We start from the raw sequence: 45539 nt of genomic DNA on the forward strand, positions 1-45539 counted from the left end.
GAAACTCGGCCGCCTTGGCCCCATCGACGATGCGGTGGTCGAACGCGCACGTCAACGACATCGTCGGGCGCGCAACGACGGCACCGTCGACCACCACCGCACGCGGCTTCAACGACCCCATCCCGAGGATGGCTGCCTCCGGATAGTTGATCACCGGCACACCCTCGTCCAGGCCGAGCGCACCGAAGTTCGACACCGTGAACGTCGAGCCCATCAACTCGGCCGGACGCAAGCCGCCACCGCGCGCACCCTCGATCAACCGTGTCACCTCGTCCGCCAACGAACGAGTGGTACGGCGGTGGGCATCGACCACCACCGGCACCAGCAGTCCACGGGCCGTGGCCACCCCGACGCCCAGGTGAATCGACGAATGGTGGTGTATCCGGGGCCCCTCGGCGGTGTCCACCCATGTCGAGTTCAACAGCGGGTGATGTCGCAGCGCCAGCGTCAACAGCCGCAAGGTCAGCACGAACGGTGTGATCTGTAATCGGTGCGCCAGCGCCTGCAGACTCGTCCCATCGACGACCACCGACGCATGGGCATCGGGGATGCTATTGCGCGACAACGTCATTCGCTTCGCCATCTCGGCTTGCACGCCGGTCAACGGCACCAGTTCCGACGCCGCGGAGGCAGCCAGCACATCATCGCGGGTGACGATTCCGTCCGGTCCCGTCGGCCTCAGCGCGGTCAGGTCCACGCCGGTGTCGCGCGCCAACTTGCGGGTCGACGGTTTCGCCCTGGCCCGCCGCGATCCGTCCATCCGCTCGTCGGCTCCGTACCCCACCAGCACCGGACCTGATTCCCCGTCGCTTCGCTCGCCGGTGCCCGATTCCCCGTCGCTTCGCTCGCCGGTGCCCGATTCCCCGTCGCTTCGCTCGCCGGTGCCCGATTCCCCATCGCTCCGCTCGCCGGTGCCTGATCCCTGGACCCGGACCAGCACCGCGCCGACCGTGAGCGTCTGGCCCACCGCACCGCCGAGTTCGGTGATCTGCCCGGCATAGGGGCTGGGGATCTCCACCTCCGCCTTGTTCGTCTCCAGCGTGCACAGCACCTGGTTCAGCACCACCGTGTCACCGACGTCCACCGCCCAGCCCGTGATGGTGGCGTCTTCCAACCCCTCGCCGAGATCGGGGACCCGGAACTCGAGCAACTGTGAATTCGTCACTGTCCCAACGCCCTTTCGATGCAGTCCAGCAGCCGGTCCACCCCCGGTAGCCACAGCTTCTCCAACCGGGCCGGCGGGTAAGGTGTGTCGAAACCGGTGGCCCGTAACACGGGTGCTTCCAGGTCGTAGAACAGGTCCTCGGAGATCCGAGCCGCCAGTTCGGCCCCGAATCCCAGCGACCGCGGGCCCTCGTGCATCACCACGCAGCGACCGGTACGCCGCACCGACTCGGCCACCGTCTCGAAGTCCAGCGGATTCAGGCTGCGCAGGTCGACCACCTCCACGCTGACGCCCTGGTCCGCCGCGACGCCGGCGGCGTTGCACGCGGTGTCCACCAAGCCGCCGTAGGTGAGCACCGTGATATCGGAGCCGGCGCGGCGCACCGCCGCCCGCCCGAACGGCAGCACCGGAGCCTCGGTGTCGACGGTGCCGCGGGACCAGTACCGACGCTTGGGTTCCAGGTAGATCACCGGGTCAGGGCAGGTGATGGACTGCCGCAGCAGCCAATACGCATCCGCCGGAGTGGACGGCACCACCACCTTCAACCCCGCCGTATGCAACCAGTAACTCTCGGTGGATTCCGAATGGTGTTCCACCGCACCGATACCGCCGAACGACGGGATGCGCACGGTGACCGGCATGTCGACATCACCGTGGGTACGGGTGCGGTACTTGGCCAGGTGGCTGACCATCTGGTCGAAGGCCGGCGCGGAGAATCCGTCGAACTGGATCTCGGGAACCGGCACCAACCCGCGTACCGCCATCCCGATGGCGATCCCGATGATCGCCGACTCGGCCAGCGGGGTGTCGAAACACCTTGGTGCACCGAATGCCTCGGCCAGACCATCGGTCACCCGGAACACCCCACCAAGGGTGGCAACGTCCTCACCGAACACCAGCACCCGGTCGTCGGCCGCCATCGCGTCATGTAAGCCCTGATTGATGGCCTGCGCCATCGTCATGGTGAGCAATGCGGGTCGCGGCTCCGGGAAATCGCCCACGGGTGGGCGTTCGATGATCTGCGTCATCTCAGGCCTCCTTTCCCAGCTCGATCAGCATCTCGTCGCGTTGCCGGGCGAGTTCGGGGGTGATGTCGTGATAGACGGTGTCGAAGACCTCGGCGATATCCGGGTCGGGTGCGTCGACGGTGGCGTCGCGCAACTCCGTGCGCAGTCGCGCCGCTTTGGCCGCCACCCGCTCAGTCAGGCGCTCGGTGAGCACCCCGCTCGATTGCAGGTATGTGGTGTAGCGGGTGATCGGATCGCGGGCTGCCCACCGCTCGACATCCGCCGCGGCGCGATACCGGGTGGGGTCGTCCGAGGTGGTGTGCGGGCCCATCCGGTAGGTGATCGCCTCGATGAACGTCGGACCGCCACCGCTGCGGGCCTGCTGCGCGGCCTCGGCCACCACCGCGAAACAGGCCAATACGTCATTGCCGTCCACCCGCACGGCGCGCATGCCATACCCGGCGGCCCGCTCGGCCAGCGAGGACGCGGCGTGCTGGTGGCTGACCGGGGTGGAGATGGCGAACTGGTTGTTCTGGACGAAGAAGATGGTCGGGGTCGCGAACACGGCCGCAAGGTTCAGCGCCTCGTGGGCGTCACCTTCAGAGGTGGCACCGTCCCCCATGAAGGCGACGGTCACCGAGTCCTCTCCGAGGCGCTGCGCAGCCATCGCCGCACCGACGGCATGCAGCCCGTGTGTGCCGATCTGGATGGCGATCGGCGCGCAGCATCTCTCGGTGAACGACAGACCGCCGTGCCACGATCCCCGCCACACCACACCCATCTGGGCGGGGGCGATTCCGCGCGTCAGGAACGCCCCCAGCTCGCGGTATTGCGGGAACAGCCAATCGGTCTTGCGCAGGCAGGCCGCGGCGCCCACCTGGGCGGCTTCCTGCCCCCGGCACGAGGCGTAGAGGGCCAGCTCGCCTTGGCGCTGCAGGTTCACGAACTCGGTATCGAGCTCGCGTGTCAGCACCATCAGTTCGTAGAGCCAGGCCAGCGTCTCGGGCGGCAAGTCACGCCGATAACGGGTCTCGGGAGTGGGTGAACCATCGGCAGCCAGCAGCCGCACGGGCTCGAAAACCTCAGCCATACCGCCTCCTTCAGGTGACGGCATGTTCGGCCGTCAGTCCGCGAGGTGCTCAGCGCCGTGACGGTAGGCCCGATCCCCCTGGTGCGGGGGTGCCGGCTGGCTACCCGGGTGTGGAGCCAGCGCGACGATCCGATGCTGCCCGTCGCAGTACTGGGGCACTTCCCAGTATGCCCTCGGATCGGGCGCGGTCACGGCGAACGGTGGTCACGAGTTGGCTGCGTGTCGCCGATCAGGCGGCCGGGACCCGGCGCACCGGATCAGCGCGGCGCCAAAGCCACGATGCGCTCCGCGCGCCGCAGCACCGGCGCGTCCACCATCAGGCCCTCGTACTGGAACACGCCGCGCTGCCGGCCGGCTTCGTCGAGCACCGCCCGCGCCCACCGCACCTCTTGGTCGCTCGGCGCGTAGGCGTCGCGGATCACGGCCACCTGGGTGGGATGGATGGCGACCTTGGCGTCGAAGCCGACCGCGACGGCGTCGTCGCATTCCGCGCGCAGCCCGTCGAGGTTCTTGATGTCCAGGTACACCGAATCGAGCGCCATCCGCCCGTAGGCCTTGGCGGCCAGCAGGGTCTGCGACCGGACGTGCTGGGCGACATCGCGGTAGCTGCCGTCCGGTCGGCGGTTGGCGGTGCCGCCGAGCACCGCGAACAGATCCTCCGCGCCCCACATCACCGCCAGCGTGTTGTCGGGCCGCACCAGTTCGACGACGTTGAGCGCGGCCAGCGGGGTTTCGATCAAGACCACCACCTGCAACGGTGCCAGCGCCCGCACCTGGTCGGCGTGTTCGGTCTTGGCCAGCATCACCGTCGTGTACTCGGTGCGCGCCAGTGCCAGCAGGTCGAGATCGTGGTCGGGGGTGCCCGCCGGATTGACCCGCACCACCGTCCGCGTGGGGTTCAGCGGCGTGCTGATCAACGCCTCCCGTGCGGCTTCACGGTCATGGGCGGCCACCCCGTCCTCCAGATCCAGGATGACGATATCGGCTGCTGCAAGGGCCTTTCCGAAGCGCTCTGGACGGTCGGCCGGGCAGAACAGCCAGCCCGGGCCGGCATTGGCGAGCGACACTAGGCCTCCTGCGGTTTCTTGCGCACCATGGTCTGGCGCGTGGCGGTCGCCACGACGTCACCGTGCTGGTTGCGTCCGGTGTGCGCGAAGGTGACGATCCCCTCCCCTGGCCGGCTTTTGGATTCGCGTTTGTCGATGACCTCGGACTCGGCATACAGCGTGTCGCCGTGGAACAACGGCTTGGGGAAGGCGATTTCGGAGAATCCGAGATTGCCGACGATGGTCCCCTGGGTGAGTTGGGCGACCGACAACCCGACCAGCGTGGAGAGGGTGAACATCGAGTTCACCAGCCGCTGGTGAAACGGTGGCAGTGCGTCGGAGAACGCCGCGTCCAGGTGCAGTGCCTGCGTGTTCATCGTCAGGGTGGTGAACAGGACATTGTCGGCCTCGGTGATGGTGCGCCCGGGCCGGTGCAGGTACCGCACGCCGGTCTCGAACTCCTCGTACCACAGCCCCCGCTGCTCGACGGTTCGCTTGGTCACAGCCCCAGTTCCCGCCCGATCAGCATGAGCTGCACTTCGGTTGTGCCCTCGCCGATTTCGAGGATCTTGCTGTCTCGGTAATGCCGGGACACCGGATACTCGTTCATGAAGCCGTACCCGCCGAAGATCTGGGTGGCATCGCGGGCGTTGTCCATCGCGGCCTCGCTGGACACCAGTTTGGCCACCGAGGCGGCCTTCTTGAACGGCTTGCCGGACAGCATCAGCGCGGCGGCGTCGTAGTAGGCGGTCCGCGCGGCATGCGCGCGCGCCTCCATCCGGGCGATCTTGAAGGCGATGGCCTGATAGGTCCCGATCTTGGCGCCGAACGCTTCCCGTTCCCTGGCGTACTTCACGCACTCGTCGACGCAGCCCTGTGCCGCACCGACCGACAGCGCGGCGATGGCGATGCGTCCCTCGTCGAGGATGCGCAGGAAGTTGGCGTAGCCACGCCCGCGGTCCCCGAGCAGGTTCTCGGCGGGCACCCGGACGTCGTCGAAGCTGAGCGGATGGGTGTCCGAGGCGTTCCAGCCGACCTTGTTGTAGGCCGGTTCGGCGGTGAAGCCCGGCGTCGGCACCGGCACCAGGATCGAGGAGATCTCCTTCCTGCCGTCCGGGCCCTCACCCGTCACCGCGGTGACGGTGACCAGCTTGGTGATATCGGTGCCGGAATTGGTGATGAACTGCTTGGAGCCGTTGATCACCCAGGTGTCACCGTCGAGTTTGGCGGTGGTCTTGGTGGCCCCGGCGTCGCTGCCGCCACCGGCCTCGGTCAACCCGAAGGCGCCCAGGGCCTTCCCGCTGGCCAGCAGCGGCAACCATTCCTGCTTCTGCGCCTCGTTGCCGAATCGGTACACCGGCATCGCGCCCAGCGAGACACCGGCCTCCAGCGTGATGGCGACACTCTGGTCGACCTTGCCCAATTCCTCCAAGGCCAGGCACAACGCGAAATAGTCGCCGCCCATGCCGCCGTACTCCTCGGGAAACGGCAGACCGAACAAGCCCATGTCGGCCATCCCGGAGACGACCTCGTACGGGAACGAATGCTCCTCGTCGTGTTTGGCGGCCACCGGTGCGACGACGCTTTGGGCGAAGTCGCGCACCGTCTTGGCCAGTTGCGCGTAGTCGTCGGGCAGCGTGCCCGTGGACAGGAAGTCACTCATCGTTGGTCTCCTTGGTAGCGGCGGTGATTCGGGCCAGCGGTTGACCCACCTTGACCTGGTCGCCGACGGCGACGAGAAGTTCGACCACCCCGTCGACGGGCGAGGGCAGCGTGTGTTCCATCTTCATGGCCTCGACGGTGACGACGACGACCCCGGATGTGACGGTGGCACCGTCGGCGACGCCGACGGCGACCACCGCCCCCGGCATCGGGCTGACCAGTTCGGCGTCCCCGGAGTGCTCGTCGTCGGGGCGCACGGGCGCTTCGCGGACCTCGTGCACCGCGACGGTGCGCTGCGGTCCGGCCAGCCACAGGTGCGGACCGTCGGCCGCGGCGATGTAGTCGGTACGCATACCGTCCACGGTGACAGTGAGGTCGCGGCCGTCCAATTGCGCTGTCAGCGGGTATGTTCTGCCGTCGTCGACGGCCGCGACGGCGGCGGCGGGACTGCCGGTGATCCGCACGTGGTCGACACGTTCACCGGCCTGCAACCGGAACACGCTCGGCGCCCGCTGCCCGGTGCGCCAGCCCGACGGCACCGACCACAGGTTGTCGCCGGCCGCGGCCCAGTGCTGCAGCCATCGGTACGCAGCGGCGGCGATGAACTCTTCGTCGGTGGCAGGCGCGACCTCGTAATCCGGCAGCCGGCGATCCAGCAGACCGGTATCCAATTGCCCGGCAATCACATCCGAGTCGGCCAGCAGGAACCGCAGGAAGTCGATATTGGTGGTGACCCCCAGCACGGCGGCGTGAGCCAGGGCCCGGTCCAGACCACGCAGCGCGGCCGACCGGTCGTCGGCGTGCGTGATGATCTTGGCGAGCATCGGGTCGTAATCGCTGCCGACGACGGTGCCGGCGTAGATGCCGGAATCGACCCTGGCCCGTTCAGGTTCCACCACGTCCAGCACGGTCCCGCCGGTCGGCAGGAACCCGTTGGCCGGGTCCTCGGCGTACACCCGGGCCTCGATGGCGTGCCCGCTGAGCGTGACATCCTGCTGGCGCAACGGCAGTGTTTCGCCCGCGGCGATGCGCACCTGCAACTCCACCAGGTCGACGCCGGTGACCAGTTCGGTGACCGGATGTTCCACCTGCAGACGCGTGTTCATCTCCATGAAGAAGAACTCGTCGGGTTTGTCGGCGGAGACGATGAACTCGACGGTGCCCGCGCCGGTGTAGTCCACGCTGCGGGCAGTGTTGCAGGCGGCCGCGCCGATGCGGGCGCGGGTGGCGGCGTCCAGCAGCGGCGACGGGGCCTCCTCGATGACCTTCTGGTGCCGCCGCTGCAGGCTGCATTCCCGCTCACCCAGATGGATGACGTTGCCGTGCCCGTCGGCGAGCACCTGCACCTCGATATGCCTGGGCCGCAACACGAATCGTTCCAGGAACAAGGTGTCGTCCCCGAACGCCGAGGCTGCCTCACGCCGCGCACTCACCAGCGCCGCCGGCAACTCGTCGGCCGAGTGCACCACCCGCATGCCCTTGCCGCCACCACCGGCCGACGGCTTGACCAGCACGGGGAAACCTACCTCCGGGGCACCGGCGATCAGGTCGTCGTCGGTCAGGCCGGGCCGGGAGATGCCGGGAACCACCGGAACCCCGAACGCCGACACCGCGGCCTTGGCGGCGATCTTGTCGCCCATGGTGCCGATCGCGGGCACCGGTGGGCCGATGAAGACGATGCCTGCCGCCTCCAGAGCGCGGGCGAATTCGGCGTTCTCGGCCAGGAACCCGTAGCCGGGGTGCACGGCTTGGGCGCCGGTGCGGGCGGCGGCACCGACGATGGCGTTGATGTCGAGATAGCTCTGCCGGGCGGCGGCCGGGCCGATCCGGACCGCTACGTCGGCCGCGGCGACGTGCCGGGCACCGGCGTCGGCGTCGCTGTACACGGCGACCGAGCGGATCCCCATCGCGCGCAGCGTGCGGATGACGCGCACGGCGATCTCACCGCGGTTGGCGACCAGGACGGTGTCGAAGAGTTGGGCGGTCATCTCATCACATCCTGAAAACGCCGTAGGACACCGGCTCCAGCGGAGCCTGTGCGACAACCGAAAGAGCCAGACCGACAACCGTTCTGGTGTCGGCCGGGTCGATGACGCCATCATCCCAGAGGCGGGCGGTCGAGTAGTACGGATTGCCCTGATGCTCGTACTGGGCCCGGATCGGCGCCTTGAACGCCTCTTCTTCCTCCGGCGTCATCTCGCCGCGCACGGTGGCCAGCACCGAGGCGGCCTGCTCACCACCCATCACCGAGATACGGGCGTTGGGCCACATCCACAGGAACCTCGGCGAATACGCACGCCCGCACATCGAATAGTTACCCGCGCCGTAGGAGCCGCCGATCACCACGGTGAGCTTGGGCACCCGGGCGCACGCCACCGCGGTCACCATCTTGGCACCGTGTTTGGCGATGCCGCCGGCCTCGTAGTCGCGGCCGACCATGAACCCGGAGATGTTCTGCAGGAACAGCAGCGGGGTGTTGCGTTTGTCGCACAGTTCGATGAAATGTGCTCCCTTGACCGCGGATTCACCGAACAGCACACCGTTGTTGGCAATGATGCCCACCGGGTGGCCGTGGATCCGCGCAAAACCGGTGACCAGCGTGGTGCCGTAGTCGGCCTTGAATTCTGCGAACTCACCGCCATCCACGATGCGGGTGATCACCTCGTGTACGTCATAGGGCACGCGGGCATCGGTCGGTACGACGTCGTAAAGCTCGGTCTGATCGGCGACCGGGTCGACGGTCGGGAGCACCTCCCACGGCGGATCGCGGCGCGGGCCGAGGGTGGACACGATGCGCCGCACGATGCGCAACGCGTCGCGGTCGTCGTGAGCCAGGTGGTCGGTCACCCCGGAGATCTTGGAATGCAGGTCGCCACCGCCCAATTCCTCGGCGGTGACGATCTCCCCGGTGGCGGCCTTCACCAGCGGCGGCCCGCCCAGGAAGATGGTGCCCTGGTTGCGCACGATGACGGCCTCGTCGCTCATGGCCGGCACATACGCACCGCCCGCGGTGCACGAGCCGAGCACCGCGGCGATCTGCGGGATGCCCTGCGCACTCATGGTGGCCTGGTTGTAGAAGATGCGGCCGAAGTGCTCGCGGTCGGGGAATACCTCGTCCTGGCGCGGCAGGAAGGCGCCGCCGGAGTCCACCAGATAGATGCACGGCAACCGGTTCTGTGCGGCAATCTCTTGCGCGCGTAGGTGTTTCTTGACGGTGATCGGGTAGTAGGTGCCGCCTTTGACGGTGGCGTCGTTGGCCACGATCATGCATTCGCGTCCGGATACCCGGCCGATGCCGACGATCAGTCCGGCACCGGGGCAGTCCCCGTCGTACATGCCGTCGGCGGCCAGCGGCGCGATGTCCAGGAACGGGCTGCCGGTGTCGAGCAGGCCGTCGACGCGATCGCGGGGAAGCAGCTTTCCTCGGCTGACATGGCGGTCCCTGGACTTCTCCGGCCCACCGAGCGCGGCCTCGGCCAATTTGGTGCGCAGCTCGTCCACCAGGGCGATGTGCGCGTCGCGATGTGCCATCGCTGAACCCATTTCAGTTGAGTTAATGACGACTAACTCGTGGTATGTTAATCACGACTAACCGAAATGTCTACCACCGGACGGAGGCCGCGCATGACGACGCAAACCCCGCGCAGTAAGGCCAAATCCGACCGGCGGGATCAACTGATCGCTGCCGCCGAACGCCTCATGGCCGAGCATGGCTACCTCGCGGTGCGGCTGGAGGACATCGGATCGGCCGCCGGAGTCAGCGGTCCCGCCATCTACCGGCACTTCCCCAACAAAGAGGCGTTGCTGACCGAGCTGCTGGTCGGGATCAGCACCCGGCTGCTCAGCGGCGCCACCGAGGTCGCCGCGGCGGCCGGGGACGCCCGTCAGGCGCTCGATGGGCTCATCGACTTCCACCTCGACTTCGCGCTCGGCGAATCCGACCTGATCCGCATCCAGGACCGCGACCTCGCCCACCTGCCCGCGCAGGCCAAACGCCAGGTCCGCAAGGCCCAGCGGCAATACGTGGAGATCTGGGTCGAGGCGCTGCGTCGGCTCGACGACACCCTCGACGAAGCTGACGCGCGGCTCAAAGCGCAGGCGGTGTTCGGATTGCTCAACTCGACCCCGCACAGCGTCAAGGCACCCACGCTCACCCACAGCTCGCGGGCGGTTCTGCGGGCGATGACCGTCGCCGCGCTCGCCGCCACACCGTAGCTGCCGTGCGCAACGCGGTGCGACCGCACGTCGGCGCACCGCCAGGGCGCGCGGGTACCCTGCAGCCATGAGGTGGGCATGACCAATTCACCACGCGGCGATGAGCCGACCCGGCGCCTTGACGGCCGCTACGGCGACGCTTATCCCGGCTATCCCGGTTATCCGGGTTACTCCGATCCCGCGTACGCCGGTCCGGGCCCCTACGGCTCGCGTCCCACCGAACCGATGCCCGCCTACCCGGCGTACGACCCGGCGTATGCGACCGGTGCCTATGGGGCACCGCCTCAGCAACCCCCTGGTCCTGGGGACCCGGCGCCCCCGGACGGCCCGCGCCCACCCCGCTGGCTGTGGTTCCTGGCCGCCATCGCCGTCGTCGCGGTGCTCGGCCTGGTCATCGCGCTGGTGATCGTCAACAGCTCACAACAGGACACCGTGGTCGCCCCGGTGCCCTCGCTGGCCGAACCCACCACCACCGCGCCGACCACCACACGCCGGCCGACCACATCGACCGTCCCGGCGCCCGCGCCGTCCTCGTCGCCCACCACCTCCACCACACCGGGCGTACCGGGCGCCGATCCGGGCGCCACCGAGACCGTGGTGTACGACGTGGCGGGCAGTGGCCGCGCCATCAACATCACCTACGTCGACACCGGCGGCGTGCTGCAGACCGAGTTCAACGTGCTGCTGCCGTGGAGCAAGCAGGTGGATCTGACCAAACCCGCCAAGGGTTCGGCCAGCGTCAGCATCATCAATGTCGGGCGCCAGGTCAGTTGTTCGATCACCATCGACGGCGCCCAGGTGCAGCAGCGCAGTGGGTCAGGTCTGACGATCTGCAGCCCGATCGGCTGACCCGCGCGGGGTCTTCACCCCCAGCATCAACAGCAGACCGAGGACCAACACCACGCACAACCCGCCCATCCCGGCGCGGTCGCTGTCGAACACGTCGATGAACAATGCGAACAACGCCGGCGCCAGGAAGGTCGCCGCCCGCCCGGTCATGGTGTACAGGCCGAACGCGACGCCTTCCTTGCCCTCGTTGGAGATGCGCAGCATCTGCGTGCGCGCCGCCGACAGCGTCGGGCCGACGAACAGGCACAGCAGCAACCCGCACACCCAGAACGCCAGCGGGCCCGACAGCACCATCAGCGTCAGCGCCACCACGATCATCAGGCTCAGCGCCCCGATGATCACCGGCTTGGCACCGATGCGGTCGTCGAGCCAGCCGCCGGCCACCGCGCCCGCGGCCGCCACCAGGCATGCCGCCACCCCGAACAGCAGCACCGTCGCCGACGAGATGCCGTAGACGTTGACGCCGAGCACCGCGCCGAAGGTGAACACCCCGGTCAGCCCGTCGCGGAACACGGCGCTGGCGATCAGGTAGTAGACGACGTTGCGGTCGCGCCGCCACTCCCCTTGTACCTCCGCCCACAGCGTGCGGTAGGCCGCCGCGATGCGGACCGGTCGGTGCGCGGGATCGGCGGGCGGTGCGGGCGCGCTGACCAGCAACGGCATCGCGAACGCCAGCAGCCACACCGCCGTCAGCACCATCGCGGCCCGGACATTCTGGCCGTCGTCGGTGGGCAGGCCCAGCAGGCCACCCTCACCGACGATGAAGCCGAGGTAGACGATGAGCAGCAACGCCACGCTGCCGCCGTACCCGACCGCCAGGCCCGCACCGGAGACCCGGCCGGCGTTCTTCGGCGTCGTCAGCTGCGCCAGCATCGCGTTGTACGGAACGGTCGCCAGGTCGTTGCACGCCGCGGTCATCGCCAGCAGGGCCAGCCCCGCCCACAAGAAGTGGTAGTCGGAGCGGATCAGCGACATCGACGCCACCAGCGCCGCCGCGGCCACGGTGAGCGTGACCAACGCCCGGCGCCGTCGGTGCGCGGCGTCCACCCAGATACCGGTCACCGGTGCCAGCACCGCGACGATCACGCCGGCGATGGTCAGGGCCCGGCCCAGCCAGCTCGCCGGCGTCGTATCCCCCGGCAGGTCCTTCCCGACGGCGCTGGTCAGGTAGACCGAGAAGACGAAGGTCACGACGATCGCGTTGACGCCGGTGGCCCCGCAGTCGTACAAAACCCACGACAACACTTGCGAACGCCGCGCCCCGCGCGACGCCGACACGGGGCTGCCCATGGCCGTCACCTTATAAGTCCTTACGATTTCTTCCATGCCTGTACCCGCACCCCACCCCGACGCCCGCGCGGTCGTCACCGGCGCCTCCCAGGGCATCGGCGAAGCGCTCGCCGCGGAGCTGGCCTCCCGGGGCCACCACCTGATCATCACCGCCCGCCGCGGCGAGGTGCTGGCCGAACTCGCTAGCCGGCTCACCGAGAAGTACGGCGTCACCGTGGAGGTGCGGGCTGTCGACCTGGCTGACCCGGCCGCGCGCGACGTGCTGTGCGAGGAGCTGGCCGGCCGCAACATCTCGATCCTGTGCGCCAATGCCGGCACCGCCACCTTCGGTCCGGTGGCCAAGCTGGACCCGGCCGGCGAAAAGGCCCAGGTTCAGCTCAATGCCATTGCGGTGCATGATCTTTGCCTGGCCGTGCTGCCCGGCATGATCGAGCGCAAGGCCGGCGGCATCCTGATCTCCGGCTCGGCGGCGGGTAACTCGCCGATCCCCAACAACGCCACCTACGCGGCCACCAAGGCCTTCGCCAACACCTTCAGCGAGTCGCTGCGCGGTGAACTCAAGGGCACCGGCGTGCACGTCACGTTGCTGGCGCCCGGCCCGGTGCGCACCGAGCTGCCCGACGCCGACGAGCGCTCGCTGGTCGAGAAGCTTATCCCCGACTTCCTGTGGATCAACACGGAGTACACCGCCAAGTTGTCGCTGGACGGGTTGCAGCACAACAAGATGCGCATCGTGCCCGGGCTGACGTCCAAGGCGATGTCAGTGGCCAGCGGGTACGCGCCGCGGGCCATCGTCACGCCGATCGTCGGTGCGGTGTACAAGAAGCTCGGCGGCGACTAATTCGCGGTTTCGGTTGTCCGCTTAGGGCACGGTTTCCCGGCAACCGCGTGCCTTGGGTGGACATTCGACGTGCCTACCGCCGCCGGCGGCCCGTCCCGAAGATGCTGCGGGTGATCTCCCGGCCGATCACCGTGCCGGCCGAGCGCATCGCGCTCTTGAACGCCGGGCTCTCCACCATCTTCTCCAAGAACCCGGGCTCGGCGGCGTTGCGCGCGGTCGCCGTGCCCTCGATCTCGGCGCCACCGGTACTCACCGGCGGAGGCAGCTGATCGACCGGAGCCGGCGGTGGCGCCAACTTGGCGTTGAGCTTTTCGTACGCCGATTCACGGTCGATGGTCTGCCCGTAGGTCGCCTGCAGCGGACTGGCCCCGGCCGCCGCCTTGATCGCGTCCGGGCCGATGGTGTCCATCAGCGAGCGTGGCGCCCGCATCCGGGTCCAGGCGACCGGCGTCGGCGCGCCGCGTTCGGAGAGCACCGTGACGATCGCCTCGCCGATGCCCAGCGACGTCAGCGCCGACTCCAGGTCGTACACGGTCGTCTTCGGATACGTCCGCACCGTCTTGGTGAGCGCCTTCTGGTCGTCGGGGGTGAACGCGCGCAGCGCGTGCTGCACCCGCGCGCCCAGCTGCGACAGCACATTATTGGGCACATCGGTGGGCAGCTGGGTGCAGAAGAACACACCGACACCCTTCGAGCGGATCAGCTTGACGGTCTGCTCCACCTGCTCCAGGAACGCCTTGGACGCGTCGGTGAACAGCAGGTGCGCCTCGTCGAAGAAGAACACCAACTTGGGCTTGTCGACGTCGCCGACCTCGGGCAGCGTCGTGAACAGGTCGGCCAGCACCCACATCAGGAAGGTGGAGAACATCACCGGGCGGGCCGCCTGCGCACCCAGTTCCAGCAGCGAGATGATGCCGCGGCCCTGCGCGTCGAAACGGATCAGGTCCTTGGGCTCCAACTCGGGTTCGCCGAAGAACGTGTCGGCTCCCTCGGCCTCCAGGTTCACCAGGGCTCGCAGGATCACCCCGGCCGTGGTGGGCGACACCGCGCCCAGCGCCTTGAGCTCGGGCTTGCCCTCGTCACCGGTCAGGTATTGGATGACGGCCCGCAGATCCTTCAGATCCAGCAGCGACAACCCCTTCTGGTCGGCCCAGTGGAAGATCAGGCCGAGAGTGGATTCCTGAGTGGCGTTGAGCCCCAGAACCTTCGACAACAGGATGGGCCCAAAACTGGTGATCGTCGCCCGCACCGGCACACCGATGCCCTCGGTGCCCAGCGACAGGAACTCGACGGGGAATGCCGTCGGGGCCCAGTCGTCACCGGTGTCCTTGGCACGCTGAGCGGTCTTGTCCCCCGCCGCCCCGGGCTGCGACAGACCCGACAGATCGCCCTTCACGTCGGCCATCAGCACCGGCACCCCGGCCGCCGACAGCTGCTCGGCCATCACCTGCAGCGACTTCGTCTTGCCGGTGCCGGTGGCCCCGGCGATCAGCCCGTGGCGGTTGACCGTGGCCAGCGGAATACGCACCGACGCGGTGGGGTCGACGACACCGTCGACCACGACGGTCCCTAGCTCCAGGGCTTGTCCCTCGACGGCGTAACCTGCGGCGATCTGCTGTGCGGGAGGTGCAGACGATTCTGAGGTCATGGCCAGACCCTACTGAAAGGCGTCCCTTTTGGGTGGGTGCGGGCAGCTAATTAGCGGGGGTGCGAATACTGTGGATCTTCGTGCGTGAAGAACTGGTGTGGATCGATTGCGAGATGACCGGGCTGGACCTCAAGTCCGACAAGCTCATCGAGATTGCGGCCCTGGTCACCGACGCGGACCTGAACATCCTCGGTGACGGCATCGACGTGGTGATCCACGCCGACGAGGACGCCCTGTCCGGCATGGTCGACGTGGTCGCCCGCATGCACGCCAGCTCCGGCCTCGACAAAGAGGTGCTGGCCTCGGACATCGATCTCGCAACCGCCGAGAAGATGGTGCTCGACTACATCCGTAGCCACGTCAAACAAGCGAAAACGGCCCCGCTGTGCGGCAACTCGATCGCCACCGATCGCGGCTTCATCGCGCGTGACATGCCGTTGCTCGACGACTACCTGCACTACCGGATGATCGACGTCAGCTCCATCAAGGAGCTGTGCCGGCGCTGGTACCCGCGCATCTATTTCGGTCAGCCGGCCAAGGGCCTGGCGCACCGCGCACTCGCCGACATCCACGAGTCCATCCGCGAGCTGAAGTACTACCGCAGCACCGCCTTCGTGCCCGCCCCCGGCCCCTCTACCAGCGAAATCGCGGCCGTGGCGGCCGAGCTGGGGGCGCCGAAGGCCGACACCGGGGAAACCGATTCGGTTGTGGAGCAGTGAGCCGCTAGTATCTACAACGCCGCTCGCGCGGCAATGGTGGCTGTAGTTCAGTTGGTAGAGCACCAGGTTGTGATCCTGGCTGTCGCGGGTTCGAGTCCCGTCAGCCACCCCGATAGGTCAGGGGTCCCACGCGGGGCCCCTGACCTTTTTTCGTCACCACGTCACCAACTCCCGGACCTCCCGCAATGCCGCCGCCAGCTCGGCACGACCCGGCGTCGCCAAGGCCAGCCGCAGGGCGTTCGGGGTGGCCTTGGCGGTGGAGAACGCGTCGGCGGTGGACACCAGGACCCCACGCTCGGCCAGCTGATGCGCGATGACATCCATCCGGGCGTCTTCGGGCAGCCGCAGCCACCCGATATAGGACGCCGGATGAGCGTGGTAATCCAGTCCGTGCAGCTCCGCACGAGCCAACGTCTGCCGCTCTCGGGCGTCGTCGCGGCGTAGCTTCTCGACGGCGTCGATGGTGCCGTCGGCGATCCAGTGGGCAGCCAATCGGGTGGCGATGGTGGAGGTCCCCCAGCTGGCCGCCCGCAACGACCGGATCACGGCATCGCGGTGGGAATCCGGGGTGACGACGAAGCCGAAGCGCAGACCGGGCGCGAGGCTCTTCGACATGCCACCGACGTAGAAGGTGCGCTCCGGGGCCAGGGTCTGAATCGGTTCGGGGGCAGCGGGATCGAGGAAAGCGTAGGTGGCGTCCTCGATGACGACGGCGTCGCGCCGACACGCCAGCTCGGCGATGCGTTGCCGCGCAGCGGTATTCAGCACGAATCCAAGCGGGTTGTGCAGGGTCGCCATGGTGAAGATGGCCGCGACGCGACGACGCTCGCACAACCGCGCCAACATGTCGAGATCGGGGCCGTCGGCATCGACCGCGACGGGCGCCAGTTCGATCCGCCGGGCTGCCGCCAGCAGCTTGAATCCGGGGTAGGTCAGCGCGTCGACCGCCACGACCGAACCGGGCGGGGCCACCGCACCGAGCACGGCGTCCAGGCCCTGCTGACCGCCGGCCGTCAACACCACACTGCGCGGCGCCACGTCGATACCGTGCCCAAGCAGATAGGTGGCGACGGTGGCCTGCTCGCGGGTGCGCCCGCCCGGTGGTTCCTGCCGCAGCAGGCTGAGCAGGTCGCCCTCGGCGGCCATATCCCGCAGCGCACGCCGCAGATGGTCGGCCTGGACGGGCTCCAGCGGCTGGTTGAACGACAGATCCGCGATGCGGGCCACGGCGCTGTGCCGGCGCTGCTCCAGACCGGCGTATCCGCTGAGGTCGCGCACGAAGGTGCCCCGTCCCGGTTCGCCGACCACCAGGCCGGCGTCGGTCAGCGCGCGGTACACCTTGGTCGCGGTGGCCACCGCGATGCCCTGCTCGGCGGCCAGGGCGCGGTGCGTAGGCAGCCGGGTACCGGCCGGCAGGCGGCCCGAGCGGATCTGGTCGGCGAGCCGGTCGGCCACTTGTGTGTAGGACAATTTCTTGATTGCACTAGCCTAGCGTTCCTAACGTGGCCGCCATGAGTGAATCCGTGCTGCCCGTACTCGACTATCTGCAACGCTACGTCGCGGGAACGCTGCAGCCGGGACAACGCAGTCCGTTGCGCTATCCGACCGCGATCTCCACCCTCTTGGGCTTCGAAATCACTGCAGTACAACAAGGTTCGGCGACGATCACGGTGAAAGTCGACCCGCAGACACATGGCAACCAACAAGGCACCGTCCATGGCGGGTTTCTGGTCGAGCTCGCCGACGCGGCGATCGGGACCGCCCATTCCACCGTCGTCGGCGACGAGGAATCGTTCACCAGCATCGACATTCGCGCCACGTTCCTGCGGCCGGTCTGGCATGACACGCTGACCGCCACCGCCCGGCACACTCATTCGGGGCGGACCATCACCCACTACGCGTGCGATGTCGTCCGCGGCGACGGCAAGGTGGCCGCCAGTGTCACCAGTGCGGTGATGACGCTGCGCGGGCAGGCGGCGCGGGGTCGCTGACCTCCGCGATGACTTTCGAGAGCGAGCGGGGTCAACACACTCATGACGACTTCAGCCACACCGCCGGTGGTCGACCACCGCACCTGGCGCAGCGCCCTCGACGAACTGCGGGCCCGGGAGAAGGCGGCCACCCGCGAACTCGATGCCATCGCCGCCGCACGCCGGCGGCTGCCGATGGTCGAGATGCCCACCTACGTGCTCACCGGGGCGGACGGGCCGGTGTGTCTGGCCGAGGTGTTCGGCGGCCGCTCCCAGTTGATCACCTATCACCACATGTGGACCGACGGCGCCGAGTGGCAATGCGGCGGTTGCACCGGCTTCACGTCGCAATTCACCAGACTGGACTTTCTGGACAACTACGACGCCCGCTTCGTCGCGGTGACCAACGGGCCCATCGACGAGGCATTGGCCTACCGGAAGAAGGTGGGCAACAAGATGACCTGGTACTCGTCGGCGGGCTCGGACTTCGGGGCCGACGTCGACGCGCCTCCCGGTGGTGGTTTCGCGGTCAATGTCTTTCTGCGAGACGGCGAAACGGTGTACCGGACCTGGCATACCACCGGTCGCGGTACCGAGCAGCTCAGCCACAGCTTCGCCCTCATCGACCTGCTGCCCTACGGCCGTCAGGAGGAATGGCAGGACTCCCCTGACGGCTGGCCGTCCCGGTCCACGTATTCGGGCTGGCTGGACAGCCCGGCCATCGCTCAAGCCTATGGAGAGGAACGCGCATGATCGACCAGCGTTATGTCGTCACCCGGACCATCCCGGCACCGCCGAGCACGGTGTTCGCCTTGCTCAGCGACCCGGCACGGCACCGCGACACCGAGCCCGGGGACTGGGTGCGCGACGCCGTGAATCCGCAACCGATCACCGGCACCGGGCAGGTATTCGTCATCAACATGTTCCTGGAGCAGGCGGGCGGGCACTACGTCATGCACAACGTGGTCGACGCGTTCGTGCCCGACCGCACCATCGGTTGGAAACCCGGCCAGCTCGACGAGTCAGGTGAAATCACGCCGGGCGGCTGGTGGTGGCGGTATGACCTGACGCCCAACGGCGACGGTACCGATGTCACGCTGACCTACGACTGGACGGACACGCCGCAAGAGTTCGCCGACGCGATCGGCGGCATGCCGCCGTTTCCGGTGGAGTTCATCGCCGAATCACTTGCGACACTGGAACGTTCGCTCATCGACGCTTAGCCCGGCACCTTGTCCAGGAAGCCGACCACCGCCCGGATGCGGCCGTCCTCATCGGTGGACAGCACGTCGAACCCGACGATCACCGGCTCGGCCCCGCGGGGCCCGAGGCCCCACTGGAACCGGCTATGCCGGTGGTGGTGGTCCGGACCGCTGACCAAGGTGAACACGAATCCCGAGAACTGCTCGTGCACGGCCGCGATCGCGGCGAAGATCCCGTCGTGGCCGGCGACCTCGGCGAGCGGGTCGACATAGGTGGCATCCGTGGCCCAGTGTTGGTCCAGCAGACCCTTGCGCGTCGGCGCATCGGTGGCGTTCCAGGTGTCGAGGTAGGCGGAGACGATATCGGTCATGGCCGGCGCTTTCTGTCGTGGAATGAAGCTGGACACAACCAGATTCACCGCAGGCGCGCGCATTGTCGATTACCCGCGAGGTAACCGCTCAGTCGTTGGCGTTGCCGGCCTTCCACTGCGACCACGGGATGTTCCAGTCACCCAGACCGTCGGTACCCGGCAGCGGCGACCCGACGGTGCCGACGACTTCCACGATGTCGCCGCGCTTGGTGTTCTCGTAGAACCACTGGGCATTGCTTGTACTGACGTTGAGGCAACCGTGGCTGACATTGCTGTAGCCCTGACTGCCCACCGACCACGGCGCGGCGTGCACGTAGATACCGCTGTAGGACATCTGCGTGGCGTAATCCACCTCGGTGCGATAACCGTTGGGCGAGTTGACCGGAACGCCGTAGGTTGACGAATCCATGATCAGGTGTGAGTACCGGTCGCCGATGATGTAGGTGCCGTTGTTGGTGGGCGTGCTGTTCTTACCCATCGAGATCGGCATGGTCTTGACCACCTCACCGTTGCGGCGCACGGTCAGCGTCTTGGTGGCGTCGTCGGCGGTGGCGATGACCTGGTCACCGATGGTGAAGTGGGTGGCCACGTTCTCCTGCCCCATCAGCCCGTCACCGAGGTCCACCCCGTAAGTGTTCACCTCGACCTTGACATCGGTTCCTGGCTTCCAATACTCGGCTGGGCGCCAACGCACTTCGCGGTTACTCAACCAGTAGAAGGCACCCTCGACATGCGGCTTGGTGGTGACCTTGATGGCCCTCTGGGCCGCGAGGCGGTCGGGGATGTTCTCGTCGAACCGGACGGCCACCGGCTGCCCGATCCCGACGACCTCTCCGTCATTGGGCAGCACGTAGGGCATGGTGAGGTTCTCGGGCGAATGCGTTTCGAAGGTCATCGTCCGACTCGTCTCACCACCGAGCCCCAGCGATCGCGCGGTGAGGGTGTAGCGGGTGTTGTAGTCCAGCGGGTCCGTCGTCGCCCACGTCAACCCGTCGGGGCTGACCTTGCCCGCCACCGCCGCGCCCGACGAGTCGACCATGCTGACCGCACCCAGCACGCCGGCCTCGGCGCTGACGGTCACCGGGGCATCGACGGTCACCCCGACCGCGCCGTCGGTCACCGAGGCGTTCAGCTTGGGCACCAGCAGGTCACCGAACGGCGTGCCCTTGTCGGTGATGGTCTGCGGCGCAGGCGGCGGTTGGTTGGTGGAGCAGGCCGCCAGGCAGGCGGCGGTGGCCACGGCCAGCACGGCCGCCAAGGCCCCGCCCCGACGTGCCCGCCTCCACGGTGTGACCTGCACCATCACCCTCGCTCCACGACACCGCCACACATTCGCAGCAACTTGCCAGCATTCTAGGGGAATTCGGAACCATCGGCCCACCCGCTGAGACCGGCGCTCAGACGGCCTGCGCACCCCGTCCTTCATGCGGATTTCACCTCGCACGGTGGGGCCTGTTATTGTTCCACACGCGCGCCGTTAGCTCAGTTGGTAGAGCAGCTGACTCTTAATCAGCGGGTCCGGGGTTCGAAACCCTGACGGCGCACCACACGCAAAAGCCCTGCTTCGGCAGGGCTTTTGTCGTTACGCGCAACACGCATCGCCACGCCAGGCGTCGAGGCCCTCCTTGACCGCCACCGCTGCGATCACCAGGCCCGCGACGGGATCGGCCCAGAACCAGCCCAGCAGGCTGTTGAGCACCAGCCCGGCGAGCACCACGCCCGACAGGTAGGTACACAGCAGGGTCTGTTTGGAGTCGGCGACCGCCGACCGAGAGCCCAACTCGCGGCCGGCCCGGCGTTGCGCATACGAGAGCACCGGCATGATCACCAAACTGGTTGCTGCCAAGACGATCCCGACAGCGGAATGCGCGGGTCGGTCCACCCCCAGCAATGCCCGTGCCGCATCGACGGTCACATAGGCGGCCAGCCCGAAGAACGACAGCGCGATGATGCGCAGCGCGGCCTTCTCGCGCGCCTCGGGATCAGGGGCGGCGAACTGCCATGCCACCGCGGCCGCCGAGGCGACCTCGATGACCGAGTCCAGCCCGAAGCCGATGAGCGCCGTGGACGATGCACGGGCGCCCTCGGCCATCGCAACGATGGCCTCCAGAACGTTGTAGGAGATGGTCGCGGCGACCAAGATCCGGATGCGACGGGCCAGCAGCGCGCGACGCTCCCGTGTCGATGAGTCGATCACCCGCAACCGCATTCCCGGCCGTCCGGCCCGACGCAGGTGCACTCGGGATCGACGGCCAACACCAGTCCCATGAGGTCGTCGAGAGCGTGCGCGATGCGCGGGTCGGCCAGTTCGTAGCGCATGCGCTTGCCCTCGGGCACCGCGACCACCAGCCCGCATCCGCGCAGGCAGGCCAGATGGTTGGACAGGATCTGCCGCGTCACGCCGATCTGGTCGGCGAGGTCCGACGGATAACTCGGCGCGCGGTTGAGGCTGAGCAGGATCCGGGTGCGAGTGGAGTCGGCCAAGGCATGCCCGAAGCGGGCCAACGCGGCGCTGTGGGTCAAGGTTTCCACCCCGATGACGATACAGAAATTTCTGTATCGTGAAACCCCCGATCAGCCCCGCGCCAAAAATCGGACAAAGCCCACACAGCGCCGGCGAGTCTGCCAAGATATCCGGTGCAGCAGCAAACTAATTGACGTTAACTACAATTGTTTGCCCTGTCAACGGGGAGTCGGGTGCGACAACGCAGGCCACCGGGAGGGACCCACTGTGACACACCCCGGCGTGCGCTGGTCCCGCGGCATCGTTCCGCTCGTAGCGGTAGGGGTCGCCGTTGTCGCCCTTCGCGACCACACGCCGCCCGAGAGCCCACCGCCACCGAGACCCCTGGCGACCGCCCCTGCACTGCCGGTCACCATGCACGTCATCCCGCCGGCAGCACCGACCGCCGTCGCAGCCATACCGGCCGCCGCCGCCCGGCCCGCAGCGCCACCACCGCCGCCGGCGCAGCCGCCCGCGCCGCCACCGCCGGCGGCCCTCGTCGCGGCTCCACCCGGCGCGTCGGCACCGTGTGTCCTCACCATCGAGCAGATGCGCACCATGGTGGCATCTGCGTATAGCGGGACGATTCTCAGCAAAGCCTTCTACGGCCCGGAATGCGCCTTCCCCCTCGATGCCGGACCGCAGCTGAACATCAATCTGCCGACGGCCGCCAGGCCGAATCCCGCTCCTCCGGCGCCGGCCGCGCCACCTCCCCCGCCGCCCCCGGGTCCACCGATTTCCACAAACTTGGTGACCGATGAGGTCATGGTGGCCGTGCTGACCGGTATCGGCGACTTCGGCTACCACGCCGGGACCGGCCTCACCTGACCGCGGGCGGACGCCGTCTCGAACCTCGATGCCGTCGCCACGTCTTCGCCCATGCGGGCGGCGATCTCGGCGTTGGCAAACTCCGCGGTGCTCCGGCGTCCTCATCGGCGGTTAGCCGCATCGGTGTGCCGGACCAGGAGCGCGGTGTTAGCGTTGCGATTGACGCCGAAGTCAATATCGTGGGTTCATCCGCGCACGATCGAGCGGAATGTGCTGAATCCGCCCATGTGGCGCGTGCCTGACTGACCGATCGGCCCGAAGATGCTGGTAAGAGGCTCTGAAACGGCGAGCCACAGCCATTCGGACCGTGCTAGGCTGAAGTTAGCTGTATGCCGAGGCCCATTCGCCGAGGCAAATCGTCGGGGGATGAAGGCAGGGATTAGCTGATGCGTAGCGGAAGTGCATCGCCGGCATCGGGTGCCGCCGGTGACAGTGGCACCGCACCCAGCAACGGCACGATGGCCGTCATCAGTTGTAGCCGCATCGGCATGACCGCCAATCCGCCCCGCCTCACCCTCGCCGACTGGTTCCGCCCGCGCCGGCGGCGCTGAATTGCCGGCTCAGCCGGCGGCGCTGAACTGCCGGCTCAGCCGGCGGCGCTGAACTGCCCGGGTGAACTACCAGCTCAGCGGCGCCGCACGCGGCGAATCACCAACACCAGCACCACGGTGCCGACCACCGATCCCAGCACCGCGGGCTTGGTCACGAACGCCAGCACGCGGGCCTTCGCATCGTCGGCCAGACGCTGCGGGTTGGCCCGCTCGGCCAGCAGATCGACCGTCGACGCAAGCTGATCACGCGCCTGGTCGATATCGCGCTTGATGCTGTCAGGATCCCGGTCGGCCACTGTGCCCCTCCATGTGCGCCTTCAACTCACAACCTTTGCCGACTTACCCTAGAGCAGCCGCAGCGCACCGCGCTGCACCGGTCGATCAGAAGGACGTGTAACAGGTATGCCCCAGACCCCGCGCCTCGCCGTCGGCGACAAAGCCCCCGCATTCAGCCTCCCCGATGCCGACGGCAAGACCGTGAAGCTGTCCGACTTCAAGGGCCGCAAGGTCATCGTGTACTTCTACCCCGCCGCCTCCACGCCGGGCTGCACCAAACAGGCCTGCGATTTCCGGGACAGCCTCGCCGAACTCAACGAGGCGGGCCTGGATGTCATCGGCATCTCCCCCGACAAGCCGGAGAAGCTGGCCAAGTTCCGCGACAACGAGGGGCTGACCTTCCCGCTGCTGTCCGATCCCGACAAGTCAGTGCTCACCGCCTACGGGGCCTACGGCGAGAAGACGATGTACGGCAAGACGGTGCAGGGCGTCATCCGGTCGACCTTCGTCGTCGACGAGTTGGGCAATATCGAGGTGGCCCAGTACAACGTCAAGGCCACCGGACACGTCGCCAAGCTGCGCCGCGACATCTCGGTATAGCGCGGTTCCCGACGTTCTGGTCGCCACACCGCGCGTTTGGCGACCAGAACGTCGGAAACGCGCTTAGGGCGTACCCAACGCGCCGAGCAACAGCGCCTCGGCCGTAGCCGCCCGTTCCAGCACGCCCAGGTGCAAGCTCTCGTTGATGCTGTGTGCCTGTGTGCCGGGGTCTTCCACACCGGTCACCAGGATCTTGGCGTCCGGGAACGCGGTGGCGAACTCGGCGATGAACGGGATGGACCCACCCATGCCCATGTCGACGGGCTCGTGGCCCCACGCCGTCGTGAATGCCGCACGGGCCGCGTCGTAGACGGCGCCGGTCGCGTCGATCGCGTAGGGCTGGCCGACGTCGCCGGGCGTGACGGTGACCTTGGCGCCCCACGGCGCATGCTCTTCGAGGTGCCGGGTGAGCGCTTCCAGATGCGCTCGCGCGTCGCCGCCGGGCGCCACCCGCATGCTGATCTTGGCCCGGGCCCGCGGGATCAGGGTATTCGACGACTTGCCGATCGGCGTGGTGTCGATCCCGATGACGGTGATCGCCGGTTTGGCCCAAAGTCGTTGCACCACGGGTCCTGAGCCGATCTGCGACACCCCGTCGAGTAGACCGGAGTCGGCGCGCACCCGCTCGTCGGAAAACTCGACCTCGGCCGCCGTCGCCTCGTACAGGCCGGCCACCGCGACGTTGCCGTCGTCGTCGTGCAGGCTGGCCAATAGCCGCACCAGCACCGACAACGCGTCGGGCACCACCCCACCCCACAGCCCCGAGTGCAGGCCATGGTCCAACGTGGCCACCTCGACCACACAGTCGGCCAGCCCGCGCAACGAGACTGTCAGCGCCGGGATGTCGGTGCTCCAGTTGTCCGAGTCGGCGATGATGATGACATCGGCGGCCAGCAGGTCACGATGCGCGTCCAGCAGCGCACCGAGGGACGGCGAGCCGGACTCCTCCTCACCCTCGACGAACACCGTCACACCGACCGGCGGATTGCCACCATGCGCCCGAAAGGCCGCCAAATGCGTTGCGATTCCGGCCTTGTCGTCGGCGGTGCCGCGCCCGTAGAGCCGGCCGTCACGTTCGGTGGGCTCGAACGGCGGCGACACCCACTGCGCGGCGTCGCCTTCGGGCTGCACATCGTGGTGGGCATACAACAGCACCGTCGGCGCACCCTCGGGGGCGGGATGCCGCGCGATGACGGCGGGTGCTCCCCCGGCATCCACAATCCGCACATCGCCGAAACCCGCCTCCGACAACAACTTCGCCGTCAGGTCGGCACTGCGGTGCACCTGGTCGCGGCGGGCCGGGTCGGCCCACACAGATTCGATGCGCACCAACTCTTCCAGATCGCTGCGCACCGACGGCAACAGTTCACGCACACGCGCGACGAGATCAGTCATGCCGACGAGCCTAGCGTCACCACCGATCCCGCGAGCGCCCCCGAAATGCCAACCGCGAGCGGCGTGTCTTGTGCAGACACGGCCGCTCGCGGAAGGGAATCAGGCCTCCAACACCGCGACCGCCGCGGCGGTGTCGGCCTCGTGGGTGAGTGACAGATGAATGGTCACGTCCTTGAGGTGCTCGGCGATGGCGCCGGTCAGCCGTACCTTCGGCCGGCCCCACATATCGGTGATGACCTCGATATCGCGGTGAATGCCCTCCGGGAGCATCGGCCGCTTGGAGAACCGTGATCCCGACCAGGCCTTGATCACGGCCTCCTTGGCCGCCCACCGTGCCGCCAGGTGGCGCGCCGCCGACGAACTCTTGTCCGCGGCGTCGCGCCGTTCCCCCGGCGTGAAGGTCTCGGCAAACACAGTGCCCGGCTGGTCGACCTGTTCCGCAAAGTCCGGAATGGAAACCAGGTCGATACCTACCCCAACGATGCCCATACCCGGCACGCTATCCGACTCGCTTTCGCTCATTTCGCGTAGTGGCCATCCTCGCCGAGGCGGGCTGCAGGATCCAGCAGCATCGCCGCTTCCTGAGGCTTCTCCGCGGTGTCACCACCGAACCGGCGATCGGCCGGCTTCTCGTACAGCGCCGGACCACCGGCGATCGCCGAGGCCAGCTTGCGCTGACCGGCCAGCACCCGGGCGTTGGCCCGCGCCTGGTAGTCGGCGCGCTGATCGGCGGACAGGGCCGCGATCAGGGCCTGCGGATGCACCAGCGCGACCAGACCGGACACGTGCCCGAACCCGAGGCTGGTCACCAGACCGGCCTTGAGCGGGAACTTGTCGCCGAAGTGCAGGGGCTCGCGCACCCAGACGAAGTGCTGGGCGTGGTCCAGTTCGTCGTCGACGCAGTCCAGGCTGCGGTTCGGCGGGATGACACCGTCGCGCAGGATCTGGCACAGCCCCATCAACTGGAAGGCCGCCGCACCACCCTTGCTGTGCCCGGTCAGGCTCTTCTGGCTGACCACGAACAGCGGCGCCCCCTTGGACCGGCCCATCGAGGCGGCGAGCCGCTCGTGCAGCTCGGTCTCGTTGGGATCGTTGGCCAGCGTGGAGGTGTCGTGCTTGGACACCACGGCGATGTCGTCGGGTCCGACGCCGAGCTTGCCCAGCTCGCGGGCCAGCCGCGACTCGCGCCCACCGCGGCCGGCGCTGAGCGCGCCCAACCCGGGGGCCGGAATCGAGGTGTGCACACCGTCACCGAACGACGACGCGTAGGCGACCACGGCCAGCACCGGCAGGCCCATCTGCACCGCGAGATCACCGCGGGTCAGCAGAATCGTTCCGCCGCCCTGTGATTCGACGAAGCCCAGCCGCCGACGGTCGTTGGCCCTGGAGAACTTCGAATCACTGATGCCCTTGGCCCGCATCATCTCGGTGTCGGCGGTGGCCGACATGTCGCCGAAGCCGATGATGGCCTCCAGCGTCAGGTCGTCGTAACCGCCGGCGACCACGAAATCGGCCTTGCCGAGTTTGATCTTGTCGACGCCCTCTTCGACCGACACCGCGGCCGTCGCGCAGGCGGCGACCGGGTGGATCATCGAGCCGTAGCTACCGATGTAGCTCTGCACGACGTGGCCGGCGAAGACGTTCGGCAGCACCTCCTGCAGGATGTCGTTCGGCTTGCTCCTGCCGAGCAGGTTGCCGTGGTACATCGTCTGCATCGAGGTCATGCCGCCCATGCCGGTGCCCTGCGTGCTGGCCACCTGGCTGGGGTGCACCCAGCGCATCAGCTCGGCCGGGCTGAAGCCGGCCGACAGGAACGCGTCCACGGTGGTCACCAGGTTCCACAGCGCCAACCGGTCGATCGAGCTGGCCATGTCCGGCGAGACACCGTAGACCTGCGGATCGAACCCGGTCGGAATCTGCGCGCCGACGGTCCGGGACAGCTTCACCTTGCGCGGCACCCGGATCTCGGTGCCGGCCTTGCGGGTGACCTGCCAGTCGGAGCTGTCGGGCACCGGGGCGATGACGGTGTGCTCGGGGTCGAATTCGACGAACGCCCGGGCGTCGGCCTCGGACGACACCACGAAGGTGAAGTCCTTGTCCAGGAACACCGAAACCAGCAGCGGCGACGCGTGATCGGGGTCGATCGCGCCGTCGTCCACCCACTCGCGGATGCCGACGCGCTCCACCACGGCATCGTGGTAGCGCTCGACGAGTTCGCCCTCGTCGACCAGGTCACCGCTGGCGGTGTCGTACCAACCCGGCTTCGGGTCGTCCTCCCACTTCACCAGGCCGGTGGTCCAGGCCAGTTCCAGCACGCCCGCGGCGGACAGCTGCCCGGAGACCTCCATCTCGAAACGGGTGCGCGAGGAACCGTAGGGCCCGAGCTCGGCGCCACCGACGATGACCACCATGTCGGCGGGGTCGATGTCGAGGTCGGCCCACTCCGGCGGCGGCGCCGCCTGGTAGCCACGCGGCGGCGACGGCAGCGCGGCGATGGTGCCGGCGTCTGCGTCGTCACCCTCATCGTCGGAAGCGGACTCCGACAGCATCTCCTCGCGGGCCTTGGCAGCCAGCTCGGCCATGTCCAGCTCGACATCGCCCAGGCCGCCGGTCAGGTCCACCTTGATCGGCTCACGCGCCGCGGCCACCTTGGACTCGACATCGCACAGCGCCAACAACATCGACGCCATCTCGGCGGTGGTGTAGGTGGTGACACCGGCTTCCTCGACGGCCCCGACGATGGCGTCGTTGTGGCCCATCAGCCCGGTGCCCTTGGTCCACCCGATCAACGCATGCGCCAGCGAAACACGTTGCGACCACGATGATTCGGCCTTCCAGCGGGCGACGACGGCGTCCAGTGCGGACTTCGACTCACCGTAGGCGCCGTCACCGCCGAACATGCCGCGGTTGGGCGAGCCCGGCAGTACCACGTGCAACCGCGAGGCAATGTCGCGCTCCGCACCCAGGTGCGAGAGCCCGGCGATGAGCCGCTGCACGGCCCACAGCAGCACCTTCATCTCCATCTCGGAGCGGGCACCGGCCTCCGACAGGTCCCCGGCCACGCGCGGCGCGGCGAACGGGAACAGCAGCGTCGGGGTCTGCGCATCCTTGAGGTGGATCGCCTTGGGTCCGAGGTTCTCGGTCTGCTCGTTACCGACCCACTCGACGAGGGCGTCGATGTCGCTGTAGGAGGCCATGTTCGCCGGGACGACCCACAAGGTGGCGCCGAAGCGGGCATGGTCGCGGTACAGCGTGCGGTAGAACGCCAACCGGTCATCGTCGAGCTTGGACGTCGTCGCCACGACCGTCGCCCCGCCTTCGAGCAGCTGCGCCACCACCGAGGCGGCGATGGAGCCCTTCGAGGCACCCGTCACCACCGCGACTTCGTTGGCGTACCCACCCTTTTCGGGGTTCTCGGCACCGGCGGCCGCGCGGCCGTACAGCGCGGCGTGCGTAAGGCGGCCAGTCGCAAGTGCACGACCTTGCCACCAATTGGCCTGCGTGCCCACCACGTTGCCGGCACCCTCGAAGCGCTGCGACAGCCGCTCCCAGTCCTCGTCGATCTCGCTCTCGTCGAGCAGCCACAGCTTGGCCAGATCCTCACGGGCGCTGGCCCAGCGGTCGTCGAACACCACGGCCTTGCGGGCGTCGAACACCGGCGCCACCAAACGCGGCCAATCCGAACCGAGTTCGGCGGTCACCAGGTCGATCAGCTCGGAATCGCTGACCGTCTCCTGGGCGACCGGGGCGCCGAGGCCCAGCTCGGAGAGCACCAGCCGGGCGGCCGAGGCCAGCACACCGTTGGGTCCGGTGACCTGCTCGGCGAACTCGGTCAGCGCCGCGGAGTCCACCACCCCGCCACCGGCGGCACCGGAGGACGGCATCGACACCGGAATGCCCTTGCGCGCACCGACCGCCGCGACCGCGGCGTCGATCACCTTGTCCACCGACGCGGCGTCCGACAGCGCGCCGTCGTGCAGGCCGCCCAGGCTGCCACCGCGGACACTGGAACCCTCACGGGTGCCCAGCGCCACCTCGGCGGTGACGTGCTTGGCCCAGCCCGGTCCCAGTTCCCAGGTCTTGGTGACGCGCTCGGTGATGTAGGCCGGGCGCTTGCCCGACGGCCCGAACACCGTGCGCAGCTGATCGTTGATGGCATCCGAGAGCACCGGGCCGAACGGCTTGTAGGTGCGGGCCAGCTTCGTCACCTGAGCCTTCAGCCCGGACAGGTCGGCCTCGGCGGCACCGTCGATGGCACCGAGGTTCAGCTCGGAACCGAGGTCCACCAGCAGCTGGTTACGCCGCGAGGAGGCGCCGTCGGTGATCGACTCGATGGAGTCCAGCGGCTCGATCTGGTCCACCCGCATCTTCGCCGACAGCGCGATCAGCGACAGGGTCGCATCGGCGGCGTCGTACGAGATGTCCTCGGGGCGAGGCCCACCCGACGGCGCGGGGGCCGGGGCCGGCGCAGCCGCGGGGGCGGCAGCGGCCTCGGCGGCGGGAGCGGCAGGCGCCTCGTCCACCTCGGGCTCGGGCTCCGGATCGGTGTCCGTCGCGAACAGCACCGCGGCGTCCCGCTCGGCGTTGAGCACCTCGGTGGTGTTGTGCGAGTACTCCGGCAGCTTCAGCGTGTTGGTGGCCAGGCCGGCAACCGTCGGCGCGGTCTTCACGCCGATCTCGACGAACCGTTCCACACCGAGTCCGCCCGCGGCCTCCTCGATGAAGAGCAGGTCCTGGGTCTCGATCCACCGCACCGGGCTGGCGAACTGCCAGGCCAGCAGTTCGATGACGACCTTGCGGCACAAGGCTTCCGGCTTCTCGTTACGCCAGGTGTCGTAATCGGCGAGCACCTCGTCGAGTGGCTCGGCCGGCACCAGATCGCGGATCTCCTGGATGAAGTCGCGGTCCAGCGTGAACGGCCGCGGCACCAGGTTCGGGATGTAGCGACCGACGATCAGCGCCGGATCCTGCCCTTCGGGCATGACGCGCTCCAGCGCGCGGCGGAAGTCGGCGACACCGACCCGCAGCACCTCGGAGTGGAAGGGCACGTCGATACCGGGCACCAGGATGAACGAGCGCTTACCACCGCTGATCTCGCGGCGCCGCTCGATCTCCTCCTCCAGCGCCTCGAGACCACGCACGGTCCCGGCGATCGCGTACTGCGAACCGCGCAGGTTGAAGTTCACGATCTGTAAGAACTCACCGGTATTCGCCGCGATTTGAGCGACGAAGTCGGTGACGTCGTCGTCGTCCAGGTCGATCTGCGAGGGCCGGATGGCGGCCAGCCGGTAGTTGGACCGGCCCTTCTCGTCACGTGGCACGATGTCGTGCATCTTGCTGCCACGGTGGAACACCACCTCCAGCAGCGCCTCCAGCTTGTAGACACCGGAAACGCAGGCCAGCGCGGTGTATTCACCGACGGAGTGACCGCACGCGATGGCGCCCTCGACGAACGCACCCTGCTCACGCATCTCGGCGACCTGGGCCGCGGCCACCGTGGCCATGGCCACCTGGGTGAACTGCGTCAGGTAGAGCACGCCCTCGGGGTGGTGGTAGTGCACGCCGGAGGCGATCAGGCTGGTCGGGTTGTCGCGCACCACGTGCAGCACCGAGAAGCCCAGGGTGTCGCGGGTGAACTTGTCAGCGGAATCCCAGATCTTGCGGGCCGCCTTGGACCGGGCCCGCACCTCCATGCCCATGCCCTTGTGCTGGATGCCCTGACCGGGGAAGGCGTACACCGTCTTCGGGGCGGCCAGCTGCGCGGTCGCCGACATCACCAGGTCGCCGCCGACCTTCGCGGTGACCTCGATGATCTCGGCACCGCGGTCGATGCCGACACGGTCGACGCGGAAGTCGATCTCGTCGCCCGGCAGCACCATGCCCAGGAAGCGCGAGGTCCAGCCGACCAGTCGGGCCGGCGGGGTGGCGCGGCCATCGGTGGCGGTGACCACGTGCTGCGCCGCGGCCGAGAGCCACATGCCGTGCACGATCGGGCCTTTCAGCCCGGCCAGCAGGGCGGCCGCCCGGTCGGTGTGGATCGGGTTGTGGTCACCGGAGACCACCGCGAACGCGCTCATATCGGTCGGCGCGGTGACGGTGACGTCGCGGCGCCGGCGACGCGGGGTGTCGGTGGCGTTGTCGGTGATCGCCCCGCCGGCGCGCGGCGGGTCGGCCAGCTCGGCCGCCCCGTTGCGTCCGCGGATGGCGAACCGCTCCTCGAGCGTGGCCAGCACGGTGCCCTCGGCATCGGCGATGGTGACCGACACCGGCACGACGCGGCCGTACTCGGTGTCGCTGGCCGGCGAAGCCGTTGCGGTGACGGTCAATTCGGCAGCCGTCTTGGGCATCGGGGCCAGCAGGTGCGCGGCGTGGTCCAGGTGCACCAGGCTGAGCAGACCCTCGACGACCGGGAAGTTGTCGGCGGTGACGGCCGACCCGATGACGGAGAAGACCGCGGGCCAGGTGTGGCCGACCAGGGCGTCGGGCACCAGGGTGAGACCCGGGGCCAGCGGGGCGCCGAAGGTGGCGGTCACGCCGGTGTGGTCGGCGACCTCTTCGGGATCCCAGTCGACGGTGAGGGTGGCCGTGTTGTCATGCACGGGCGGAAGCGATTCCGCGCCGTCGACACCGGCGGCGATGGCCAGCACGGCACGCATGGCGGTCGAGGCATCGTCGGTGGTGACCACCGGCATGCCGCCGTCGACCGTGGCGGCCGGCAGCGTCAGCTTGATCTCGATCCAGATGTCCGAGAGCGGCACGCTCAGCGTCACACCGTCCTCGGTGAGCTCGAGCCGCGAACCGGTGGACGGGTGTACCGCGGAACGGTTTTCGTTGACCTGCCATTCGCTCGGGGCGCCGATCCGGTGCACCGGGTTGATCGCGGTGCGCCCGGCCCAGAGCACGTCGGGTGAATCGAGCACCACGGCGATCGGGCCGACGACGTCGGCGCGGGCCTGCCGGCGCGACACCACGGGCACCGAGTCGGCACCGGAGGCGAGCACCTCGTCGATGGCGGCCTGCTCGAAGCGGTCCAGCAGCTCACCGACCGGCTCGTCCACCCGGGTGATCCCGGCGACGGCCTGGGTGCCCGGGATGATGCAGACCTGGTCGGCGCTGTAGCGGGCGTCGTGGGCCTGCCACAGGGAGTCGCTGCGCCACCAGCGCCGCACATCCTTGTCGATGACGGGCACGAAGTTGACCGGCTTGCCCGGCGTCTTGCACAGCGTGATGAAGAACGGGACGTCGGCCGGGTGCAGCTTGATGGTCTCGGCTTCGGGGTAGCGCGACAGCAGCGCGGCGCGCGCGGCGGCCGGGTCCTCCAGCAGGGCCGTATTGGCGAACAGCGTCTCGATCGGGCCGGAGTCCTGCGGATGCAGGCGGGCCTCGGCGCGCTTGAGCATCCCTTCGAAGCGGTCGCGCCAGGTGATGTCCAGCCACGGCGAATCGTCGCGCTTGGTGTCGGCGGTGGAATTGCCGTCGCCGATGGCCAATTCGACGTAACGATCCAGCCATTGCAGGTAGGTCATGTCCGACACATCGCCGAAGTACGGCTTGGCGGTGTCGGCCATCGCGGCGATGATCTCGTCGCGCCGCTCGGCGACCGCGTCGGCGTCGCCGGCGACCTCGTCGAGCAGCCGGCCGCAGCGGGAGGCGGTGTTGTCGATCTCGTGGATGTCGGCGCCCAGCTGGCTGCGCCCGGATGCCATGCCGCCCTGGGCTTTTCCGGCGCCCACCCAGATATCGGTGCCGTTGGTGTCCACCAGCAGCTGCTTGACCTGGGGCGAGGTGGTGGCCTCCAGGGTGGCCATGGCTGCGGTACCCACCAGGATGCCGTCCACCGGCATCAGCGGGAAGCCGTAGGCCTGCGACCACCGGCCGGACAGGTAATCGGCGGCCCGCTCCGGGGTGCCGATTCCGCCACCGACGCAGATGGTGATGTTGGACAGCTTGCGCAGATCGGCGTAGGTCGCCAACAGCAGGTCGTCCAGGTCTTCCCACGAGTGGTGACCGCCGGCGCGGCCGCCCTCGATATGGGCGATGACGTCCTTACCGGGTACCTCGGCCGCGATCTTGATGACCGACTTGATCTGGTCGACGGTGCCCGGCTTGAACACCACGTGGGTGATCCCGATGCCGTTGAGTTCGTCGATCAGCGCGACAGCCTCGTCCAGCTCGGGGATACCTGCGGTGACGACGACGCCGTCGATCGGCGCGCCGGCCTGGCGGGCCCGCTGCACCAGGCGGCGACCGCCCAGCTGCAGCTTCCACAGGTAAGGATCCAGGAACAGGGAGTTGAACTGGATGGCGCGACCCGGCTCCAGCAGCTGGGTGAGCTCGGCGATCCGATTGTCGAAGATCTCTTCGGTGACCTGACCACCGCCGGCGAGCTCGGCCCAGTGGCCGGCGTTGGCGGCCGCGGCGACGATCTTGGCGTCGACCGTCGTCGGGGTCATCCCGGCGAGCAGGATCGGCGAGCGTCCGGTGAGGCGGGTGAACTTGGTGGACAGCTTCACCGAGCCGTCGGGCAGGGTGACGGTGGACGGGGCGTAACTGGTCCACGGGGCCGGCACCTCGGGCACCGCACCGACGGTGAACAGGCTGCGCTGCCCGGCGCGGGTGGCGGCCGGGACGATGCCGATGCCCAGGCCGCGGATGACCGGGGCGGTCAGGCGGGTCACGGTGTCGGCCGGGCCGAGGTCGATGATCCAGCGTGCGCCGGCCTGGGCCAGGCCCTCGACGTCGCTGACCCAGTCGATGGGCTTGACGAAGATGGACTCGGTCATCTCGTGGGCGAGCTCGGCGTCGATGCCGATCTTGGCGGCCCAGTTGTCGACGAGCGCCACACCGTCGGCCAGCCGCGGCGTGTGGAAGCCCACCTCGACCTGCACCGGGTTGAAGACGGGCGAGAAGACCGCGCCGCCGCGCAGCTTGTTCTTGCGCTCGGCCTCTTCCTTCTCGGTGATCTTGGAGCAGTACAACTCGAACCGGCCCAGCTGCTCGGGGGTGCCGGTGATGACGACGGCGCGGCGGCCGTTGCGGATGGACAGGACCGGCGGCAGCACCGTGCGCACGTCTTGGGAGAACTCTTCGAGCAGTTCGGCGATGCGGTCGGGGTCGACGTTGGTCACCGAGACCATCGGCGACTTGTCACCGCGGCCCACCATGCCGCGCCGGCGCGACATCAGCGAACCGGCGGCACCGATCAGCTGCAGCAGGGCGAGCAGTTCGGCGTCGCGGGCGCCCTTGGCCTTCAGCGATTCGACACCGAGGATGCCCTGGGAGTGTCCGGCCATGGCGACCGGCGGGGTGCCGTACAGATCGAGGCCCTGCCGGGTCAGCGCGCGGATGGCGGCGATCTGGGTGAGCAGGATGCCCGGTCCGGAGATGGCGGCGGTGGTCAGCTGTTTGGCGGCGGGCAGCGGCTCCTCGGCGGCCAGCGCGCGCACCCACTGCAGCGGCTCGAAACCGATCGGGCGGACCACGACGAGTTCGCGCGCCACCGGCTCCAACATCATGGCCGCCTCGGTGACCAGCTCGCTGAGTTCCGATTCGATGCCGGCCGAGCTGACCAGTTCTTCCAGGCTCTCCAGCCAGGACGCTCCCTGGCCGCCGAATGCGACGGCATAGGGCTCGCCGGCGTTCAGCAGGTCGACGAGCGCGTGCGCACCCGACAGTGGAGCTCCCCCGAGGCCACTCTTACCGTTGGCCGCCACCCTGTCGTGTTCGTTGATCGTCACGTCTTGCCATCTCCCTCGGTACTGATCTGTTCACGCGTCTGGCTGCTGGTGCCGGTGACGCCGCGCCATCGCGGCGGATCCGGTGTGCCCGCGGGCTGCGGGCCCCGGCGATTCGGCACTGAATCTCCATAAGCTCTCCGGCCGGTGCCGCTCCGCTGGGCATGGTCAGGGGTCACGCCCCGGTGACGAATCACCGCGGTGCGACCCACGGGACCGGTCCAGCAGTGCAGTCCAGCCGTACTAAGAGTGTCATAAGAGCCAAGGTGATTTTCCGCCCCCAAATGGTTACTAGCGAGTTCTACGCTCGGGTAACAACGGTTGCGATAACGCCACTCCTCGCGGTCGTCAAAGTCTTGCGGGACAAATGTCCTGTTGGCAGGTGGTTACGGTCGAGTAGCCACAACATCCCAGATCAAGGCAGCATTGTTATCAAATCGTTATGTTGATTTTCGGCGACTCGTGTGCGCGTGCACGACATCGACAGTTTGGCCAAAAGTGTCCAGAAACGGACACCCGCGAACATAATTTGTTTGCTGGCTTTTATTACTGATCGGTAAGTTTTTCGTCTCAGCGCCCCCGGACGACGGCTTCACATTGCGGTTGGCGTGGCACCCACGCCGCCACCCGGCCTGGCGAGCCCCCGTTACGCGGCCGGAAGCGGGCTCCCAAGAGCGACCGAGGCGTCCAGGACGCCCAGCCGGGTCGGGGGTGTCCGCTTTGCCGTACTCATGCCAAGCACGGCCCCGCCCCGCGGGTACGGCTCGCAAGGCCGCCACGAGCTGGCTCGGCCCACTCGGCAGCCATCGACCGCCGGGCCGGTGAAAACCGCACCCCAACACCGGTCACAACACGAAATCCGCACTTACGCTGCGCCTAGACCGGGGAATCCATACGATGCCGACCATGCCCGCACCGCTATCCGGACTCGCCGAGCACTCCGGGGTCAGCACCGCAGGCGAGCCGCGTATCGAGCTGATCGGTGTCCGCAAGGTGTTCCCCGGCCGCCAACACGAGGTCGTCGCCGTCGAGGGTGCCGATCTCACGGTGGCCGACGGCGAGCTGTTCGCCATCCTCGGACCGTCCGGATCGGGTAAGACCACGGTCCTGCGGATGATCGCGGGTTTCGAACAACCGACCGCGGGCCACATCCGGCTGGGCGGCACCGATGTCACGGGCATCCCCGCCCAGCGCCGGGACGTCAACACGGTTTTCCAGGACTACGCCCTGTTCCCGCATATGACGGTCGCGCAGAACGTCGAATACGGGCTCAAGGTCCGCGGTGTCGACAAGTCAGAGCGGCGCCGGCGCACGGCCGATGCGCTGGACATGGTGCGGCTGGCCGAGCACGCCACCCGCCGGCCGGCGCAGCTGTCCGGTGGCCAACGCCAGCGCGTGGCGTTGGCGCGCGCCCTCGTCGGTCGCCCCCGCGTGTTGTTGCTCGACGAGCCGCTGGGGGCGCTCGACCTCAAGCTGCGCGAGCAGATGCAGGTCGAGCTGAAGGCCATCCAGCGTGACGTGGGCATCACCTTCGTCATCGTCACCCACGATCAGGACGAAGCCCTCACCCTCTGCGACCGGCTGGCGGTGTTCAACGCGGGCCGCATCGAACAGGTCGGCGCCGCCCGCGAGGTGTACGAGACCCCGGCCAACCGGTTCGTCGCCGATTTCGTCGGCACCGCGAACGTGTTCGACGGCGACGCAGCGCAGGCACTGCTCGGCCGCACCGGCACGTTTGCCGTGCGACCCGAGCGCATCGCGGTACACGCCCCGGGTGAGGCGCCCGCGGCCCCGAACCGAACCGTCGAGGCCACCGTGGCCGAGATCATCTACGCGGGCCCGCTGACCAGGGTCACCTCCACGACCGCCCACGGACTGGCCATCACCGCGACCGTGCTCACCGCCGCAAGTTCCCTTCCCGCCGGCCTGGCTCACGGCTCACCCGTCGTGCTGTCCTTCCCCGATTCCGCCGTCCACCACCTGAACGCCTGAGGAGACCGAAGATGTCACGCACCGTCATCCGCACCGGGTTGGTGCTCGCCGCCACCGTCGCCCTTATCGCGGCGTGCTCGAGTGGTTCCGGCGGGGGCCCCAGCGGGCAGGCACCGCCGAAGATCGATGCACCGACGTCCGTCGGCGACGGAGAAGGTGAGCTCAACCTGATCGCCTGGGCCGGCTATGCCGAGAACGGCTCCAACGACAAGGCAGTGGACTGGGTCACCCCGTTCGAGAAGGAGACCGGTTGTAAGACGAACGTCAAGGTGGGCAACACCTCCGACGAGATGGTGCAGCTGATGCGCACCGGCCAGTACGACGGCGTGTCGGCGTCCGGCGACGCGTCGCTGCGCCTGATCTACGGTGGCGACGTGGCACCGGTCAACACCGACCTGGTGCCCAACTACGCGACCATCTCGCCGTTCCTCAAGGACCAGCCGTGGAATTCGGTGGACGGCAAGATGTACGGCATCCCGCACGGTTGGGGCGCCAACCTGTTGATGTACAACATCGCCGTCGTCAAGGATGCGCCGGATTCCTGGGCCGCGGTGTTCACCGACGCCGGCAAGTACAAGGGCCGCGTGACGGCCTACGACTCCCCCATCTACATCGCGGACGCGGCGCTGTATCTGTCGAAGACGAAACCCGAATTGGGCATCAAGAACCCGTACGCGCTGACGGCCGAACAACTGGATGCCGCGACGGATCTGCTGAAGGCGCAGCGCGAGAACATCGGCGAGTACTGGTCGGATTACACCAAGGAGGTGCAGGCATTCGAGTCCGGCACCTCGGTGATCGGTACCACCTGGCAGGTCATCGCGAACACCATCGGCGCCGACAACAAGGTGCAGGTGAACACCATCCTGCCGAAGGAGGGCGCCACCGGTTGGTCGGATACCTGGATGGTGTCGGCCAAGGCGGCGCACCCCAACTGCATGTACAAGTGGATGAACTGGATCACCTCACCGAAGGTCAACGCTCAGGTCGCCGAGTACTTCGGGGAGGCACCGGCTCAGACCAAGGCGTGCGAGCAGACGGCGCAACGCGACTTCTGCAGCATCTTCCACGCCACCGACGCGAAATACGCCGAGCAGATCCACTATTGGACGACGCCGCAGAAGAAGTGCGTCGACGGCAGCGGTGACAACTGCACGACCTACGATCAGTGGGTCGACAAATGGCAGCAGATCAAGGGTTGATCGCGCCCGGCGCGGCCCGACGCAGTTTTTGGCTGGCGTTCCTGCTCATCCCGCCGCTGGCCTGGCTGGTCATCGCCTACCTGGGATCGCTTGCGGTGCTGCTGGTCTCGGCGCTGTGGAGTACAGATAGTTTCACCGGTGCGGTCACCCGGACGGTCACCACCGACAACCTGGTGCGGGTGCTCACCGATGCGGTGTTCCGGGTAGTTACCCTGCGCACCCTGGGCATCGCCCTGGCGGTGACGGTGATCTGCATCGTGTTGGCGGTCCCGCTGGCGTTGTTCATGGCCAAAGTCGCCTCGCCCCGGGTGCGGCTGGTGCTGTTGGTTGCCGTGACAACGCCGCTGTGGGCGAGCTATCTGGTCAAGGCCTATGCCTGGCGGATGCTGCTGTCCCCCGAGGGGCCGCTGGCCTGGGCGGTCGGTGGCACGCCGGGCTACGGGCTGATCGCCACGGTGCTCACGCTGAGCTATCTGTGGTTGCCCTATATGGTGATTCCGGTGTTCGCGGCGTTCGAGCGGGTGCCCGACGCGCTCGTCGACGCGAGTGCGGATCTGGGCGCCTCCGATGCCACGACGCTACGAATGGTGATGGCGCCGTTGGTGTTCCCTGGCATCGCCGCGGGCTCGATCTTCACCTTCTCACTGTCGTTGGGGGACTACATCGCAGTGACGATCGTCGGCGGCAAGACGCAGATGCTGGGCAATCTCATCTACGGGCAGCTGGTCACCGCGAACAACCAGCCGCTGGCCGCCGCCCTGTCGCTCATCCCTCTCGCGGCCATCGTGGCCTATCTGCTGGCGATGCGGCGTACCGGCGCATTGGAGAACGTCTAGTGCGCTCACAACGGACCCGGTGGGCGCTGCGGTGCTGGGCGGCAGTGGTCCTGATCTTCCTTTATGCACCGCTGCTTCTGGTGGTGGTCAACGCCTTCAACGCATCACGCACGTTTGCCTTTCCACCCACCGGCTTCACCCTGCGGTGGTGGACCGATGCCGCCAACAGTGCGGGCATGTGGCAGGCGCTGGCCAATTCGGTGGTGGTGGGACTGGCCGCCACCGTCATCGCGCTGCTGTTGGGCACGATGGCCGCGTTCGCCGTACAGCGCCACCGGTTCTTCGGCAGACAAGCGGTGAGTTTCCTTGTCGTGCTGCCCATCACGCTGCCCGGAATCGTCACCGGCATCGCGCTGAACGCCACCTTCACCTCGGCGCTCGGCATCACGCTCGGTATGGCAACGGTGATCATCGGACACGCCACCTTCTGCATCGTCATCGTCTTCAACAACACCCAGGCCCGGTTGCGGCGGCTGGGCACGCACCTGGAGGACGCGTCGGCGGACCTGGGCGCCTCGTCATGGCAGACGTTCCGGTATGTCACCTTGCCGATGATGCGCGGCGCGCTGGTGGCCGGCGCCATCCTCGCGTTCGCGCTGAGCTTCGACGAGATCGTGGTCACCACCTTCACCGCAGGACCCGCGGTGCAGACGCTGCCGATCTGGATCTTCGCCAATCTGTTCCGGCCCAACCAGGCGCCGGTGATCAACGTCGTCGCGGCGGCGCTGACGGTGCTGGCGATCCTGCCGGTATGGCTGGCGCAGCGTTTCGGTGGCGACCCCGCCAACACCAGGTTGTGATCTCAGCGGAAATCTCAGGGGCCGATCCGCTCCCCGACGATCGCGTCGAGCCGGCCCGTGATCACCAGCCGGCACAGCTGCCGACGATCCTCGTCGCGGCCGCCGGCCTCCTCCTCGTCGACCAGGGTCGCCGCCTCCCCCACCGCGCGCCGCAGGTCCTCGTCGACCGCCTCGATCAACTGCATCATGAATCGCACACGCCCGCGGCCGTCCTCGGCGCGGCCGACGGCGGCCGCGATCGCCGGGTTCACCCATTCCAGGTCACCGGCGGACCTGCGCAGCAGCCCCGCCCGCAACAGTGCCGCGGCGTCATCGGCGGGCAGATCGCCGATGACGGCCCGGTACTCCAGGCCGAGGAACTCGGCCAGGTCACCGCCGGCACGCACCGCCTCGAAGAACTCGACGATATGCGCGGACGTGTATCCCCGCCGCAACAGTCGACTGATCGTCTGCAGCTGCGCCAGATGGTGGTCGTCGTACAGGGCCGCCCGGCCGTCCCGCCGGGGCGCATCCAGCAACCCACGTTCCCGGTAGGCGCGGATGTTGCGGGCGCTCACCCCGGAGATGCGGGCGAGCTCACCCAAACGGTAGTCAGGCAAAGTCGTGCACCTGCCTACTGGTGCAACCCTTCATGGCCACACTTTAGCGCGGGTTTTGCGGTAGCGAGCGAATACGACGGTGCCATCGGCCCGCCCCGGCGATATGTACCTATCGCACGGCTCAACTGCATATATCCGATGCCAGATCTGACCTGCCGGATAATTCCGTCAAGACGGGAGGCCTCACAGCAAAGACAGTAAACGGCGGTGAGCAAATTCACCCGGAAGTCCGTTGGCAATTCGTCCTATCAATTTGCGACACTATGACAGGACAAATCCCGATTCACCCGAAGAGAGGCTGCCCACGTGCGTCCATGGATCGTCTGGGCCACCGGGTTACTCGCCTATATCGTCGCGGTGCTCAACCGCACCACCCTCGGCGTATCCGGGCTGGAGGCGGCCGATCGTTTCCACGCCACCCCCAGCGTGCTGTCGGCCTTCGTCGTCCTGCAGGTCATCGTCTATGCGGGAGCCCAGGTTCCCGCCGGTGTGCTGTTGGACCGATTCGGTTCGAAGATCCTGATCGCCTCCGGTGCGGCGGTGATGGCCGCGGGCCAACTTGCCATCGCGGTCACCGACTCACTGCCGCTGGCGCTGGCGGCCCGTGCGGTGGTTGGCCTCGGGGATGCCATCACCTTCATCTCGGTGCTGCGCCTGGTGCCGCACTGGTTCCCGGCCCGGCAGATCCCGCTGCTCACCCAGATCACCGGCATCTCTGGACAACTCGGCCAAGTGCTCTCCGCGGTGCCATTCCTCTCGCTGCTCGGGGTGGCCGGTTGGACATCGGCCTACCTGTCGGTGACCGCCCTCAGCGTGCTGGCGTTGGTGCTCACCGTGGCCATCGTGCAGAACACCCCGGACGGCCCACTGGCCACCACCGAGACCATGAGCGTGCGCGACACCCTGGCCAGCGTGCGCACGGTGTGGCTGCGTCCCGGCACCAGGCTCGGGTTCTTCACCCACATGGGCACCCAGTTCTCGGTGACTGTCTTCGCGTTGATGTGGGGGGTGCCGTATGTGATGGTGGCCCAACACCAGTCCCGCGCGGTCGCGGGCACCCTGTTGACCATCTCCGTCGTCACCGCCATCACCGCAGGCGTCGTGCTCGGCATCTTCACCGGCCGTTATCCGCACCGCCGGTCCTGGATGGTGCTCGGCATCATCGGCAGCAACGCCGCCATCTGGACCGTGGTGTTGGCGCTCCCGGGACCCGCGCCGCTGTGGTTGCTGGTGGTGCTCGTCGTGATCATCTCGGTCGGCGGGCCGGGGTCGATGGTGGGCTTCGATTTCGCCAGAACCTTCAATCCGAGCGCCACGTTGGGCACCGCGCAGGGAATGGTCAACATGGGAGGGTTCCTGGCCTCGCTGATGTTGATGCAGGGAATGGGTTGGATCCTCGATGCCGCCGGCGGCTATTCGTTCGACTCGTTCCACCTGGCGTGGACACTGCAGTACGCGGTGTGGGTGCTCGCCGTCATCGGCATCCTCATCACCAGGAAGAAGGCGCGCCGGTTGATGCGCGACGAGCAGGAACGCTCGCTACTGGAGACGTTCGACGCGCACTCCGCGGGGCGTTAAGCCACCAGCCGGCGCTCCATCGCCTGGGCCATATGCCGGTGGCCGACGAGTTCGTATCCGAGCACCGTGACCATCGGCGCGGCGGTGGCGACCAGCAGGCACAGTGCCATCGACACCCCGCTCAGTGCCAGCAGGACCGATCCCACCAATACCGCCGCGGTGAGCACGAGCAGCAGCAGGTGGAACACGTCGATCTGCTGGACCAGGATCGAGTAGATGAGGAACACCAGGCACACGAACAGCCCGACCGGGATCACCACGGAGAACACCGTGCCCGCGGACCCCAGTTTCGAGCTGCCCTCCAGGTAGTAGGCGGCGACGTGGAGACCGGCGCCGGTCGCCACGATCGACCCGAACAGGAAGATGGGCAGATAACCGAACCAGAAGGACTGCTCGCGGTGCGCGTGCAACAGGTCCCCGGTCGGCACCGTGAAGAACACCCACCACATGCCGAACGTCAGGCCGATTCCGGCGACCGTGACGAGGATGGCATCGACGGTCCAGCCCTGTTCCTGCACCACCGCCGACAGCGTGGCCACCGTGCCGACCACCCCCTCGCCGAGCGCGATGATCGCCATCAGCCCGTAGCGCTCGGCGATGTGGTGGGCATGCCACGGCGTTCCCCCGCCCCACCGTTCGGCAACCACGGGCACCGTCATCTCCAGCACCAACATCAGACCCACCCACGCGGCCGTCACCGCGAGCGAGGTGTGGGTGAAAATCTGTGCGATCCAACCGATTTGCACGACACCCAGCAATACCGCGTAGGTCAGGCAGGCCCGCCGCCGACCAGCATCCTGGACCGCCGCGCGCAACCACTGCGCGATCAGGCCGACCCGCATGACCACGTAACCGGCCACCAGCACCGCGTTGTCGACGTGCTCACCGTGCTCGATCGAAGCGAACACATCCGGGATGCCAAGCGTCAGAATCACCACGCCGACCATCTGCACCATGGTGGTCACCCGGTACACCCAGTCGTCGGTGTCATAGGCCGAGGCGAACCAGGTGAAGTTGATCCACGCCCAGCAGATCGCGAACGTCGCGAACAGGAACGAGATCAAACCGGCAAAAATATGGTCGGCCGTCAGCGCGTGCGCGAATTGCGAAGCAGCAGTGCCGAAGCCGACGACGAAGGTGAGGTCGAAGAGCAGTTCCAGCGGGGTCGCGACGCGATGCTGTTCATGGGGGTCACGCCCCGACATCACCCGAAGCCGATGTGCCGTCTCGGTCACGACACCGTCCTTTCGTCGTCCTTGGTATCCCGCGCGCCGACAGGGCGGATGCCCATCCCCGTCACCCTAGGGGATTCACAGCACGGAACCGGCGCAGGTAGCTGCCCCAATCCCAGTCGGCGAGAAACGCCAGGGCCGCGTCGTGCCCCTTGGCATACAGCGCCTTCACCTGCGCATCGGTGATGTCGAAGTCGAGGAAGCCGACCTCGGTCGAATCGACCCGGATGGTCCGTGCGCTGACCCAGGGCTGGTTCAGGTAGGCCTGATCGCGGCCGACCAGCACCGTCGTGATCACATCGTCGAGCAGCCGCGGCGGGCCGAGCCGGCGCAACAAACCCCAGTCCGGCAACACCTTGTCGATACCGTCGGGCAGGTTGGGCAGCAGGGTGATGCCGAAGCTCGGCCAGCGCGGGACCCTGCCGTCGGTGCGGTCCAGCGAGTCGACCGGAAAGTTCGACAGCAGGCCGCCGTCGAGCAGGGTCGAGGTACGACCGGCGGCACTGGTCAGCTTGACCGGGCGGAAGAAGAACGGGATCGACATCGAGGCGCGCACCGCGTCGGCCACACTCTGCTCGTCGGGATCCAGGCCGTACACCCGCCGGTAATCCCAGGGCAGCCGGACCAGTTGTCCCGTGGTGACATCGGCGACGGTCACGACGAGTTTGTAGCGCTGTTCTGGTGGCAATTCGTCGTCGTCGATGGCCAGGTCGCCGAAGGTCTCGACACCCAGGTCGCGCAGCTGACTGCGCACCCAATCGCGGGCGTAGTCCCCCTTGTACATACCGTCGCCCAGCAGCACCGCCACCGACGCGCCGACCAACGGCAGCCGCTGCGCCGGCAACGGATCGCGAAACTTGTGGTAATCCAATTGCAGCGCAAGGTCTTTGACCTGCGCGCCAGTGAGCATTCGGCCTGGCCGCGAACCCGCCGCGACGATGGCCCCGACTATCGACCCGGCCGACGTTCCCGACACCCGCTGCACCGTGTAGCCGGCGTCCAACAGGGCGACCACGGCACCGACGAGTCCGACACCCTTGACTCCCCCACCGGAGAGCACCAGATCCGCGGACGGGGACGGCACAGCGGAGACGATACCGCGGCGGGTGACGCCGCCGGACGGCTGAGCCGGGCCGCCGGCATCCCCCCGTCGGGGATAATGGCCGACGTGACGTCTACCGGCGACGAATCCGGCGCGACCCGGCGCCGGATCCTGGACGCCGCACTCGAGTTGGCCTCGACCACCGGCCTGCGCAAGTACTCGATGGAGCAGATCGCGCGGACGGCCGGAATCGGCCGGGCCACGCTGTATCTGTACTTCAACGGCAAGGATGCGCTGATCGCCGCGCTGGTCGAAACCGAGCTGGCGCGTTACTTCGCCGGTATCCAGTCCGTCATCGACGGCTACGAGTCGGCCGACGACCGGCTGGTGCACGGATTCGCGGCGGCGTACCGGCTGCTGAGAAACCATCCCGCGTTCTCCACCGTGTTGCGCGTCAACCCCGAACTCCTGAGGCCGTATCTGATCGCCGAGAACTCACCGGCCATGGATCTGGCCCGCGGCTTCGTCTACTCGACGATCCGGCCCGGTGACCTACCCGATGAGCTTCGTACCCAGTTCGCCGAACACGTTGCGCGGGCCATACATTCGTTCATCCTCATTCCGGGCGGCGTGCTCGGACTCGAATCGGCCGACGGGCCCGAGGAGTACGCCCGGCGGTTCCTGCTACCGGTTCGCAACGGCCTGGGCGCCGGCGCCGTTCGGTGAGCGGCCAGCCGCTGCTCACACCCGCTTTGCGGAGGCTCGAATGGCGTCACGTCCGGCATTCCCGCAGGTCAACGGCATGAGTCCGGCCATGGTCAGCTCGTCCTGTTAGCCTGTCAAAAGAACATGTAACGCAACCGGCGCGAACACCGAAAGATCAGTGTCGCCGGAAACAGGTCGGGCGGGGAAAGGTGTCTAGGCAATGGTGAAGGTGTCGGGAAAGAAATTTGTGTTGACCCTGGTCGGGGTGGCCGCGGCGCTGCCGCTGAGCGCGGGTATCGCGTCGGCGACCCCTGATTTGACTCCGGTGGTCAACACGACGTGTACATACGACCAGGTGATCGGAGCGATGAACGCCGAGCGGCCCGATCTCGCCGCCGAGTTCAATGCCCAGCCGGTCGGTCAGGCGATGCTGCGCAACTTCCTGGCGTCCGGCCCGGCTGAGCGGCAGCGCACCGCCACCCAGATCGCCAACGCGCCGGGTGCGTCGAAGTACTTCGACGGCATCGCACAGATCATCACCACCTGCAACAACTACTGATCTTCGACACCGGATTCGGCGTGTCCCGGCAT

39 protein-coding genes and 2 tRNA genes (1 of these 41 cut by a window edge) are annotated in these 45539 nt (G+C 67.8%); 19 read left to right on the forward strand and 22 right to left on the reverse strand.

The features are described 5' to 3' along the window. The 8 genes from SBI67_RS18325 to SBI67_RS18360 all read right to left on the reverse strand — a co-directional run. Nucleotides 1–1165, reverse strand: partial view of a dihydrolipoamide acetyltransferase family protein gene (locus SBI67_RS18325; RefSeq protein ID WP_318981911.1) — the 5' portion only. 56 nt of this gene lie to the left of the window's left edge; 1165 of the gene's 1221 nt are visible here — the first part of the coding sequence; it begins with the start codon at nucleotides 1163–1165; its stop codon lies beyond the left edge, outside the window. Continuing rightward, nucleotides 1162–2193: an alpha-ketoacid dehydrogenase subunit beta gene (locus SBI67_RS18330; RefSeq protein WP_318981912.1), complete on the reverse strand. Its 1032-nt coding sequence runs from the start codon at nucleotides 2191–2193 to the stop codon at nucleotides 1162–1164. The genes SBI67_RS18325 and SBI67_RS18330 overlap by 4 nt, the downstream gene beginning before the upstream one ends. Before the next feature lies 1 nt (nucleotide 2194). After that, nucleotides 2195–3262 (reverse strand): pyruvate dehydrogenase (acetyl-transferring) E1 component subunit alpha, encoded by a 1068-nt coding sequence (pdhA, locus tag SBI67_RS18335; protein ID WP_318981913.1) that lies wholly within the window; start codon nucleotides 3260–3262, stop codon nucleotides 2195–2197. 257 nt (nucleotides 3263–3519) lie between these two features. Continuing rightward, a complete protein-coding gene (locus tag SBI67_RS18340) occupies nucleotides 3520–4329 on the reverse strand; it encodes an HpcH/HpaI aldolase/citrate lyase family protein (protein WP_318981914.1) in 810 nt (269 codons plus the stop codon). Continuing rightward, nucleotides 4329–4811 (reverse strand): MaoC family dehydratase, encoded by a 483-nt coding sequence (locus tag SBI67_RS18345; protein ID WP_318981915.1) that lies wholly within the window; start codon nucleotides 4809–4811, stop codon nucleotides 4329–4331. Before SBI67_RS18345 ends, SBI67_RS18340 begins: the two co-directional genes overlap by 1 nt. Next, on the reverse strand, nucleotides 4808–5971 hold the full coding sequence (locus tag SBI67_RS18350; protein WP_266049296.1) for an acyl-CoA dehydrogenase family protein: 1164 nt from the start codon (nucleotides 5969–5971) through the stop codon (nucleotides 4808–4810). The genes SBI67_RS18345 and SBI67_RS18350 overlap by 4 nt, the downstream gene beginning before the upstream one ends. Then, a complete protein-coding gene (locus tag SBI67_RS18355; RefSeq protein ID WP_318981916.1) occupies nucleotides 5964–7958 on the reverse strand; it encodes an acetyl/propionyl/methylcrotonyl-CoA carboxylase subunit alpha in 1995 nt (664 codons plus the stop codon). Before SBI67_RS18355 ends, SBI67_RS18350 begins: the two co-directional genes overlap by 8 nt. Before the next feature lie 4 nt (nucleotides 7959–7962). After that, nucleotides 7963–9501, reverse strand: coding sequence for a carboxyl transferase domain-containing protein (locus tag SBI67_RS18360; RefSeq protein ID WP_413232516.1), 1539 nt, complete (start codon nucleotides 9499–9501; stop codon nucleotides 7963–7965). 66 nt (nucleotides 9502–9567) lie between these two features. Here SBI67_RS18360 and SBI67_RS18365 point away from each other — a divergent pair, with 66 nt between their 5' ends. Together SBI67_RS18365 and SBI67_RS18370 are read left to right on the forward strand one after the other, a co-directional pair. Then, on the forward strand, nucleotides 9568–10185 hold the full coding sequence (locus tag SBI67_RS18365) for an SACE_7040 family transcriptional regulator (RefSeq protein ID WP_413232517.1): 618 nt from the start codon (nucleotides 9568–9570) through the stop codon (nucleotides 10183–10185). Nucleotides 10186–10263: 78 nt separating this feature from the next. After that, on the forward strand, nucleotides 10264–11034 hold the full coding sequence (locus SBI67_RS18370; protein WP_318981919.1) for an MmpS family transport accessory protein: 771 nt from the start codon (nucleotides 10264–10266) through the stop codon (nucleotides 11032–11034). On the opposite strand, the gene SBI67_RS18375 is transcribed toward SBI67_RS18370, so the two are convergent. Continuing rightward, nucleotides 11002–12324, reverse strand: coding sequence for an MFS transporter (locus SBI67_RS18375; RefSeq protein WP_318981920.1), 1323 nt, complete (start codon nucleotides 12322–12324; stop codon nucleotides 11002–11004). The genes SBI67_RS18370 and SBI67_RS18375 overlap by 33 nt on opposite strands. Before the next feature lie 34 nt (nucleotides 12325–12358). Here SBI67_RS18375 and cmrA point away from each other — a divergent pair, with 34 nt between their 5' ends. Next, on the forward strand, nucleotides 12359–13165 hold the full coding sequence (gene cmrA / locus SBI67_RS18380) for a mycolate reductase (protein WP_318981921.1): 807 nt from the start codon (nucleotides 12359–12361) through the stop codon (nucleotides 13163–13165). Nucleotides 13166–13238: 73 nt separating this feature from the next. On the opposite strand, the gene SBI67_RS18385 is transcribed toward cmrA, so the two are convergent. After that, complete coding sequence (locus SBI67_RS18385) at nucleotides 13239–14813, reverse strand: helicase HerA-like domain-containing protein (protein WP_318981922.1); 1575 nt, start codon at nucleotides 14811–14813, stop codon at nucleotides 13239–13241. An 80-nt stretch (nucleotides 14814–14893) separates the two neighbouring features. On the opposite strand from SBI67_RS18385, the gene orn reads away from it, so the two are divergent. After that, complete coding sequence (gene orn / locus SBI67_RS18390; protein ID WP_318981923.1) at nucleotides 14894–15532, forward strand: oligoribonuclease; 639 nt, start codon at nucleotides 14894–14896, stop codon at nucleotides 15530–15532. A 36-nt stretch (nucleotides 15533–15568) separates the two neighbouring features. Further along, nucleotides 15569–15641 (forward strand) — tRNA-His (locus SBI67_RS18395). A gap of 44 nt (nucleotides 15642–15685) precedes the next feature. Here SBI67_RS18395 and SBI67_RS18400 read toward each other — a convergent pair. Further along, nucleotides 15686–17011, reverse strand: coding sequence for an aminotransferase-like domain-containing protein (locus SBI67_RS18400; RefSeq protein ID WP_413232528.1), 1326 nt, complete (start codon nucleotides 17009–17011; stop codon nucleotides 15686–15688). Between the two features lie 113 nt (nucleotides 17012–17124). On the opposite strand from SBI67_RS18400, the gene SBI67_RS18405 reads away from it, so the two are divergent. Genes SBI67_RS18405 through SBI67_RS18415 form a run of 3 tightly spaced genes read left to right on the forward strand, consistent with a single transcriptional unit; the run spans nucleotide 17125 to nucleotide 18725 of the window. After that, nucleotides 17125–17523 carry a PaaI family thioesterase gene (locus tag SBI67_RS18405; RefSeq protein WP_318981984.1) on the forward strand — a complete coding sequence of 133 codons (399 nt, stop codon included), beginning with the start codon at nucleotides 17125–17127 and terminating at the stop codon, nucleotides 17521–17523. 42 nt (nucleotides 17524–17565) lie between these two features. Then, on the forward strand, nucleotides 17566–18255 hold the full coding sequence (locus SBI67_RS18410; protein ID WP_318981925.1) for a DUF899 domain-containing protein: 690 nt from the start codon (nucleotides 17566–17568) through the stop codon (nucleotides 18253–18255). Then, nucleotides 18252–18725, forward strand: a complete 474-nt coding sequence (locus SBI67_RS18415) for an SRPBCC family protein (protein ID WP_318981926.1) — start codon at nucleotides 18252–18254, stop codon at nucleotides 18723–18725. The genes SBI67_RS18410 and SBI67_RS18415 overlap by 4 nt, the downstream gene beginning before the upstream one ends. Here the strand turns inward: SBI67_RS18415 and SBI67_RS18420 are convergent. Further along, nucleotides 18722–19075: a nuclear transport factor 2 family protein gene (locus SBI67_RS18420; RefSeq protein WP_318981927.1), complete on the reverse strand. Its 354-nt coding sequence runs from the start codon at nucleotides 19073–19075 to the stop codon at nucleotides 18722–18724. The genes SBI67_RS18415 and SBI67_RS18420 overlap by 4 nt on opposite strands. Before the next feature lie 88 nt (nucleotides 19076–19163). Further along, complete coding sequence (locus SBI67_RS18425; protein WP_318981928.1) at nucleotides 19164–20378, reverse strand: L,D-transpeptidase; 1215 nt, start codon at nucleotides 20376–20378, stop codon at nucleotides 19164–19166. A gap of 168 nt (nucleotides 20379–20546) precedes the next feature. Between SBI67_RS18425 and SBI67_RS18430 the strand changes: the two genes are divergently transcribed. Next, nucleotides 20547–20622: transfer RNA gene (locus SBI67_RS18430), tRNA-Lys, on the forward strand. Between the two features lie 35 nt (nucleotides 20623–20657). Here SBI67_RS18430 and SBI67_RS18435 read toward each other — a convergent pair. Then, the gene (locus tag SBI67_RS18435) at nucleotides 20658–21284 is read right to left on the reverse strand and encodes a cation efflux transmembrane domain-containing protein (RefSeq protein WP_318981929.1); all 627 of its coding nucleotides are present in this window, start codon (nucleotides 21282–21284) and stop codon (nucleotides 20658–20660) included. After that, the gene (locus SBI67_RS18440; RefSeq protein ID WP_318981930.1) at nucleotides 21269–21607 is read right to left on the reverse strand and encodes an ArsR/SmtB family transcription factor; all 339 of its coding nucleotides are present in this window, start codon (nucleotides 21605–21607) and stop codon (nucleotides 21269–21271) included. Before SBI67_RS18440 ends, SBI67_RS18435 begins: the two co-directional genes overlap by 16 nt. A 199-nt stretch (nucleotides 21608–21806) precedes the next feature. Between SBI67_RS18440 and SBI67_RS18445 the strand changes: the two genes are divergently transcribed. Together SBI67_RS18445 and SBI67_RS18450 are read left to right on the forward strand one after the other, a co-directional pair. Next, nucleotides 21807–22406, forward strand: coding sequence for a hypothetical protein (locus SBI67_RS18445; RefSeq protein WP_318981931.1), 600 nt, complete (start codon nucleotides 21807–21809; stop codon nucleotides 22404–22406). Between the two features lie 386 nt (nucleotides 22407–22792). Next, on the forward strand, nucleotides 22793–22957 hold the full coding sequence (locus SBI67_RS18450) for a hypothetical protein (RefSeq protein ID WP_318981932.1): 165 nt from the start codon (nucleotides 22793–22795) through the stop codon (nucleotides 22955–22957). Nucleotides 22958–23031: 74 nt separating this feature from the next. Here SBI67_RS18450 and SBI67_RS18455 read toward each other — a convergent pair whose 3' ends face one another. After that, entirely contained in the window at nucleotides 23032–23253 is a 222-nt protein-coding gene (locus SBI67_RS18455) for a DUF3618 domain-containing protein (protein WP_318981933.1), read from the reverse strand. A 106-nt stretch (nucleotides 23254–23359) separates the two neighbouring features. Between SBI67_RS18455 and bcp the strand changes: the two genes are divergently transcribed. Beyond that, on the forward strand, nucleotides 23360–23833 hold the full coding sequence (gene bcp, locus SBI67_RS18460; protein ID WP_318981934.1) for a thioredoxin-dependent thiol peroxidase: 474 nt from the start codon (nucleotides 23360–23362) through the stop codon (nucleotides 23831–23833). Between the two features lie 63 nt (nucleotides 23834–23896). On the opposite strand, the gene SBI67_RS18465 is transcribed toward bcp, so the two are convergent. The 3 genes from SBI67_RS18465 to SBI67_RS18475 form a co-directional block, all read right to left on the reverse strand. After that, nucleotides 23897–25228: a dipeptidase gene (locus tag SBI67_RS18465; RefSeq protein ID WP_318981935.1), complete on the reverse strand. Its 1332-nt coding sequence runs from the start codon at nucleotides 25226–25228 to the stop codon at nucleotides 23897–23899. 99 nt (nucleotides 25229–25327) lie between these two features. Continuing rightward, nucleotides 25328–25717 carry a holo-ACP synthase AcpS gene (gene acpS / locus SBI67_RS18470; RefSeq protein WP_024451064.1) on the reverse strand — a complete coding sequence of 130 codons (390 nt, stop codon included), beginning with the start codon at nucleotides 25715–25717 and terminating at the stop codon, nucleotides 25328–25330. Nucleotides 25718–25746: 29 nt separating this feature from the next. Next, a complete protein-coding gene (locus SBI67_RS18475) occupies nucleotides 25747–34965 on the reverse strand; it encodes a polyketide synthase (protein WP_318981936.1) in 9219 nt (3072 codons plus the stop codon). Between the two features lie 903 nt (nucleotides 34966–35868). Here SBI67_RS18475 and SBI67_RS18480 point away from each other — a divergent pair. Genes SBI67_RS18480 through SBI67_RS18495 form a run of 4 tightly spaced genes read left to right on the forward strand, consistent with a single transcriptional unit; the run spans nucleotide 35869 to nucleotide 39792 of the window. After that, a complete protein-coding gene (locus tag SBI67_RS18480) occupies nucleotides 35869–36954 on the forward strand; it encodes an ABC transporter ATP-binding protein (RefSeq protein WP_318981937.1) in 1086 nt (361 codons plus the stop codon). Between the two features lie 11 nt (nucleotides 36955–36965). Then, nucleotides 36966–38156 (forward strand): ABC transporter substrate-binding protein, encoded by a 1191-nt coding sequence (locus SBI67_RS18485; protein ID WP_318981938.1) that lies wholly within the window; start codon nucleotides 36966–36968, stop codon nucleotides 38154–38156. Next, nucleotides 38135–38992: an ABC transporter permease gene (locus SBI67_RS18490; RefSeq protein ID WP_318981939.1), complete on the forward strand. Its 858-nt coding sequence runs from the start codon at nucleotides 38135–38137 to the stop codon at nucleotides 38990–38992. The genes SBI67_RS18485 and SBI67_RS18490 overlap by 22 nt, the downstream gene beginning before the upstream one ends. After that, nucleotides 38992–39792, forward strand: coding sequence for an ABC transporter permease (locus SBI67_RS18495; protein ID WP_318981940.1), 801 nt, complete (start codon nucleotides 38992–38994; stop codon nucleotides 39790–39792). The genes SBI67_RS18490 and SBI67_RS18495 overlap by 1 nt, the downstream gene beginning before the upstream one ends. 14 nt (nucleotides 39793–39806) lie before the next feature. Here SBI67_RS18495 and SBI67_RS18500 read toward each other — a convergent pair whose 3' ends face one another. Next, nucleotides 39807–40391 carry a MerR family transcriptional regulator gene (locus SBI67_RS18500; protein WP_318981941.1) on the reverse strand — a complete coding sequence of 195 codons (585 nt, stop codon included), beginning with the start codon at nucleotides 40389–40391 and terminating at the stop codon, nucleotides 39807–39809. Nucleotides 40392–40697: 306 nt separating this feature from the next. Between SBI67_RS18500 and SBI67_RS18505 the strand changes: the two genes are divergently transcribed. Continuing rightward, a complete protein-coding gene (locus tag SBI67_RS18505) occupies nucleotides 40698–41969 on the forward strand; it encodes an MFS transporter (RefSeq protein ID WP_318981942.1) in 1272 nt (423 codons plus the stop codon). On the opposite strand, the gene SBI67_RS18510 is transcribed toward SBI67_RS18505, so the two are convergent. Together SBI67_RS18510 and SBI67_RS18515 are read right to left on the reverse strand one after the other, a co-directional pair. After that, nucleotides 41966–43174 (reverse strand): low temperature requirement protein A, encoded by a 1209-nt coding sequence (locus tag SBI67_RS18510; RefSeq protein ID WP_318981985.1) that lies wholly within the window; start codon nucleotides 43172–43174, stop codon nucleotides 41966–41968. The genes SBI67_RS18505 and SBI67_RS18510 overlap by 4 nt on opposite strands. A gap of 91 nt (nucleotides 43175–43265) precedes the next feature. Further along, nucleotides 43266–44285, reverse strand: coding sequence for a patatin-like phospholipase family protein (locus SBI67_RS18515; protein WP_318981943.1), 1020 nt, complete (start codon nucleotides 44283–44285; stop codon nucleotides 43266–43268). An 84-nt stretch (nucleotides 44286–44369) separates the two neighbouring features. Here SBI67_RS18515 and SBI67_RS18520 point away from each other — a divergent pair, with 84 nt between their 5' ends. After that, nucleotides 44370–44969, forward strand: a complete 600-nt coding sequence (locus SBI67_RS18520) for a TetR/AcrR family transcriptional regulator (RefSeq protein ID WP_318981944.1) — start codon at nucleotides 44370–44372, stop codon at nucleotides 44967–44969. 199 nt (nucleotides 44970–45168) lie between these two features. Continuing rightward, nucleotides 45169–45507: a hemophore-related protein gene (locus tag SBI67_RS18525; RefSeq protein ID WP_318981945.1), complete on the forward strand. Its 339-nt coding sequence runs from the start codon at nucleotides 45169–45171 to the stop codon at nucleotides 45505–45507. The last annotated feature ends 32 nt before the right edge of the window (nucleotides 45508–45539 follow it).

The organism is Mycolicibacterium chengduense, assembly GCF_033741155.1.
GTDB lineage: Bacteria > Actinomycetota > Actinomycetes > Mycobacteriales > Mycobacteriaceae > Mycobacterium.

Excerpts from the sequence above, each read along its gene's own strand:
- SBI67_RS18510 (WP_318981985.1), bottom strand. The coding sequence starts at position 43,174 with ATGTCGGGGCGTGACCCCCATGAACAGCATCGCGTCGCGACCCCGCTG.
- SBI67_RS18450 (WP_318981932.1), top strand. The coding sequence starts at position 22,793 with ATGCGTAGCGGAAGTGCATCGCCGGCATCGGGTGCCGCCGGTGACAGT.
- bcp (WP_318981934.1), top strand. The coding sequence starts at position 23,360 with ATGCCCCAGACCCCGCGCCTCGCCGTCGGCGACAAAGCCCCCGCATTC.
- SBI67_RS18490 (WP_318981939.1), top strand. The coding sequence starts at position 38,135 with ATGGCAGCAGATCAAGGGTTGATCGCGCCCGGCGCGGCCCGACGCAGT.
- SBI67_RS18350 (WP_266049296.1), bottom strand. The coding sequence starts at position 5,971 with ATGAGTGACTTCCTGTCCACGGGCACGCTGCCCGACGACTACGCGCAA.
- SBI67_RS18360 (WP_413232516.1), bottom strand. The coding sequence starts at position 9,501 with ATGGCACATCGCGACGCGCACATCGCCCTGGTGGACGAGCTGCGCACC.
- SBI67_RS18465 (WP_318981935.1), bottom strand. The coding sequence starts at position 25,228 with ATGACTGATCTCGTCGCGCGTGTGCGTGAACTGTTGCCGTCGGTGCGC.
- SBI67_RS18410 (WP_318981925.1), top strand. The coding sequence starts at position 17,566 with ATGACGACTTCAGCCACACCGCCGGTGGTCGACCACCGCACCTGGCGC.
- SBI67_RS18375 (WP_318981920.1), bottom strand. The coding sequence starts at position 12,324 with ATGGGCAGCCCCGTGTCGGCGTCGCGCGGGGCGCGGCGTTCGCAAGTG.
- SBI67_RS18330 (WP_318981912.1), bottom strand. The coding sequence starts at position 2,193 with ATGACGCAGATCATCGAACGCCCACCCGTGGGCGATTTCCCGGAGCCG.
- SBI67_RS18355 (WP_318981916.1), bottom strand. The coding sequence starts at position 7,958 with ATGACCGCCCAACTCTTCGACACCGTCCTGGTCGCCAACCGCGGTGAG.
- SBI67_RS18525 (WP_318981945.1), top strand. The coding sequence starts at position 45,169 with ATGGTGAAGGTGTCGGGAAAGAAATTTGTGTTGACCCTGGTCGGGGTG.
- SBI67_RS18485 (WP_318981938.1), top strand. The coding sequence starts at position 36,966 with ATGTCACGCACCGTCATCCGCACCGGGTTGGTGCTCGCCGCCACCGTC.
- acpS (WP_024451064.1), bottom strand. The coding sequence starts at position 25,717 with ATGGGCATCGTTGGGGTAGGTATCGACCTGGTTTCCATTCCGGACTTT.
- SBI67_RS18370 (WP_318981919.1), top strand. The coding sequence starts at position 10,264 with ATGACCAATTCACCACGCGGCGATGAGCCGACCCGGCGCCTTGACGGC.
- SBI67_RS18385 (WP_318981922.1), bottom strand. The coding sequence starts at position 14,813 with ATGACCTCAGAATCGTCTGCACCTCCCGCACAGCAGATCGCCGCAGGT.
- SBI67_RS18425 (WP_318981928.1), bottom strand. The coding sequence starts at position 20,378 with ATGGTGCAGGTCACACCGTGGAGGCGGGCACGTCGGGGCGGGGCCTTG.
- pdhA (WP_318981913.1), bottom strand. The coding sequence starts at position 3,262 with ATGGCTGAGGTTTTCGAGCCCGTGCGGCTGCTGGCTGCCGATGGTTCA.
- SBI67_RS18420 (WP_318981927.1), bottom strand. The coding sequence starts at position 19,075 with ATGACCGATATCGTCTCCGCCTACCTCGACACCTGGAACGCCACCGAT.
- cmrA (WP_318981921.1), top strand. The coding sequence starts at position 12,359 with ATGCCTGTACCCGCACCCCACCCCGACGCCCGCGCGGTCGTCACCGGC.
- SBI67_RS18415 (WP_318981926.1), top strand. The coding sequence starts at position 18,252 with ATGATCGACCAGCGTTATGTCGTCACCCGGACCATCCCGGCACCGCCG.
- SBI67_RS18480 (WP_318981937.1), top strand. The coding sequence starts at position 35,869 with ATGCCCGCACCGCTATCCGGACTCGCCGAGCACTCCGGGGTCAGCACC.
- SBI67_RS18365 (WP_413232517.1), top strand. The coding sequence starts at position 9,568 with ATGTCTACCACCGGACGGAGGCCGCGCATGACGACGCAAACCCCGCGC.
- SBI67_RS18435 (WP_318981929.1), bottom strand. The coding sequence starts at position 21,284 with ATGCGGTTGCGGGTGATCGACTCATCGACACGGGAGCGTCGCGCGCTG.